Below are 57,671 nucleotides of genomic sequence, written 5' to 3' on the forward strand. Positions count from 1 at the left end.
TTTATTAAAGCCTTCAAGTTTTACTTGAAGGTTTTTTTGTTATATGTACGACGTGTTCTCAAAATATATCTTATGAAAACCAAAGCGTTAGTGGGTGAAGTGGCATCCTTTTTTTTAAAAAATAACAACAAAAAAGATATAACGGAACACACGACCTGAAAGGGAACGCAATAAATAAAAAAAATAAGTGAGATTTATGTTGACTTTTTTTTATATTTAGTGTTCAATTAAATATTTGAATATGTCATCATTAAAATATCTTTTTTACTTTTTATTTGTTACTTGTGCTTCGTTCTCTCAAGTTTCGGTTTGTAGTTGGAATATTATGAACTTAGGTAAATCAAAATCTGATAGTGAATTGAACATAATGGCTAATTCCATTAAATCATATGATATAATAGCTATTCAGGAAGTTGTTGCTGGTTATGGTGGTTCATTAGCTGTTAGTAGATTAGTTTCTATATTAAATAGGAAAGGTGCAAAATGGGAATATGTAATAAGTAATCCTACTACGAGTTCTAATCCATCAAGTCGCGAGCGTTATGCTATTATTTGGAAACCTTCAATAGTAAAAAAAACTGGTAATTGTTGGCTTGATCAACACTATCAAAAAGAAATTGATAGAGAACCTTATATGGGAACCTTTCTATATAAGGGGAAATCATTTACAATCGTATCATTTCACGCTGTTCCAAAAAAGAAAAATCCTGCCAGTGAAATTAAGTATTTTAAATTTTTTCCTAATTTATATCCAAAACTTAATTTAATTTTTTTGGGTGACTTTAATTGTCCGCAAAGTCATTCTGTATTTTTTCCGATTAAAAAAATTGGTTTTCTTAGTGTTTTTAAAAATCAAAAGACAAGTTTACGTCAGAAATGCATTAATAATGATTGTTTAGCTTCTGAGTATGATAATATTTTCTACAAAGTAAATAAAGTTAAAGTTTTAAAAAGTGGGATTGTGCCTTTTTATACTTTATTTAAGTCTGTTAAGGAAGCGAGAAAGATTTCTGATCATATTCCAATTTGGTGCTCAATTCAACTTAAATAATTTGTTCTTATTACTATTATTTAAAGCCCTATTCGAACAAGTAAGATTTAACAATTTATTAGTATCAAAAAAGATTTTTCATTTCTTTTTATTTGTAAATTTACATAAGCGTGAATTAAAAATGAAAAATTTTATATAAATACTATGCGTGCATAGTATTTTTTTTTATATTTGAAAAAAATATTATATGCAAGATAAAACAATTGATTATATTTTAAGGTTTACCTGGCAGACGGTTTCTAAAATGTATAATGAAGAAGCAGCAAAGTATGGCGCTACAATGGCTACGGGTTTTGCTTTGTTAAGCATTGATAAAGATAAAGGAATTCCTTCAACTGCTTTGGCACCGAGAATGGGTATGGAAGCTACAAGTTTAACCAGAACATTAAAATCTATGGAACAAAGAGGTTTGATTGTTCGAAAGAAAAATCCTGCTGATGGTAGAGGTGTTTTGATATTTTTAACAGATGAGGGAAAACAAAAAAGAGAATTATCTAAACAAACTGTTCTGCAATTTAATGAAGTAATTAAATCTAAAATTACCGAAGAACAACTAACTAATTTTATGCAAGTTGCTGAAATCATAAATGAACAAATTCTTGAAAAAGAAATTTTTGATAAAAACATTAAACTAAAATAATGTATATACTTTACACAATATAAAAGTCTCCAAAATTAAATACATATAAATGAAACGAAATATTAAAAAGGTTGCAGTTATTGGATCTGGAATTATGGGTAGTGGAATTGCCTGCCATTTTGCAAATATAGGAGTAGAAGTAATTCTGTTGGATATTGCTCCAAATGAATTAACTGAATCAGAAATTAAAAAAGGGTTGACTCTTGAGAGTAAGTTAGTAAGAAACAGATTGGTTAACGACCATTTAGCAACAGCTTTAAAGTCGAAACCATCACCAATATATCATCAAAGTTTTGCCAGTAGAATAAGTACTGGAAATACAACCGATGATATGGCTAAAATTGCTTCTTGTGATTGGATTATTGAAGTGGTTGTAGAACGTTTGGATATAAAGAAATCAGTTTTTGAACAAATTGAAAAATATAGAAAACCTGGGACTTTAATCACGTCCAACACATCTGGAATTCCAATTCACTTTATGAGTGAAGGTAGAACTGAAGATTTTCAAAAACACTTCTGTGGAACGCACTTTTTTAATCCAGCACGTTACTTAAAATTATTCGAAATTATTCCAGGACCACAAACTTCAACGGAAGTATTAGATTTCTTAAACGGTTATGGAGAAAAATTCTTAGGAAAAACTTCTGTAGTTGCCAAAGATACTCCAGCATTTATTGGAAATAGAATTGGAATCTTCGGTATAATGAGCTTGTTTCATCAAGTGAAAGAATTGGGTTTAACGATTGAAGAAGTTGATAAATTAACGGGTCCAGTTATTGGTCGACCTAAATCGGCAACTTTCCGCACTGTTGATGTTGTTGGTTTAGATACTTTAGTTCACGTGGCGAACGGAATTTACGAAAATTGTAAGAAAGATGAAGTTTTAGAATTATTTAAATTGCCAGATTTTATCAATAAGATGATGGAAAATAAATGGTTGGGAAGTAAAACCAATCAAGGATTCTATAAAAAAGAAGGGAAAGAAATTCTTTCTTTAGATTTAAATACATTAGAATATCGTGCCGCTAAAAAATCATCATTCTCAACTTTGGAATTAACAAAAACTATCGATAAACCGATTGATAGATTTAAAGTATTAATCACAGGAAAAGATAAAGCGGGTGAATTTTATCGTAAAAACTTTGCTTCAATGTTTACGTATTGTTCGAACAGAATTCCAGAAATCACAGATGCTTTTTATAAAATTGACGATGCGATGAAAGCGGGTTTTGGATGGGAAAACGGACCGTTTGAAATTTGGGATGCTATCGGTGTTCAAAAAGGAATTGAAATGATGCAAGCGGAAGGCTTTCAACCTGCAAGTTGGGTAACAGAAATGATAGCATCTGGAAATACGACTTTCTACTCTGTAAAAGAAGGAGCAACTTATTTCTACAATATAGATAAAAAACAAACAGAGAAAATTCCAGGACAAGATGCTTTTATTATTTTAAATAACATTCGTGAAAGCAAAAAAGTTTGGAATAACAGTGAAAGTATTATCACCGATTTAGGTGATGGAATTATCAATTTAGAATTTACTTCTAAAATGAATTCTATCGGAGCTGGAGTTTTACAAGGAATAAACAAAGCCATTGATATGGCTGAAAAAGGTTATGAAGGATTAGTTATTGGAAACCAAGGAACGAATTTTTCTGTTGGGGCAAATTTAGCTATGATTTTTATGTTGGCTGTTGAGCAAGAATATGACGAATTAAATATGGCTATCAAAATGTTTCAAGACACGATGATGCGCTGTCGTTATTCATCTATTCCAGTAATTGCTGCACCACACGGAATGACTCTTGGTGGTGGTTGCGAATTAACTATGCATTCAGATAGAGCAGTTGCTGCTGCCGAAACGTATATTGGATTAGTAGAATTTGGAGTTGGTGTAATTCCTGGTGGTGGTGGATCTAAAGAAATGGCGCTTCGTGCATCAGATTTATTTAGAAAAAATGATGTGGAATTAAACGTATTGCAAGAATATTTCTTAACTGTTGGTATGGCGAAAGTGGCAACATCAGCATATGAAGCTTTCGATATCGGTGTACTTCAAAAAGGTAGAGATATTGTTGTCGTAAATAAAGACAGACAAATTGCTACGGCAAAACAAGTCGCTTTACAAATGGCAAATCAAGGATATACACAACCTGTAAGAAGAAATGATATAAAAGTTTTAGGAAAACAAGCATTAGGTATGTTTTTAGTAGGGACTGATCAAATGGTTGCAGGACAATTCATTTCAGAGCACGACCAAAAAATAGCAAATAAATTGGCTTATGTTATGGCAGGTGGCGATTTATCTGAACCAAATTTAGTTTCCGAACAGTATTTATTGGATTTAGAACGTGAAGCTTTTTTATCGCTTTGCACGGAAAGAAAAACATTAGAACGTATTCAGTTTATGTTAACTAAGGGGAAACCGTTGAGAAATTAATTTCGAAACACAGATTATAAAAATTCGATAAATTTTTTTAATTTTTTTGATTTCTTCAATCTGTGTTTTTAAAAAAAAGTTAAAAATATGAAAACAGCTTATATAGTATCAGCTTACAGAACTGCAGTAGGAAAAGCGCCAAAAGGTTTATTTCGATTTAAACGACCAGATGAATTAGCGGCAGAAACTATCGAACATATGATGGCTCAATTGCCAAATTTCGATAAAACAAGAATTGATGATGTGATGGTTGGAAATGCTATGCCTGAAGCAGAACAAGGTTTAAATATAGGACGTTTAATTTCCTTAATGGGATTAAAAGTAACAGATGTTCCTGGTGTGACAGTCAATAGATATTGCGCATCTGGATTAGAAACCATCGGAATGGCAACAGCAAAAATTCAATCAGGAATGGCGCATTGTATTATTGCTGGTGGAGCGGAAAGTATGAGTTATATTCCAATGGGTGGCTACAAACCAACTCCAGATTATAAAGTTGCAGCAGCAGGAAACGAAGATTATTATTGGGGAATGGGTTTAACAGCCGAAGCTGTGGCAAAACAATTCAATATTTCAAGAGAAGATCAGGATAAATTTGCTTATGAATCACATATGAAGGCCTTAAAAGCGCAAGCTGAAGGTAAATTCGATAGTCAAATTGTACCTATAAATATTGAACAAACATTTGTAAACGAAAATGGCAAAAAAGAAACCAAATCGTATGTCGTTTCAAAAGATGAAGGTCCAAGATTAGGAACTTCGGTTGAAGCCTTAGCCAATTTAAAACCTGTTTTTGCAGCTGACGGTTCAGTGACTGCAGGAAATTCCTCTCAAATGAGTGATGGTGCCGCATTCGTTTTAGTGATGAGCGAAGAAATGGTAAAAGAATTAAATTTAGAACCAATTGCTCGTTTAGTCAACTTTGCTTCTGCAGGTGTAGAACCAAGAATTATGGGTATCGGACCGGTAAAGGCCATTCCAAAAGCGTTATCTCAAGCTGGATTGACATTAAATGATATCGATTTAATTGAATTGAATGAAGCATTTGCTTCTCAGGCGTTAGCCGTAACTCGCGAATTAGCTTTAAATCCGGATATTATTAACGTAAACGGGGGAGCAATTGCTTTAGGTCATCCACTTGGTTGTACAGGTGCAAAATTATCGGTACAATTATTTGAAGAAATGAAACAAAGAAAATCTAAATACGGAATTGTTTCGATGTGTGTAGGAACAGGACAAGGAACTGCTGGGATTTTCGAATTGATGTAAAATAATTAGAGGAACACTAATTTGAGAAATTTTTAAAATTTTTTTAATTTCTTCAATCTGTGTTCCAAAATAAAAACTTTAAAATAATATAAAATGGAAGATATCACAAGAGGTGGTCAGTTTTTAGTAAAAGAAACAAAGTGCGAAAATGTTTTCACACCAGAAGATTTTAACGAAGAACAACTTATGATGCGCGATTCTGTTAAAGAATTCGTAGATAAAGAACTTTGGGCACACAAAGATAAATTTGAGAAAAAAGATTACGCATATACCGAACAATGTATGCGAAATGCGGGTGCATTAGGATTTTTAGGCGTTGCTGTTCCAGAAGCATATGGTGGATTAGGAATGGGATTTGTAAATACAGCTTTAGTCTGCGATTATATTTCAGGAGCAACAGGTTCGTTTTCAACCGCTTTTGGTGCACATACAGGAATTGGTACGATGCCAATTACGCTATACGGAACTGAAGAACAAAAACAAAAATATGTACCAAAATTAGCTTCTGGCGAATGGTTTGGTTCATATTGTTTGACAGAACCAGGCGCAGGTTCGGATGCGAATTCTGGAAAAACGAAAGCGGTTTTATCTGCTGATGGAACACATTATTTAATCTCAGGTCAAAAAATGTGGATTTCAAATGCTGGATTTTGTAATGTAATGATTGTTTTTGCTCGTATCGAAGATGATAAAAACATTACAGGATTTATTGTAGAATATGATAGAGAAAATACAAACGGAATCACTTTAGGTGAAGAAGAACATAAATTAGGAATTCGTGCGAGTTCAACAAGACAAGTTTTCTTTAATGAAACTAAAGTACCTGTTGAAAATATGTTAGCAGGAAGAGGTGAAGGTTTCAAAATAGCAATGAATGCTTTAAATGTTGGGCGAATTAAATTAGCAGCCGCTTGTTTAGAAGCACAAAGAAGAACTATTTCTGGAGCAGTAAATTACGCAAACGAAAGAATTCAGTTTAATACACCAATATCAAGTTTTGGTGCCATTCAAGCAAAAATTGCTGAAATTACTACAAATTGTTATGTAGATGAAAGTGCTACTTACAGAGCTGCTGGTGATATTCAAAATAGAATTGAAGCAAGAGAAGCTGATGGAAATTCTCAACAAGAAGCAGAATTAAAAGGAGTTGAAGAATATGCCATTGAATGTTCTATTTTAAAAGTTGCCGTTTCTGAAGATGTACAACATTGTACTGATGAAGGAATTCAAATTTTTGGAGGAATGGGATTTTCAGAAGATACTCCAATGGAATCGGCTTGGAGAGATGCCCGTATTGCTCGTATTTATGAAGGGACAAACGAAATTAATCGTATGCTTTCTGTAGGAATGTTGGTTAAAAAAGCAATGAAAGGTCACGTTGATTTAATAGGTCCAGCTATGGCTGTTGCCGAAGAGTTAATGGGGATTCCATCTTTTGATGTGCCTGATTATTCAGAATTTTTAGCAGAAGAAAAAGAAATGATTGCTAAATTGAAAAAAGCATTTTTAATGGTGGCTGGTGCAGCTGTTCAAAAATTTGGAGCTGAATTGGAAGATCATCAACAACTTTTAATGGCTGCAGCCGATATGTTAATTGAAATTTATATGGCAGAAAGTGCCGTTTTGAGAACTGAAAAAATGGCAAAAAAATTAGGTACTGATAAAGTAAGTGACCAACTTGCTATGACTCAATTGTACTTATATAATGCGGTTGATATTGTTACTCAAAAAGGAAAAGAAGGAATCGTTTCTTTTGCAGAAGGCGATGAGCAACGTATGATGTTAATGGGATTACGTCGTTATACAAAATATGTAAATATGCCAAACGTAGTGAAATTACGTGAGCAAATTGCTGCTAAAGTCATCGCAGAAAATAAATATTGTTTTTAATAATAAATTAGTTTGTGTAAAAAAGCCCTGAGAAATCAGGACTTTTTTTATTTAATTTATTTTTAGTCTATTATCTAAAATCCAATTAAGTATTCACTTCTAAATCTTTTATATATTCTTCATATTCATAAAAAAATCGTTCAAAAGCATCCATTTTATCATAGAAAAAATTGAATATGGTTTCCCAATCTGTTTTTCGGTTCAAACTCACATCTGAAAGTTCCACCCAAACCCGACTGATAACTTTACCACTTTCTAAATAATGGTCTCTGTCGAAGATCACATCAGATAAAAAATCATTCATCAAAATTTCTTTTAACGATTCGACTTTCTCAAAATAGATTTTTCGTTTAGTTTCATCTTTGGGTTCAATATCCAACATAACATATGCTTTTTTATTATCCACATTAAATTTAAACGTAACGTCTTTAATTTTAGTGTTATACAACAACCATTTTCTCGGATATTCGTTTCCAAAAGTGCTCCAAAATTCTTTCTTTATTAATTGCGCGTCTGCTTTACTATACATTTTTGTAATAATTTTTTGTAACTTTATAAATTAGAAATCTAAAAATGGAATTCACTCACTTTATAAATAATATCGCAAATTTAAAGAAAGAAAAGTTGTTAGCCACAGATGCGCACATAAAAATGGCGCCTTTGGAACGAATATCTTATCTTAAGGACAAATCCTATTCTGAAATTGAACCTAAAAATGCAGCCGTTTTAATGTTGGTGTATCCTAAAAATGAAATGGCACATTTGGCTTTAATTGTACGAAATACCTATCCTGGAGTGCATTCTTCCCAAATTAGTTTTCCAGGCGGAAAGGAAGAATTGGAAGATGAAACTTTAGCAATTACAGCGCTAAGAGAAACTGAAGAAGAAGTAGGAATTCCAATGAATAAAGTTGAAATTATTAGACAATGTAGTGAGATTTATATTCCGCCAAGTAATTTTTTAGTTACACCATATTTAGGTTTTTCAAAGCAAAATTTACAATTTATTCCGAATCCAGATGAAGTGCAGCGCGTATTAGAATTCCCAATTCATCAATTGCTAAATGATAAAACTATTGTGCAAACCAAAATGACTACTTCTTATGCTGTAAATATTGATGTACCTGCTTTTGAAGTCGAAAATTTCTTAATTTGGGGCGCTACCGCAATGATGCTCAGCGAGTTAAAAGAGTTAATTAAAAACGCAATGAAGTAGTATAAAATTACTAAATTTGCATCGTTTTTAAAACGCAATTCGTATGGGATTATTCAAAAGAAATCCGTTTGGACATATATTATTCATCAAAAAATGGTTAATCCGTATTTTTGGTGCATTAACTCATAGTAGATACAGAAGTTTTAATAATTTACAAATTGATGGCTCGGATATTATTCGAAATTTACCAGATAGAAACGTGCTTTTTATTTCCAATCATCAAACTTATTTTGCAGATGTAACCGCTATGTTTCATGTATTTAACGCAGCTTTAAAAGGACGGGAAAATAATATTAAAAATGTATTTTACTTGTGGCAGCCGAAATTAAATATTTATTACGTTGCAGCTAAAGAAACAATGCAAGAAGGTTTATTGCCAAGAATTTTAGCTTATGTTGGTGCTATTACTGTAGAACGAACTTGGCGTGCCGAAGGTAAAGATGTGCAAAGAGATGTGAATCCGAATGATACTGAAAATATTAAAATAGCATTAGAAGATGGTTGGGTAATTACATTTCCGCAAGGAACTACTCGTTCTTTTAAACCAGTACGAAAAGGAACAGCACATATTATAAAGCAACATAAACCAATTGTTGTACCAATAGTAATTGATGGGTTTAGAAGATCATTCGATAGAAAAGGATTGTTTGTAAAGAAAAAAGGAATTTTGCAATCAATGGAAATTAAACCGCCATTAGATATAGACTACGAGAACGATTCTATTGAAAAAATCGTTGAACAAATAGAATATGCGATTGAACAACACGCTTCGTTTTTAAAAGTGATTCCTCAAGAAGATATAGAAGAAGCTTCTATATTAGATATAGAACGTCAATGGAAATATTAAAAAAAGTCCTGATAAAATTTTATCAGGACTTTTTTTAATACTCTATTTTTTGTAGTTCATTATAATTTCGCTTTAATCTTTTCATAAAAAATCCATAAATCAATCGGTAGAAAATCCAAATTATGAATGTAAAGACTAAAATAAAAATAAAATAAATCCCAAAAACTAAAACATAACCTTTCCTTGAATTTTCTCCAAAACGATTTATAATTTCTTGAAGTTTTGGCTCATAAATTGTTTGAGCAACAAAAGCAACAATTAATATAAAACCTATCATTAATAAATTATATGATACATATTGTTTCACAGTTTTTCTGGAATCTATAATGTTTTTAAGTAAATGATTTACTGAATCAATTGCATTTATTTTTTTATAATTGGTATAAAATCTGTATATAAAATATATAATTACTGCATAATTAATTATAGAAATAATTACCATAAATGTTTTTAAATGATACTTATTTAGCATTTTCCAATAGGTGTCGTTATTTGTTAAAAAGCCTAAACTTGTCCACAAAATAATTTCTAAAATACTAATAATAAAAATCCATTTTACAATAGAAGACGAACTTTTGTGCAACATTCCGTAAATTTCATTTTCTGAAACTTGTTTAAATTGCCCATCGTTATTCTTCCAATCTTTTTTTAATAATTCTAATTCATCCATAAGTTACGGATTTAATGTTTTTTTAAGTTTCCCTTTAATTCTGTTCATTTTCACACGTGCATTCACTTCGCTAATCCCCAGTGTTTCTGATATTTCAGTGTAATCTTTGTCTTCTAAATATAAAAACATCAAAGCTTTGTCAATGTCATTTAACTCCGCAATGGCTTTATACATTAGTTTTAATTGTTCTTCTTCTTCAAAATTATATTCATCTGTACTGATACGATGAAATTCTGAGTCAAAAGGCGTAGTTTCAATACTTCTTTTCTTTTTTCGATATAAAGTAATTGCAGTATTTAGTCCTACACGATAGGCCCAAGTAGTAAATTTCGATTCCCCCCTAAATTTCGGAAACGCCTTCCATAACTGAATGGTAATTTCTTGAAACAAATCATTATGCGCATCTTGATCAGAAGTATAAAGTCTACAAATTTTGTGGACAATATTCTGATTTGCCTTAAGTTGTTTTACAAAATTATCTTCCGTTTCCGATATCATATAGTATAAGTAGTGATGTATTAGATTTTGTTACAAATATGATAAACAAATTTCAATTTCATGAATCAATTTTAGATTTTTAAAAATTTAATTAATTTCTTTAATCTGTATTCAAAAATACTAAAATATAACTTAAATTTGTAAATATACATTCCAGATAGAGTTTAAAAAACATGATTACAGAACAACAATTTCAAACCGAATTAAATTTAATTATTTCCAATGCTATAAGAGAAGATGTTGGCGATGGTGATCACAGTTCATTAGCTTGTATTCCAGCTTCAGTGCAAGGAAGTGCTAAACTTTTAGTAAAAGATAGTGGAGTTATTGCTGGTGTAGAATTTGCCAAAATGGTCTTCGACTTTGTAGATGCTAACCTGAAAGTAGAAACTTTTATACAAGATGGGGCAGAAGTAAAATATGGCGATATCGTTTTTCACGTTCATGGAAGTTCTCAATCCATACTAAAAGCGGAACGTTTGGTTTTAAATAGTATGCAACGAATGAGTGCTATAGCTACAAAAACTAAAAGTTACGTCAAATTAATTGAAGGAACTGGTGCGAAAATTTTAGATACTCGAAAAACAACACCTAATTTTAGAGCTTGTGAAAAATGGGCAGTAAAAATTGGAGGTGGTGAAAATCATCGATTTGCATTATACGATATGATTATGCTAAAAGACAATCATAACGATTTTGCTGGCGGAATTACAGCTTCAATTGCGAAAACCAAACAATATTTACAAGAACATAATAAAGATTTAAAAATTATCGTAGAAGCTAGAAGTATTAAAGAAGTTGAAGAAATTTTAAAAGCGGGTGGTGTGTATCGAATTTTGTTAGATAACTTTGATTTTGAAACGACAAAAAAAGCAGTTCACATTATCGGAAATCAATGTTTAACAGAATCGTCTGGAAATATTAATGAAAAAACAATCAGAGAATATGCTTTATGTGGTGTTAATTACATTTCGTCTGGCGCTTTAACGCATTCTGTTCATAATATGGATTTGAGTTTAAAAGCACTATAAAATACAATTTCGATAGTATAGATTTAATGAATTTTTCTAATCCGTGAATCCCAAATTGCATCACAATTTATGAATATCAATAAAGAAACCATAAAATCTAAACCAATAGTAAAACAAATAATTTTACTGCTACAGCAAATTCACTTTCCAAGTTTAAAAGGAACTTCGTTGTATGATGTAATAAAATTATATGTCTTCGGAATTATTTCAGGCGGAGTTACCCATCGAGCAAGTGCTATTGCTTTTAGTTTTTTTATGGCACTTTTTCCGTTTGCCTTATTTTTATTAAACTTAATTCCTTTTATACCTTTAGATAACTTTCAAAACGATTTTTTAGTATTTGTATCTCAAAGTGTTCCTCCTAATACGTATGATGCCATTGAAACTATTTTAAAGGATATTTTAAATAATAGCTACAAAGGATTGTTATCTTCTGGGTTTTTATTATCTATTTTTTTAATGTCAAATGGAATTAATGCCTTGCTTGATGGATTTGAAATGTCTAAAAACATTAGCGTAAAACGAGGCTACTTTAGTCAATATCTTATTGCGATTGCACTATCAATAGTAATTGCATTTTTATTATTGTTAACGGTCGCGATATTAATTTTTGTGGCCGTATTGATTCATCAAATTGAATCACAAAGTGGCTACATTTCTAAAATACCATTGATTGAATCCACAAGATATTTATTTGTGATACTTATGATTTTGATTATCACATCTACACTCTATAAATTTGGTACAAAAGAGACCAAACAAATTTCTTTTATAAGTTATGGTTCTGTAATGACAACCGTTTTATTTGTTTTAACTTCTTATTTATTTGGAATTTATGTAGAAAAATTTGCCAGATATAACGAGTTGTATGGATCTATTGGAACACTTCTGGTAATGATGTTTTACGTATGGTTAAACTGCATTTTAATTTTATTAGGATTCGAATTAAATGCATTCATATTCCAATTGAAAACTACTAAAAAAGAATAAATTAGTAGGAAGAAATAAAAATTAAGTGTAACTTAGCGACATCAAAAATTAAAATTAACTATTATGAAAAAACAAATTTTCACATTATTTATTGCTTTAACAGCGGTTTTCGCTTCAGCACAAAAAACAATTGGCGACGTTAAAGTTGATGCTAAACTTTCTGTAGAAGGTCAAAATCTTACTTTAAACGGTGCCGGAACAAGAGAAAAAATGTTCATGGACATGTATGTTGGTTCATTGTACGTTACTAAAAAATCTACAGATGGAAATGCGATTTCTGCAGCTAATGAAGCTATGGCAATTAAATTGAATATCGTTTCAGGATTAATTTCTTCTGAAAAAATGATTACTGCAATCAATGAAGGCTTTGAGAATTCAACAGGTAAAAAAACAGCACCTTTAAAAGCAAAAATTGATAAATTCAAAGGTTTTTTTAAAGATGTAATCAACAAAAAAGATGTTTTTATTATAGTTTATGTTCCTAATGAAGGCGTTTCAGTTTACAAAAACGGAACCAAAAAAGGAACTATTGACGGTTTAGATTTCAAAAAAGCTTTATTCGGAATTTGGTTAGGAAATAAACCTGCAGATGACGATTTAAAAGCAGGAATGCTTGGTAAGTAAATAATTTTCTAGTACTAAAAAAGCGTTCAGAAGTTTCTGAACGCTTTTTTTATTTTTGCCTAATCCCTAATAGCTAATGCCTTAAGCCCAACACCCAATACCTAAAAATTAAAACATTCCACCACCTTGGGTTTCGTTTTTCTCACGTTGTTTGCGTTGTAGTTCTTTGTTTTTACCGCTTCCAAAATTGTAATTTAAGCCTACATAAAAGGTTCGGCTTTCAAATCTAAATTCTCCATCTTGACGGAAAGGAATGTTTCCATTGAATCCAAAAAATTGAGTTCTAAACATATCATTCATTCTTGCAGAAAGGGTTCCTTTTCCGCTTAAAACAGTATAATTTGCTCCAAAATCTACTCGATACATTGGCGTTCTTAAATATTGCAAGCCTAAATCGCGACTTCTGTACATTCCAAATAAATTAAATCGTAATTTTTTTGTAGCAGTAAATGTGTTGTTTAATCGCGTATTAAAAGTGGTTACGTTTATTTCTTTATTTTCTGGTAAATTGGTGTTGATGTTTGTAACAGTTCCTCTAACGGTTTTGTAATACACATCTGCACTTGCGTTGGTTGACCACCATTTTGTTAATTTTAAATTGGCATTAATTTCTGCACCCAATTGACTGTTGTTGTCAAAATTATCAAACGACATAATATTTTGAATATTGTTTAATGGGTTTGGAAAAATAACTCTTGAAATTTCAGCATTAATTAATCGGTAAAATACAGCTGAAGTTACACTTCCTAAGCTGAAGATTTTAGTATGATTAATTTCGAATGAATTGGTAAATTGAGGTTCCAATGCTGGATTACCTCTTGACTCTAACAAAGGTGTGGTCCATTCTCTAATAGGATTTATTTGTCCAATACTCGGGCGATCTACTCTTCGGGTATAGTTTAAATTAAAAGTATTATTATCATCTAATTTATAAGACAAGTAAGCTGATGGATACGCTGTAAATATTTCATCTGCAACCGAAGTGGATTCAAAATAATTTGGATTTCTTTCATTTCTTTCAAATTTCGCATCTAAAGTATATTCTTCGATTCTAACGCCAACTTGGGCACTAAATTTGCCAAATGATTTACTGTAGTTGGTATAAATCGCGTGAATGTTTCTGTTAAAAGTAAACGGATTAGTACCATAAAATGCCAGCGATTCATTATAGAAATTGTTTTGCCCATCTTGAATTCTACTTTCAAAACCCATTTCAATTTTTGTGTTATCGTCTATTGGATTCGTATAATCAATATTAAACTGGGCATAATTCGTTTTGCTGTCTATGTCATTCAATCTTAATACGCCATTGTTTCTAAAATAGGAAATATCTTCACTTGAAGTCTTGGCATAATTTGCTTGAAATTCAATTAATTCACCTTTTTTCTTGAAGTTATGTTTGTAGTTTAAATCATAAGTTTGTGTAATATTTCCGCTATTATTTGTAATGGTTTGAAGTTCGTCTGCAAACGTAGTATTATTGTAATAATTTATATTTGTATTTGAATTTCCTTTTCCATCTGCAATATTCCAGTTTGTGAAAAACGATAAAGTATTATTATCATTAATATAATAATCTATACCAATTTTTGCCAAATGCGACGTGTTGGTATTGGCGAAATTGAAATCTTGTCTGTTTTCTAAATTCGGACGGTCTGCTTCTACAAAACCAAAGCTTCTATTTCTTCCGTGATTGAAGCCATAATTCGTATAAAAATTAACTTTTCCTACTTTATAATTCAAATTTAACGACTGATTTGTTTTTGGTGTAATTCCAAATGTATATCCAGAGGTTATACTTCCGTTAAATCCGTTTTGCGTGTTTTTATTTAAAATAATATTAATAATTCCACTATTTCCTTCTGGATTGTATTTAGAAGATGGGTTGGTTATTAATTCTACTTGTTTTATGGAAGCTGATGGGATTTGTTGCAATAATTGTCCTGCATCAATATTGGTTGGTTTCCCGTCAATTAACACTCTAACATTGCTATTGCCACGTAAACTTAATTCCTTGGTTTGTGGATCAATACTTACAGTTGGAATGTTATTAAAAATTTCCGATGCAGTAGTTCCAGATGCAATTAAATCTTTACCAATAGTCACAACTTTTCTGTCTGCTTTTTGTTCAATAGTGGAGCGTTCTTTTACAATAGATACGGTTTCAATAGTATTCGCATTGGATTCTAAAGTAATATTTCCAAGGTTAATTTCTTTATTTTCTTCCGATAAAGTAATCGTTCTTGACGCGTCCTTATATCCTATAAAGTTGACTTTTAAAATATAGCTTTTCAATTCTAAATTTTTTATTTCAAAGCTTCCGTCTTCTTTAGTTGAAATGGCGGCTATAGGTTTTTGACCTTCTAATATGCTAACGGTAGAATATCCAACAGGTTCGTTTGACGTTTTATCAATGATTTTCCCTCTAATAATTCCAGGATTGTTTTGTTGAGCTACTAAAGTTAAAGTTGAAAATACAACTAATAAGGCGCTGAAAATGTGTTTTAATCTCATAATTTTTTTAATGTTTTGTGCAAATAAATTACCTTAATTATTTCTCAAAAAATGGAAGAGAAATTACGACGTAGAATATGAATTTTGTACATTAGACAAAATTTGTGCATTTTTGTTACAAATGAACTTTTCAATTGGTTAAAAATTCTATCTTTGCACGCTATTAAAAATACGATTATGTTATTACAAGAAATTCTTTTCGAACCTATAAAAAATGCCGTTGAAAAACTATTTCAAATTTCTATTGAAAAAGTTGAATTTCAATCTACTAAGAAAGATTTTGAAGGCGATATAACTATGGTCGTTTTTCCGTTGGTAAAACAAATTAAAGGAAATCCTGTAGAAATAGGAACTAAAATAGGTGAGTATTTAGTAGAAAACGTGGCTGAGGTATCAAAATTTAATGTAGTTGCAGGTTTTTTAAATTTAGTAATATCAGATGAATATTATATTTCTTATTTCAATAGCATAAAAAATGATAATTCGTATGGCTTTGTAACGCCTACGGAAGGACAAAAAGCAGTAATGGTAGAATATTCTTCACCAAATACAAACAAGCCCCTGCATTTAGGTCATATTAGAAACAACTTATTGGGTTATTCTGTTGCTGAAATTATAAAAGCATCTGGAAAAAAAGTATATAAAACACAAATTATTAACGATAGAGGTATTCATATTTGTAAATCGATGTTGGCTTGGCAAAAATTCGGAAACGGACAAACACCAACTTCAACTGGTTTAAAAGGCGATAAATTGGTTGGTAATTTTTATGTGAAATTTGATAAAGCTTATAAAGTTGAAATTGCTGCTTTGATGTCGCAAGGAAAAACAGAAGAAGAAGCAAAAAAACAAGCGCCACTTATTTTAGAAGCGCAACAAATGCTTTTAGATTGGGAAAATGGGAAACCAGAAGTAATTGAACTTTGGAAAACGATGAACCAGTGGGTGTACGATGGATTTTCCGTAACGTATACAAATTTGGGAGTAGATTTCGACAGTTATTATTACGAAAGTAATACCTATTTGTTAGGAAAAGATGTTGTGGAAGAAGGTTTAAGTCGCGGTGTTTTCTTTAAAAAAGAAGACGGTTCAGTTTGGATAGATTTAACGGCTGATGGCTTAGACGAAAAAATTGTATTGCGTTCAGATGGAACTTCTGTTTATATGACACAAGATATCGGAACGGCAATTCAACGTGTTAGAGATTTTTCTGACATTGGAGGAATGGTGTATACGGTTGGAAATGAGCAAGATTATCATTTTAAAGTATTGTTCTTAATTCTTAAAAAATTAGGATACGAATGGGCTGAAAATTTATTCCATTTATCATACGGAATGGTAGAATTACCTTCTGGAAAAATGAAATCACGTGAAGGAACTGTTGTTGATGCAGACGATTTAATGGCAGAAATGACTACAACAGCACAACAAATTTCTGAAGATTTAGGAAAATTAGATGGTTATTCTGAAAAAGAAAAAGCAAGTTTGTATAAAACCATAGGTTTGGGTGCTTTAAAATATTATATGTTAAAAGTAGATCCGAAAAAACAAATGATGTTTAATCCAGAAGAATCAGTAGATTTTAATGGAAATACGGGGCCTTTTATTCAATACACTTATGCTCGTATTCAATCGATTTTAAGAAAAGCAACTTTCGATTATAGTTCCGAATCAAAACTTTTGGAATTACACGAAAAAGAAAAAGAATTAATAAAACAAGTACAATTATTTCCTGAAGTAATTCAAAGTGCTGCTGAAAATCATAGCCCAGCATTAATTGCGAATTATACTTACGATTTGGTAAAAGAATTCAATTCGTTTTATCAAAATGTGTCGATTTTAGGAGAAGATAATTTAGACAAAAAAGTATTTAGAGTACAACTTTCAAATTCGGTAAGCCAAGTAATTAAAAATGCTTTTGGATTATTAGGAATTAGCGTTCCTGAGAGGATGTAACTTCGAGAGCCTCAGTTACCGTTTTATTGGTTGAGGTTAAATGTTGACTGAGCTTAAATGTTGACTGAGGTTCTCGAAGTCAACATACTGGTTGAAGTTCTCGTGTTGACAGAAGTTTTTGTATTGACAGAAGTTCTCGTGTTGACTGAGGCACTCGAAGTCAACATTAATATAAATAAATTTCAAAAATAATCTGTAAATCAGAGCTAAAAAATAAAAATATAAATAATAAAGTGAAACAAAACAAATCATATTTTTTTCAATCCTGGCTAATTGTAGTAATTGCAATTGTATCTTTTATTGGATTTAAATCGTTTTTACCAAAAAAACTTTTCCCTGATACAACAACAAATAGTAAAAATGTTGTGGTGGATAGTTTAATGTTAGAAGCAGTAGCTGAAGCCGGAAATCTTTCCGAAGAAGATACATTAACAAACAAAACCATTTCATTTGTATCAAATCCACTTGGAATTAAATTTTCCAGTGAGAAATTCGAACAATATAAAGGATATCAATATTTAATTCCCTTTTTTGAAAAATTATATCAATTAGAAACCAATAAAAAAGGAAAAGCCCGAATTGCTTATTTTGGGGATTCAATGACAGATGGTGACCTAATTGTACAAGATGTGCGTACTCAATTTCAAAGTGTTTTTGGTGGAGAAGGTGTTGGGTTTGTAAATATTTCATCAGAATCTGCAGCTTCAAGAGGTTCAGTTATTCACGAATTTTCTCCCAATTGGAAATCGCAATCGTATTTAAAAACAAAAAGCCCAATGCGTTCATTTGGTGTTAATGGGGCTGTTTTCTTTGCGAAAGACACAGTAAATCCTACTTGGGTAAAATATAAAGCAGGAAGAAATCGGTTTTCAACAGCTTTAAATAATCCCACTCTTTTTTATGGAAGTTCTAAAAATAAAAAAGGAATGTTGCGTCAAATTATTGGAAAAGATACCATTTATAAAAAACTTTCTCCAAACGCTACATTAAATACCACACAAATTGGAAGTGCTGTAAATAAAGTTAAAGTAAATTTTATAAATGCCGATTCGATCCCGTTTTACGGATTTAATTTCGATGATGGAAAAGGAATTCACGTTGATAATTTTTCTTCTCGAGGTAACTCTGGTTTGCCGTTAGGTTCATTCAATATAGATTTGATGAATGCATTTCAACAAAAATTAGGGTATGATTTAATTATTCTACAATTTGGAACAAACGTTTTAAATTACGGTTCATTAAATTATTCTTGGTATGAAAGAAAAATGACTTCTGTTGTAAATCATATCAAACAATGTTTTCCAGGTGCTGCAATTTTAATTATAACAACTGCAGATAAATCTACAAAGTACGATATGCAAATGAAATCGGATTCTGCAGTTGCTCCTTTAATTATGGCTCAAAAACGTTATGCTGTAAAATCAGAAGCCGGCTTAGTAAATTTATATACTTTAATGGGTGGTGATGGCTCTATGGTAAAATGGGTAGAAAATGTACCAGCAAAAGCCAATAAAGATTATACACACTTTAATCACAGAGGTGCAAAAGAAATTGCGCAACTTATTTATAAACAAATAGATACGGGTTACATTGAGTACAAACGATTACGTGCTTTAGCTAAGCAAAAAAACCAACCCAAAACAAAGGTATTAGATTCGGTACCAGTAACAAAAGATACTTTAAATGAATAAATTTATATACATATTATTTTTTACTACACTTGGTTTTTCGCAAATTGATTCTGTAAAAGTAGAAATTGATAGTGCTACAGTTGCTATTGATACGGCTAATTTTGAAGCGTTTAATAATGTAATTTCTAACGAAAAAGCACTAACAACTATTTTTGAAAAATTATATCAATTAGAAGAAAACCAAGATAGAAAAGTACGAATAGTTCACATTGGCGATTCGCACATACAAGCGGATTTATTTACTGGAAAAATTAGATATCGTATGCAGCAAATTTTTGGAAATGCTGGTTTCGGTTTTACATTTCCATATAGTTTAGCAAATACAAATAATAGTTCGCCTATTAAATTTACTGGCTCTGGCGGATTTTCTGCTTCGCGAAATTTATATGCTGATACTTCAAAACCTGTTGGCGTGAGTGGGATATCATTTCAACCCAAGGATAAAACCTTTCATATTGATATGTTAGTAAAAGATTCGCAATTCGATTTCACAAAATTAAAAGTCATTTCGCCTAAAAATGAAAATATTTTTAATGTGTCATTTGCTAAAAGAAGTTTTACTACGCAAGAAAAAGTAGCTGTTAAAACACCAGCAATAAGTTCTCATAAAGTAAAACCGGGTGAAGTTTTAGGTGTAATTGCAGATAAATATAACATTTCATTAAAACAATTAAAAGCAGCTAACGGATTGACATCTGATAATATTAGAGATGGAAAAATTTTAAAAATTCCTGGTGGAAAAACAGTAACCACTTACAAAACAGTTTCAACTGTAAAGTATGTTTACGAGCCTATTGTTTTAGAAAACACACCATTATACAATTCCTATACTTCCGAAAAACCTATCGATAAAATTACCATTATTGGAAATGAAAATAATTCTGAATTTGCGTTAAATGGTTTGATTTTAGAAAATGAAAATGCAGGTGTTACCTATTCATCAATTGGTGTAAATGGTGCAAAAAGTAGCGATTTTAATAAGTTTCCTTTGTTTTTCGAACAATTACCAGCGCTTGAAGCCGATTTGTATGTAATTTCTTTGGGAACAAACGAAAGTTTTGATAAGCAAGATATTCCTACTTATTTTGGTAACTTAAAAACAATGATTGACGGCATTAAATTAAAATGTCCAGAAGCTTCGATTTTACTTACTACGCCACCACCTTCTGTGTTGCACGGAAAATCTCAAAATATTTACATAGAAAAATATGCCGAAAAAATTATTGAAATGGCAGCTACTGAAAACTATGCAGTTTGGAATTTATTAGATGTTTTTGGTGGAAATAAAAATATTATAATGAATTCAAGAATGGGATTAATGGCAAGAGATAAAGTGCATTATTCTAATACGGGTTATGATAAACAAGGCGAATTGTTTTTCGATGCGTTTATTCAATCCTACGAATTATATAAATCTGAAAAATAAGAGATTGTGTTGCAAGAATGGTTTTATAAAAATATAGGTAAAATTACTCCTGAAGTAATTGAAAAATGGTTTGTTTACAATGAAAAAGAGCCATTGCTTTTTAATACGGGCTTATTTTTAGGTTTGTTTTTGGTGTTTTATTTTTGGTACATTTTACTAAAAAAAGCAGACACCTTGCGAATGGTTTATGTAATTTTATTTTCACTGTTTTTCTATTATAAGTCAAGCGGAATTTATTTTTTATTACTTTTAGGTTCGGCAGTGGTCGATTATAATTTAGGAAATTTAGTACATCGTACTTCAAGTGTTTTTTATAAAAAACTATGTTTAACATTCAGTATCATTCTAAATTTAGGATTTTTAGGCTACTTTAAATACAGTAATTTTTTAGTAGACATTACCAACACCGTTACTGGAGAAAAATTTGCGTTTTTTGATGTGATTTTACCAGTTGGAATTTCATTTTACACCTTTCAATCTATAAGTTATATTATTGAAGTTTACCGAAAAGAAATCGAACCTACTAAACGTTTTGTAGATTATTTGTTTTTCGTTTCCTTTTTTCCACAATTAGTGGCGGGACCTATTGTAAGAGCAAAAGATTTTTTACCTCAAATTTATCAAAAATTAAATGTAACGCAAGACGATATCAATCGTGCGTTTCTATTGATAATTGGTGGATTGATTAAGAAGACGGTAATTTCGGATTATATTTCGTTAAACTTCGTAGATCGTGTTTTCGATTTACCAAATAGTTATACTCCTTTCGAAAATTTAATGGCTTCCTATGGCTATACGATTCAAATTTATTGCGATTTTTCTGGATATTCGGATATGGCAATTGGTGTAGCATTATTGTTAGGTTTCAAATTACCAACCAACTTCCGTTCGCCATATAAATCCACTTCTATTACAGATTTTTGGCGCCGTTGGCACATTTCGTTATCTACTTGGTTAAAGGATTTTTTATATATTTCAGTTGGAGGAAATCGGTACGGAACGTTTGCAGGATTTTTATTTCCAAGTTTGTTTTTTACAGGTGCTATTGTTTGGGGTGTTTCTTTTTCTAAAACAAGTAATATACCATTACTAATAGCTGTAGCATCAGCTATAGTCTTTGTTTTTACTTTTTTATTTTCAAGAGAAAAAGAAAAAACGATGTACACCAACGTGAATTTAATGACAACTATGCTATTAGGAGGTTTATGGCACGGAGCAAGTTTACGATTTATAATTTGGGGTGCTTTACACGGTATGGCTCTTGCTATTCATAAAATATTTTTAGAATATTATCCGCCGTCAAAGCGTAAAATATTCTTTTTAACGCCGTTTTTAAAAGTTATTGGAATTCTTGTAACCTTTCATTTTGTGGCGTTTTGTTGGATTTTCTTTCGAGCAAAAGACTTTACAATTGCATTACAAATTATTCAGAATATCGGAAATGTAACTTTCGATTTCAATCAGTGGTTCACCATAATTCAAGGCTATCAAAATGTATTTATTTTGATGTTTTTAGGCTATTTTTGGCATTATATTCCCGAAAAAGTTACTATCGCCATTCAAGATGTTTTTAAAGCTATGCCTTTAATTACTCGCGCTATTATTTTAGGATTGGTTTTTTGGTTGGTTTATGCCACTGCATCTGCAGGTCCGCAGCCCTTTATTTATTTTCAGTTTTAAGTTCTGTAATATTTGTTACATAGTAGTGATTTTAACTTTAGTACATTTGTCTAAAGATTTTAAACTATGAAAAATATATTCTTTAACAATTGGCATTTTATGCGCTATTTCCGAATTGCGATTGCTTTATTTTGTTTTTACACCGCATATGAGGAAAATCAATGGGTATTTGTTCCATTTGGTGTTTTCTTTTTGTTTCAAGCAGTGTTTAATTTAGGATGTGGCCCAAGAGGTTGTAATGTGCCCACTAAAAACAGAGAAGATGAGTAAATTTTACGAATTAATTAACGGAAATAAACCCGTTTTAATTGATTTTTTTGCTACTTGGTGTGGTCCTTGCCAAGCTTTAGCTCCAATTTTAATAGATTCAAAAGAAGAGTTAGGAGACGCTGTAAATATCATTAAAATTGATGTAGATAAAAACCAACAAATTGCTGCTCATTTTCAAGTAAAAGGAGTGCCGACTATGATGTTGTTTCAAAACGGGAAAATGTTATGGAGACAATCGGGTGTGGTTTCTAAAAATGAAATTGTTACTATTGTGAAACAAAAAGCTAATGTTTAAAAAATACAAATTAACATTTATTGGTATTTTTATAGGTGCTATTTTAGGGTATTTGTATTACTTTTATGTTGGGTGTGCATCAGGAACTTGTAAAATAACTTCAAGTCCTGTAAATAGTACTTTATATGGAGCTTTAATGAGTGGCTTATTATTTAATATTTTTGAAAATAAACCAAAGAAAAAATAATTGTCCTTGTTTTTTTGGAAATTCGCGAATTAAAATTAAAAAAATAATATATATTTGATTTTTAAAATTAATTAGTTAATTTCTTTGATTATGAAAAAAATTAAAATAATTTCAGTTTTAGCACTTTTATTCGTCCTTAATGTAGCTTCTATGTGTAGTGATGAAGATGATGCGCCAACAAATGTAAATCAAACACAAGTAATTAATACAGTTATTTCAGGTACTTGGCGTATTACAAATTATGTGGATTCAGGAGTAAATGAAACTGCTAATTTTACAGGTTATAATTTTACATTTGCTTCAAATAATGTGCTTACAGCAGTAGGAAACGGATTAACTACATCAGGAACTTGGTCGGTTACTGATTCAAATAGTAATGATGACACATTAAACGATTTAGATTTTAATATTGCTTTTACCACACCAGCTAATTTTGTAGATTTAACAGATGACTGGGATATTGTTTCCAGAACAGATACAAAAATTCAATTGATTGATGTTAGTGGAGGTAACGGCGGAACAGATTATTTAACCTTTGAAAAAAATTAAGAAAAATTTATGTTTTAAGTAATAATAAATTATTACTTTTGAAATATATAAGTTAATAAGTATAACAAATAAAAATAAAAATTATGAAAAAAGTATTGTCAATTGTTGCCTTAATGGCATTTATGGTTTCTTCTGCTTCTGTAGTTAACTTCAAAGAAAAAGAAAAAGAAAAGAAAAAAGCAAAAACTGAAAAATCTTCTTGTACAGACAAAAAAGAAGGTGACAAAAAGTCTTGTGCTTCAACTGAAAAAAAATCATGTTGTTCTAAAAAATAATATGTTTTACATAAGTTAAAAACCGTTCCGAATTTTCTGAACGGTTTTTTTGTTTCTAATTTCCAACTTTCGACTTTATCACTTTCGACTTTTAAAACTTTACCTTATATTTGCATTTCATTAAAAAAGCTCAATTATTATGTTTGATAATCTTACCGATAAGTTAGATAAAGCATTCCATATATTAAAAGGACACGGAAAAATTACGGATGTAAACGTTGCCGATACTTTAAAAGAAGTACGTCGTGCATTGTTAGATGCCGATGTGAACTTTAAAATTGCTAAAGATTTTACTACAAGAGTTAAAGATAAAGCTATTGGAGAAAATGTATTAACTACATTACAGCCGGGTCAATTGTTAGTAAAATTGGTTAAAGATGAATTGACCGAATTAATGGGTGGCGATGTTGCAGGTGTAAACTTATCTGGAAACCCAACCGTTATTTTAATGTCTGGTTTACAAGGTTCTGGTAAAACGACCTTCTCTGGAAAATTAGCTAATTTTTTAAAAACAAAGAAATCTAAAAACCCACTTTTAGTAGCTTGTGACATTTACCGTCCTGCGGCAATTAACCAGTTGCATGTTGTTGGAGATCAAATAGGTGTAGATGTTTATTCTGAACCGGATAATAAAAACGCAGTGTCTATTTCCGAAAATGCAATTAAGCACGCAAAAGCAAATGGTTTTAATGTTGTAATTATTGATACCGCTGGTCGTTTAGCTGTTGATGAAGAAATGATGAACGAAATTGCAAACGTTCATAAAGCCATTCAGCCTCACGAAACGTTATTTGTTGTAGATGCTATGACGGGTCAAGATGCAGTTAATACAGCAAAAGCGTTTAATGATAGATTAAACTTCGATGGTGTAATTCTTACAAAATTAGATGGTGATACTCGTGGTGGAGCGGCTATTTCAATAAAATCGGTAGTAAATAAACCTATAAAATTCATCGGTACTGGAGAAAAGATGGACGCCATTGATGTGTTCTATCCTTCTCGTATGGCGGAACGAATTTTAGGAATGGGTGATGTGGTTTCTTTGGTTGAAAGAGCTCAAGAACAATACAACGAAGAGGAAGCCAGAAAAATTCAGAAAAAAATTGCTAAAAACGAATTTGGTTTCGATGATTTCTTAGCTCAAATACAACAAATTAAGAAAATGGGAAGTATGAAAGACCTTGTCGGAATGATTCCTGGAGCTGGAAAAGCATTGAAAGATGTAGAAATTGAGGATGACGCTTTTAAACACGTAGAAGCCATTATACAATCGATGACACCAATAGAAAGAAGTAAACCAGCAATAATTGATGTGAAAAGAAAAACAAGAATTGCGAAGGGTGCCGGTAGAAAAATAGAAGAAGTGAATCAGTTAATGAAACAGTTCGACCAAATGAGTAAAATGATGAAAATGATGCAAGGTGGCGGCGGAAAAAAACTAATGCAAATGATGGGCGGAATGAAAGGAATGCCTTCAATGCCTGGAATGAAATAAATAAGTCGAAAGTCTTAAAGTTTAAAAGTCGAAAGTCTTTAGAACTTTAAGACTTTTAACTTTTCAACTAATAAAACAATAACTATGCAACTATTAGACGGAAAAAAGGTATCAGAAGATATTAAAGAAGAAATTGCTGCCGAAGTAGCAAAAATGAAAGCAAATGGCGAAAAAGTTCCACATTTAGCGGCAATTATTGTAGGAAATGACGGAGCTAGTTTAACGTATGTAGGAAGTAAAGTAAAAGCGTGTGAAAGAGTAGGTTTTGAATCTACCTTGATAAAAATGCCAAGTACGACTTCTGAAACAGAATTACTTAAAAAAATTGCTGAATTAAACGAAGATTCAAATATTGATGGTTTTATTGTGCAACTGCCTTTACCACCACAAATTGATACTCAGGAAGTTATTATGGCCATTCATCCATCAAAAGATGTAGATGGTTTTCATCCTGAAAATTTCGGAAAAATGGCTTTAGATATGAGTACATTTATTCCAGCCACACCATTTGGAATTTTAGAATTATTAGAAAGATATAATGTTAAAACGCAAGGAAAACATACGGTAGTTATTGGAAGAAGTCATATTGTGGGTCGTCCAATGAGTATCTTAATGGGAAGAAAAGGGTTTCCTGGTAATTCAACAGTAACAGTTACGCATACTCACACTAAAAATATCACACAAATTACTTCGCAAGCTGATATTATTATTTCAGCACTTGGTGTGCCAAATTATTTAAAGGCAGAAATGGTAAAAGATGATGTAGTGGTTATTGATGTAGGAATTACTCGTGTAGCGGATGAAACCACCGAAAAAGGATATAAAATTGTAGGTGATGTTGATTTTGAAAATGTTTCTAAGAAAGCATCGTTTATAACTCCAGTTCCTGGTGGAGTTGGCCCTATGACCATTGCAATGTTGTTGAAAAACACATTAATAGCAAGAGAAAATAGAAAATAAAAGAAATAAATCTCAATTTTAAGTTGAGATTTTTTTTTAATTAAAACTACTTTATTCAGGTTTTAAAATCTAAAAATTTAGTTAATATATCTTCAATTAGTTGTTTAATTGTAATGATTTCCTATTTTTGCTTGTTGCAAACAAAACCAATTTTAAAAAATGAAAATTCAAAACTTTTTTTTAGTACTATTTTTAACAATTTGCTCTAATTCAATTGCCCAAAACACAACAAAAGACGTGCTTTTTACGATTGATTCAAACGAATATAAAATTGATGAATTTAAAAGAATTTATCTTAAAAATTTAGACTTAGTAAAAGACGATTCGCAAAAAGATTTGAATCAATATTTAGAATTATTTATTGGATATAAATTAAAAGTAAATAAGGCGTATAAGTTAGGCTTGCAAAATAATACAAAGTATCAAAGCGAATTAAGTTCATACAGAAATCAACTTTCTAAATCGTATTTAAATGATTCAAAAGTTACCAATCAATTAATTGAAGAAGCCTATAGCAGAAGTACAAAAGAAGTAAAAGCATCGCATATTTTGCTTTCATTTGACGAAAGTATTAAAGGTGCAGATACCTTGGCGTTTTACAATAAAGCACTTGCGTTAAAAAAACAAATTGAAAAAGGGGAAAGTTTTGAATCAGTAGCTATGGCTAATTCACAAGATCCATCGGTTGCAGATAACAAAGGTAATTTAGGTTATTTCTCTGCTTTTAGAATGGTGTATCCATTTGAATCTGCAGCATACAAAACTGAAGTTGGGCAAATTTCTAATCCAATTAGAACACGTTTTGGATATCATTTAATTAAGGTTGCCGATAAAAGAGACAATAAAGGCGAAGTTACTGTGGCTCATATTATGATTTTAAATCCAACTGATGCCACTGATGAAGCCAAGTTAAAAGCAAAACAAACGATTGAAGATATTTCGAAAAAAATTCAACAAGGCGAAAGTTTTGAAGTGTTAGCAAGCCAATTTTCTGAAGATAAATCTACTGCAGTTAAAGGTGGTGTTTTGCAACGTTTTGGAACAGGACAATTAAGTTCTGAAGCTTTTGAAAGTGCTGCGTTTTCATTGGAAAATAAAGGGGATATTTCGCAACCGTTTGAATCTGGTTTTGGATGGCATATTGTAAAATTAATTGAGAAACATCCAGTAAAATCATTAGCGGATTCAAAATCCGAATTAGAAAATAAAATTAAAAGAGACGAACGTTCTATAATTATTACCAATACTTTGGCTAGTAAATTAAAATTAAAATATAAGCAAGAAGTAAACAAAACGCAATATAAGAATATTGAAAAAACGGTTACAGATGCCATTTATAGTCAAACGTGGGAACTTCCAAAAGAAGATATTTCAATAAATGACGATGTATTGGTTATTGATAAAAACAAAAAAGTGCCTACAATGTCATTTGCTAACTATATTCAATCGCAACAAAAAAACAAACTTTCGACTAAGCCAATTACGAAATTAGTTTCTGAATTATTTGAATCTTGGAAAGACGAGCAATTGATTGGTTATTATACCGATAATTTAGAAAACGAATTCATTGATTTCAAAAATGTTATGGACGAATACAGAGATGGTTTGTTATTATTTGATTTAATGGAAAAAGAAATTTGGGATAAATCAAAAACAGATACTATTGGACTTCAAAATTTCTATAGTTTAAATAAATCTAAATACAATTGGAAAGAAAGATTTGATGTAGATATTTTGTCGTCAACAGATGCCATCGTGATTGAATCCGCTCAAAAAATGCTTCAAAAAGGAAAAAGTATTGAATATATCAAATCGAAATTAAATAAAAATGATAAAGTAGCCATTATGGTGAAATCTGGTTTATTTGAAAAAAATTATGATATTTTAGATAAAATTCCAAATCTAACGGTAGGTGCAAACAACACGTATAAAGATGCAAATTATAGTTTTGTAGTTAATGTAAAAAGCACCAAACCTGCTGAGACAAAAGCCCTAGAAGACTGCAAAAGTAAAGTAATTAATGATTACCAACAGTATTTAGAGTCTACTTGGGTTGATGAGTTGAAAAAAGAATTTAAAATAAATATCAATACCGCAGTTTTTGAAAATGTAAAACAGCAATTAAAATAATAAAAACAGAAATAACCAATGATGCCAATACAAACAATGATTTCGAAATTCACAAATAAAACCAATCTTTTAGCGTTTGCTTTCTTACTTTTTTCAACAATTACTTTTGCACAAAAAAAGCAAAAAGTAGACGGTGTTGCAGCCGTTGTAGGAAATTATATTGTATTAGATTCTGATATAGATTTAATGCTTTTAGAATTAAAAACTCAAGGTACAGATATTACAAACATCACACGTTGTGAATTGTTAGGTAAACAATTAGAAGATAAATTATATGCGCATCAAGCGGTTCAGGATAGTATTGTGGTTACAGATGAAGAAGTAAATACTTTTATGGATAACCAAATGAATACTATGGTAGAACAGATTGGTTCTAAAGAAAAATTATTTGAATATTATAAGAAAAAAGATGAAGAAGACTTTAGAAGTTATTTTTTCGAGGTAATCAAATTAAACAAATTAACGTCGCAAATGCAGCGTAAAATTGTTGATGAAATTACAGTAACTCCTGATGAAGTAAAACAATTTTTTACTAAAATACCTGCTGATAAAATTCCAACTATTGGTGCAGAAATTGAATTGTCTCAAATTGTAGTAAAACCAATAATTTCTAAAGAAGATAAGCAAAAAGCTATAGATAAATTAAAAGAAATTAGAAACGATGTAATTAATAACGGTGGAAGTTTCTACAGTAAAGCTGTAATTTATTCTGAAGATCCAGGTTCCAGCTCAAACGGTGGATATTATAAAATGAATAAAAAAACACAGTTTGTAAAGGAATTTAAAGATGTGGCTTTTCGTTTAAATGAAGGAGAAATATCAGAACCTTTTGAAACAGAGTTTGGTTTTCATATTATTTTTGTAGAAAAAATTATTGGTCAAGATATCGAATTGCGTCATATTTTAGTGAGCCCAAAAGTAACATCTAAAGCTGTAAAAGAGGCTTCGGATAAAATTGATGGAATCCGCGAAAAAATTGAAAAGGGAGAAATTACGTTTGAAGATGCTGCCAAAGCTTCTTCAGATGATAAAGAAACAAAAAATAACGGTGGACTTTTACTTAATCCGCGTACTTCAGAACCTCGTTTTGAAATTTCAAAATTAGATCCTGCTTTATATAATCAAATAAATGGTTTGGTTCAAGGTGAAATGTCTAAAGTTCTTTTAGACCAAGAAAGACAAGGAACTAAATTCTTTAAAATTCTTAAAGTAAATAAAAAAACGGAAGAACATAAAGCAGATTACGGTACAGATTATATCAAAATTAAAGAATTAGCACTTTCGGATAAACAATTCCAAGAAATTGGAAAATGGATGGCTGAAAAAATCGAGAAAAACTATATAAAAGTAAGTAACGATTATAAAGAGTGTACTTTTGAAAATAATTGGTTAAAAAAATAACCGTTTACCAAATACCTTTTACCTTAAACCCTTTACCCAAAAAGATGTCAGACGTAGCAGCAATTGAAAAATTAGTAAGCAAACAAAAGCAATTGAAACAAGAAATTGCTAAAGTTATTGTAGGTCAAGATGAAGTGGTCAATCAGATTGTTTTGAGTGTTTTTTCTGGTGGTCACGCTTTGTTAGTTGGTGTGCCAGGATTAGCAAAAACCTTGATGGTAAATACTATTTCTGAAGCTTTAGGGTTACATTTTAAGCGCATTCAGTTTACGCCAGATTTAATGCCTTCCGATATTTTAGGAAGTGAAATTTTAGATGAAACGCGAAATTTTAAATTTATAAAAGGTCCGATTTTTTCCAATATTATTTTGGCGGATGAAATTAACAGAACACCACCAAAAACCCAAGCCGCTTTATTAGAAGCGATGCAAGAAAAATCGGTTACAGTTGCAGGGCAAAGTTTTAAATTAGATTTGCCGTTTTTTGTGTTAGCAACTCAAAACCCTATTGAGCAAGAAGGAACCTATCCGTTGCCAGAAGCGCAATTAGATCGTTTTATGTTTGCCATAAATTTAGATTATCCAACTTTTGAAGAAGAAGTTCAAGTAGTGAAAGCGACAACTTCAGATTTGAAAACAACAATAAATCCATTGTTTACTGCAGAAGAAATTATTTCTTATCAGAATTTAATTAGAAAAATTCCTGTTACAGATAATGTAATTGAATATGCTGTAACATTGGTTTCAAAAACCCGACCAAATAATCCTTTAGCGCCTGATTTTGTTAAAAATTATTTAGATTGGGGAGCAGGTCCTCGTGCGTCTCAAAATTTAATTTTAGCAGCAAAAACTAATGCAGCTATAAATGGAAAATTTTCGCCAGATATTGAAGATATTCAAGCTGTTGCTTTCGGAATTTTACGTCACAGAATTGTCAAAAATTACAAAGCTGATGCCGAAGGAATTTCAGAAGAAGACATCATTAGAAAACTATTTTAACAACAGGCCTTTTTGTTAATTTGACAAAATACACTATCGTTTTTTTCGAATTTCGTAGTTTAATTTACTTAAATTAAGAATTCCTAAATAATCACCCTTTTTTTCTTTTATTTTTGAATTAAATTCATTAAAATAGAATAATTACAAATAATAATTTCGGTATTGTCGTTTTTTATTATAAATTTTTTAATCTAAAAAGAATTGGTTAAATTTGTATCAGTTTTAAAACAGATTAATAAATTATCATAATAATTTTGATATGGAAACAAATATTTATAAAGAATACATCAAAGAAATTGAAGAACGAAAAAGCCAAGGATTGCATCCAAAACCAATTGATGGTGCTGATTTAGTTAAAGCGATCGTTTCTCAAATAAAAGATGTTACAAACGAAAACAGACAAGATTCACTTTCGTTTTTTATCTACAATACACTACCAGGTACTACAAGTGCAGCAGTTGAAAAAGCAAATTTCTTAAAAGAAATAATTCTTGGCGAATCTGTAGTTAATGAAATTACTCCTGCATTTGCATTTGAGTTATTATCTCATATGAAAGGTGGGCCTTCTATAAAAGTGTTGCTTGATATCGCTTTAGGAAACAATTTAGATATTGCAAAAGAAGCTGCAAACGTTTTAAAAACGCAAGTATATTTATATGATGCAGATACAGATCGTTTAAAAGAAGCGTATAAAAATGGAAATGCAATTGCTACAGAAATTTTAGAAAGTTATGCTAAGGCAGAATTTTTTACGAAACTTCCTGAAATTGCAGAAGAAATAAAAGTTGTGACCTATATAGCAGGTGAAGGTGATATTTCTACAGATTTACTTTCTCCAGGAAATCAAGCCCATTCACGTTCAGATAGAGAATTGCACGGGAAGTGTATGATTACACCTAAAGCACAAGAAGAAATTAAAGCCTTACAAGCTCAACATCCAGACAAATCTGTAATGTTAATTGCAGAAAAAGGCACAATGGGTGTAGGTTCATCACGTATGTCGGGTGTAAATAATGTGGCACTTTGGACAGGTAAACAAGCCAGCCCTTATGTTCCTTTTGTAAATTTTGCGCCAATTGTTGCAGGGACAAACGGAATTTCTCCAATTTTCTTAACGACAGTTGATGTTACGGGTGGAATTGGTTTAGATTTAAAAAACTGGGTTAAAAAGACGGATTCAAACGGAGAAGTTGTTCGTAATGAAAGTGGTGACCCTGTTTTAGATCACGTATATTCTGTGGAAACAGGAACGGTGCTTACTATCAATACAAAAGCAAAGAAGTTATATAATGGCGATAAAGAATTAATTGATATTTCTAAAGCCTTCACACCTCAAAAATTAGAATTTATTAAAGCCGGTGGTTCTTATGCTATTGTTTTTGGTAAAAAAATTCAAACTTTTGCAGCTGAAACTCTTGGTGTCGAAGCGCCATTAGTATATGCGCCTTCAAAAGAAATCTCAATTGACGGACAAGGTCTTACTGCTGTTGAAAAAATATTTAATAGAAATGCAGTTGGTACGCTTTCTAAAAAAGTATTACACGCCGGTTCAGATGTTCGTGTTGAGGTAAATATTGTTGGTTCACAAGATACAACGGGTTTAATGACAGCTCAAGAGTTAGAATCTATGGCTGCGACCGTTATTTCTCCTATTGTTGATGGCGCTTACCAATCGGGTTGTCATACTGCGTCAGTTTGGGATAAAAAAGCACAAGCAAATATTCCGAAATTAATGCAATTTATGAACGATTTCGGATTAATAACGGCTCGTGATCCAAAAGGCGTTTATCATCCAATGACAGACGTTATTCATAAAGTTCTTAATGATATAACCATTGATGAATGGGCCATTATTATTGGTGGAGATTCGCATACACGTATGTCTAAAGGTGTTGCTTTTGGTGCTGATTCTGGTACTGTGGCTTTAGCTTTGGCAACAGGTGAAGCGTCAATGCCAATTCCAGAATCTGTAAAAGTTACTTTTAAAGGTACTATGAAAACGTATATGGATTTCCGTGATGTGGTTCACGCTACTCAAGCACAAATGCTACAACAATTTGGTGGTGAAAATGTATTCCAAGGTAGAATTATTGAAGTGCATTTAGGAACTTTAACGGCTGATCAAGCGTTTACATTTACGGATTGGACAGCAGAAATGAAGGCCAAAGCATCTATTTGTATTTCTGAAGATGATACATTAATTGAATCGTTAGAAATTGCAAAAGGAAGAATTCAAATTATGATTGATAAAGGAATGGACAATCATAATAAAGTGCTTCAAGGATTAATTAATAAAGCAAATAAACGAATTGCTGAAATTAAATCAGGTGATAAACCAGCTTTAAGACCAGATACAAATGCAAAATATAGCGCAGAAGTTGTTATAGATTTAGATGTAATCGCAGAACCTATGATTGCTGATCCAGATGTAAACAATAAAGATGTTTCGAAACGATATACACACGATACCATTCGTCCATTATCTTATTATGGTGGAACCAAGAAAGTAGATTTAGGATTTATCGGTTCTTGTATGGTACATAAAGGGGATATGAAAATTTTAGCTCAAATGCTTAAAAATGTGGAAGCACAAAAAGGAGAAGTTAAATTTAATGCTCCCTTAGTAGTAGCGCCACCAACCTATAATATTGTTGACGAATTAAAAGCAGAAGGTGATTGGGAAGTTTTACAAAGATATTCTGGTTTTGAATTTGATGATAATGCTCCAAAAGCTGCAGCTCGTACAGAATACGAAAATATGTTATACTTAGAACGTCCAGGTTGTAATTTATGTATGGGTAACCAAGAAAAAGCTTCAAAAGGAGACACGGTTATGGCTACTTCAACTCGTTTATTTCAAGGAAGAGTAGTGGAAGATACTGCTGAGAAAAAAGGAGAGTCTTTATTATCTTCAACTCCAGTAGTAGTCTTATCAACAATTTTAGGAAGAACACCAACTATTGAAGAATACAAAAAAGCAGTAGAAGGTATTAACTTAACTAAGTTTGCGCCTTCGCATAAATTATTAACGAATTAATTTATAGTACATATAAACGAAAAACGCCAAGTGAAAGCTTGGCGTTTTTTTATTTAATAATTTATGAAAAACTATTGAGTTTTATCTTTTTATATTTTATTACAATTTTAATCAACCAAAACAGGTGCAACGCGATGATTGGTAGTACTATGAATACTTGCACTTTGTTTACAATATAAGCCAAATAAACCATTGTGAGCGCCATACAAATTTGACCAAATAAAATGGTTTTTGGAGTATTCTTTTTCCAATAAAAATAAGCAAACAACAATAGTAACGGATTGAATAATAAGATGTTGTAATTCCATAGAATTTCTTCGTGTAACGAATAAAACCCCACTAAACTAAAAAATAGTCCTAACAACCCTGCCAAAATGAAATAGGTAATTTGTATGCCTTTTTTGTTTATAATAATCAAAATTACAATCGCAGCTAATAAAGAATAAATAGAATTTATATAGGAAAAAGAATTTGTGACGGTTTGTTCATTTAAAATTTCAGAAGGTTTTGCGATTTTTTTTCCATTTTGAGTGGCAGTATTTAATACTTTTTCAAATTCTAAAGGTAAAAATAGGCGAGTAGCGGATTGGTCAACTTTAGTTCCAAAGATAATTTGAATACCCAATTTCATATAAAAATCCGACATATACGGATATAAAATTTCTCTGTAACTTTGCTCTGATTTCGGTTGTTTTAGAATTTCTTCGCCTAAAATTTTATTAATTTTATCTACAACCATTGTTGAGCAATTTTTATCAATAAATTTATAGGTATAAAAGCGTTCCTCGGAAGTTAAACTACTGTTGAGTTCATTCAAAAGTTGTTGTTTTTGTGCTGTAGTTAAATTTAATTCTTGTGCAACAATACTTCTTCCGTCTAATTTGTAATTGTATTCAAAATCGTAGTAATTTTCGCTTGTTACAAAATATTGCAAATCACCTTTTACAAATTTCAATATAAAATTTGGTGTTGTAAAATCAAACGCCCCATAATTATACACCACATCAATTTGATTTACATTATCAGTAATTCGAATTCCAGTATGTCCATACATTGCATAAGAAACGGGTGCCGTTCCGCAAGTTAAAATACTAACTTTAGCATTGTCTGATAAAATTATGTTTTGAGAAAAACCAATAATAGGTAGTAATAAGAAAAGTAATTTTTTTAGCATATTATATGTGTTTTTAACGACTAATAAAAGTCTAATATCTATATTCTATTCTATATATTCTCAAAAAATTATCTTCTAAAAATTCCTAAATCCACTTTTACAGAAAATACATTAGAATATAGTGCCGCGCTTTGATTTCCTAAATCAGTTAAGGCGTAATCTACTTGAATGCCTTTGTATTTAAATCCTAAACCAATATTTGGTTGAAAACTCACTTTATTTGTGTTATCAATTTGTGTAATTTGTTGAAAATTCCCTACTCCAGCTCTTAAAAAAGCCAAATCAATATATCCGAATTCCAAACCAACTGCTGGACTAATACTTACCATACTTGTAGAAATAATATCATTTGTTTGTGCAAATTCCATATTCAAATTGGCTGCTGTAGTTAAGGTGTAATCGTAATGAAATTCGAATTTTTTTGACAATCCAAACTGTGCTTTTGGTAACGTAATTTCACTGGTTTCAGGTAATTCTTGGTTTTCACCTGGAACCGCATTTTTTATTTTTTCATATTCTTCTTCGTTGATGGTCCAAGTATTGTATGTGGTAGTGATATCTCGTAACATTAAACCAAATTTCCAATCGTTTTTATTTTGAAATTGTAATCCTACATCAAATCCGAAACCCCAAGAAGAGGCAAAATCGCCAATAATTCTTCGAATTACTTTGGCGTTTACTCCATAATTAAAACCTTGAACCGGTAATTTTCTGGCGTATGAAAATGTTACACCATAATCGGCAGTAGAAAAAAGAGAAATTCTATTATAATCAATATTTCCTTGACTGTCAATTAATTGAGTGGTATTTAAAATGTCATCCACTCCAAAGCGAATTAAAGAAATTCCCCAAGCGCTTCGGTCGTCAATTGGCATAGCAAAACCAGCGTAATCATATTGTGCAATATTGGCAAAATAATTCGCGTGCATTAAAGCGATTTGTTTGTCTTCCAATTGTAAAATCCCTGCTGGATTCCAATATCCTGAATTTACATCCGAGGTTTGTGAAGTTACCGCATTACTCATTCCTAACGCTGCCGCATCCACTCCAATGTTTAAAAATTCGTTGGAATATTTACGAATAGTTTGTCCGAAAAATGACGTGGAAGTCAGCAACCCGATGAATACTATTATTTTTTTCAAATCATTTAAATCTAACAACAAATATCATAATTTCTTCTTTAATAAACTCAAATTCTTTCATTTTATTGTTTACATTTGCTATAGAAAATTCATAATAATAAAAACATTACTTAATGAGTATCAAAAAACACATTCCAAATACCATCACTTTGTTGAATTTATTAGCAGGTTTACTGGCATTAATCCACGCATTTAACGGGAATTATAATGAAGCTTTTTCATTGGTTTGTTTGGGAATTTTCTTTGATTATTGGGATGGTTTTTTCGCCAGAATTTGGAAAGTACAAAGCCCAATTGGCTTACAATTGGATTCTTTAGCAGATATGGTGACAAGTGGTGTGGTGCCAGGATTGGTAATGTATAAAATGTTAGCAGATATTCAGGAAAACCAATCGCAATATAATTTAACAGAAGACACCTATTATATGGGTGTTGTACCGTATTTAGGATTTTTAATCACTATAGCGTCTTGTTACAGATTGGCTAAATTTAATATCGATACGCGTCAAACGGATTCGTTTATTGGTTTGCCAACACCAGCGAATGCTTTGTTGATTATGAGTATTCCAATGATTCAGTTTCATTCGGAATTTGAATGGTTAGTTGATTTTTTAAGTAATCCTTATGTTTTAGTTGGAGTTACAGTATTAAGTTCGTATTTATTAAACGCAGAAATTCCTTTATTTTCTTTAAAAGTAAAAAGTTTTAGCTGGGAAAAATATAAAATGCAAGTCGTGTTTTTGATTATTTCTTTGATTTTAATAATCTTTTTAGAATTCATTGCAATTCCTATTATCATTTTGCTTTATGTGATTTTATCGGTGGTGAATAATGCGATTGGTAAGAAAGTGTAATGGCAACCAGAAGAAAATATACTTCTAAAAGAAAAAAACAAACTTTAATTGGTCCGAAATCTTTCAAATGGATTCTTGGACTTTTTTTGTTATTGATTACGATTGTTTTTGTGTATCAGAAAAAAGATGTGTTTTTATATTACTTAGGATTTAAATACAAACACGCCACTTTAACCGCAAATCAAAGAAAACTTGAAGATGCTCGAATAAATGATATCGTTGCCAATCACGAAGGTAAAATTTTCGGGATAGATGTTTCACAGTATCAAAGCACTATTGATTGGGAAAATCTTGAAGCTATTGAGGAGCAATTTGAAATTAAGTTTGTAGTGGTTCGAGCTACAGCCGGAAGTAAAAAAGTAGATCGTAAATTCAAAACAAACTGGAGAAATTTATCATCAACTGTTTATATTCAGGGCGCTTATCATTATTATCGTCCAGATGAAAATTCAACCGATCAAGCCAATAATTTTATTAAGAATGTCAAATTACGAAAAGGACATTTACCACCAATTTTAGATATCGAAAAAATGCCTAAAGGGCAATCGATGAATAAATTAAAAGAAGGGTTACAAAATTGGTTAACACTAGTAGAAAAAGAGTACGGAGTGAAACCGATAATATATACGGGTGAAAAATATTATGAAGATTTTTTACAAGAAGATTTTCCAAATTATAAATTTTGGATAGCAAACTACAATCCTTGGAAAGAAAAAATTGAAGATGATTATTTAATGTGGCAATTTACTGAGAAAGCAAAACTTCACGGCATCAACGAACTTGTAGATGTTAACGTTTTCAACGGAAACGTTGAGGATTTAAAGAAAGTGTGTATTAAATAATCCATTTTTTGGGTAAAAATGCCATAGAAAATACGATTAAAAAAATAATAGCAATTAATAAAGCAACAGATTTTGAATTGGCAAAGTTAGTTGTCCAGCCCATCCAAGCTTCTCTTTTTGGCGGTAATAATCTTTCGTCATCTGGATTATAATAAAACACGCCACATTTCCAATTATTTGGGTCTTTGCGCCAAGCTTCTAATTGTTCTTTTGAAGGATTTTTCATATGATATAGGTACGCGAATAATAAAGATTTTAATCGATTTATACAGATTTTTTAATCATTGCATTTACTTAAATTTGTATAAGGAAGATATTTCCCTGCGTCTTAATGACGAATTAAACACAATCTTGTCATCTTGAAAGGATCTCACGCACACTATTTACTCAATTTTGTCAATTACAGTTGAGACGCTTTCAGCGTGACAAACGTGGTGTAAAAAAAAATCTATATGTCTATGTGTTTAGTTACTTATCTAACTCAACTTCTTTTGAAGCATTAAAGTCTATTTTTGTTTTTCTTAATTCGAAATTCTGACCTAAATATACCCGTCTAACCATTTCATCTTCTACTAATTCTTCTGGTTTTCCTGCTTTCAAGATACCACCTTCGAACATTAAATAGGTTTTGTCTGTAATGGCTAATGTTTCTTGTACGTTATGGTCGGTTATTAATATACCGATGTTTTTATTTTTTAATTGTGCTACAATTCTTTGAATATCTTCCACCGCAACTGGATCAACTCCAGCAAAAGGTTCGTCTAATAAAATAAACTTTGGATCCGTAGCTAAACAACGTGCAATTTCAGTTCTTCTTCGTTCGCCACCTGATAATAAATCGCCACGATTTGTACGAATATGACCTAATGAAAACTCTTCAATTAAGCTTTCCATTTTGGCTTCTTGTTCGGCTTTGGTTAAATTGGTTAATTGTAAAACCGATAAAATATTGTCTTCTATGCTCAATTTTCTAAAAACCGATGCTTCTTGCGCTAAGTAACCAATTCCGTTTTGAGCACGTTTATACATAGGAAAATCGGTAATATTCATATCATCTAAATAAATATTTCCGCTATTTGGCTTCACTAAACCTACTATCATATAAAAAGAAGTTGTTTTTCCAGCACCATTTGGGCCTAATAAACCCACAATTTCGCCTTGGTTTACTTCAACAGAAATGCCTTTTACAACGCTTCTTTTCTTATATGTTTTAACTAAATTTTCGGCTCTTAATTTCATTTTTTCTATGAGTTTCTAAGTAACTAAGTTACAAAGTGGCTAAGTTATTTTTTACAAATAAACGAATATTCAAATAAACGATTATACAAATTAACAATTATTTAGTTCCTGCTTCTTCCAACGCTTCCCAAAACTCATAAGCTCTACGCAAATGCGGGATTACAATAGTACCTCCAACTAATGTTGCAATACTCATAGCTTCCATCATTTCTGTACGATTTACTCCGTTTTTGTATGCTGTTTCTAAATGGTATTTTATACAATCATCACAACGCAAAACTGCTGAAGCTACTAATCCTAATAATTCTTTAGTTTTCACATCAAGTGCACCTTCGCTATATGCGTTGGTGTCTAAGTTGAAAATTCTTTTAATTACTTTATTATCATCGGCTAATAATTTTTCATTCATTTTAGCACGATAGTCGTTAAACTCGGAAATTAAATCACTCATTATGTTATGGTTATTGATTTGTTGTTTTTCTTAAAAATAAAAGCACTAATAAAAATACTAATTTCGTAAAGTATAATCAACGGTATAGTTACTATAACTTGGCTAATTACATCTGGTGGTGTTACAATTGCAGCAATAATTAAGATAATTACATACGCCCATTTTCTGTATTCTCTTAAAAAAGAAGGAGTTACCAACCCTAAAGTGGATAAGAAATAAATTATAATTGGTAATTCGAAAATTAAACCAGTAGCTAAAGTAGTGGTTTTCACGGTTCCGATATAAGAATTGACATTAATATCATTTTTAATTACATCAGAAACGGTAAATGTTGATAAAAAATTCAACGATAAGGGTGTTAATACAAAATAACCAAATAACACGCCCAAAAAGAATAACAAAGAGGAAATAACTATAAATTTCACAGCATTTCTTTTTTCTTTTTTATACAAAGCTGGACTAATGAAATTCCAAAATTGTAATAAAATATAAGGAAAACTTATAATAAATCCTGCAGTAATACACGTCCAAACTAATAAAGAAATTTGCCCTTCAATTTCGGTATTTTGAATGCTGAAATTCAGAGTAGCATCACAAAAACTTTTGTCTAAATCATATTTATTTGCCAAATCACAAAAAAACTGATAGGTAATAAAATCACCTTTCATAGGTCCGAAAATTATCGTCTGAAAGATAAAATCATTAAAAAACCAAGCAACGGCTCCACCTGTTAAAATAGCAGCCGAACTTCTCACTAACAACCATCTTAATTCCTCAAGATGATCTAAAAAAGTCATTTCGTTAATGTTTTTTTTGTTCTTTTTTGCCATTATACAATTCCTTCTTTTAAAATATCGTGTAAATGCAACACGCCTTTGTATGTTCCATTGTCAATCACCATCAATTGTGTAATTTTATTATCTTCCAACACATCTAAAGCTTCTGAAACTAAAACCGTTGAAGCAATTGATTTTGGATTTTTGGTCATAATATCTTGTGCAGTTAAATCTGAAAACGAATCTCTATCAGTCAACATTCTTCTAATATCACCATCTGTAATAATTCCGATTACAATCTCATTTTCAACAACAGCCGTAACTCCTAATCGCTTTTCAGAAATCTCCATAATTACTTTTTTTATAGAAGCATTTGGAGCCACTTGTGGTGCGTGTGTAGTATCTAACATATCTTTTACACGTAACAATAATTTTTTACCCAAAGCACCACCTGGATGATATTTTGCAAAATCTTCTGCCTGAAAATTTCTTAATTTCATCAAACAAACGGCAATAGCATCGCCTAAAACCAATTGTGCAGTGGTGCTATTTGTAGGTGCTAAACCAAGCGGACAACTTTCTTCATCTACGTGTGCCAATAAAACTAAATCCGAAGAAGTAGCTAAGAATGAGCTTGGATTAGCCGTCATTCCAATTAAAGTAGTACCAAAATTTTTGATAATTGGCGCCAAAACTTTAATTTCAGGGCTATTTCCGCTTTTTGAAATACATAAAACAACGTCGCCTTTTTGAATCATTCCTAAATCGCCGTGAATGGCTTCAGCAGCGTGTAAAAATATAGATGGTGTGCCAGTTGAATTTAATGTCGCTACAATTTTCTGAGCAATAATGGCACTTTTTCCAATACCAGTAACTACTAATCGTCCTTTGGAATCGAAAATTAATTGAACCGTTTTAGCAAAATCTTCAGTAAGATATTGTGTAAGTTTCGCAATACTTTCGCTTTGAGATAGTATAGATTGCTTTGCGTTTTCTAAGATAGTTTGTGTTGTATTCAAAATTAAATGAATTATATTTTTGTTTTTAAAGAATAGTTGTATCTTTATGATTGCAAATTTAGACAAAATTCAAATAATAATTGTCTAAAATTATTTGTTTATAAGTTCAACCCATTATTTCATGAAAGAACAGAATATAGATTTATACAAAGAGTTAAAAAAATACTTTGGATTTTCACAATTTAAAGGATTACAAGAAAAAGTAGTTACAAGTATTATTTCTGGTAACAACACCTTTGTAATTATGCCAACAGGTGGTGGAAAATCATTATGTTATCAATTACCCGCATTGGTTTTAGACGGAACGGCTATTGTGGTTTCTCCACTTATTGCTTTAATGAAAAATCAAGTAGATGCCATCAGAAGTATGGGGTCTGATGTAGGTGTAGCTCATGTTTTAAATTCTTCATTAAATAAAACAGAAGTCAATCAGGTAAAAGCAGATATATTATCTGGAAAAACTAAAATGCTATACGTAGCCCCTGAATCATTAACTAAAGAGGATTATATTCAGTTTTTAAAAACAGTGAAAATATCCTTCGTAGCCATTGATGAAGCACATTGTATTTCTGAATGGGGACATGATTTTAGACCAGAATACAGAAATTTAAGAAGTATTATTAAGCAATTAGGTGATGTGCCAATTATTGGACTTACCGCAACGGCTACTCCGAAAGTACAAGAAGATATCTTGAAAAACTTAGATATGCCGAATGCCAATACGTTTAAAGCTTCTTTTAACCGACCAAATTTATACTACGAAATACGTCCGAAAACTAAAAATGTTCAAGGAGATATTATACGATTTATTAAGCAACACAAAGGAAAATCAGGTGTTATCTATTGCTTAAGTAGAAAAAAAGTGGAAGAAATTGCACAGGTTTTACAGGTAAATGGAATTTCTGCAGTGCCTTATCATGCAGGTTTAGATGCAAAAACACGTGCCAAACATCAAGATATGTTTCTTATGGAAGATGTTGATGTGGTGGTGGCAACTATCGCTTTCGGTATGGGAATTGACAAACCCGATGTACGATTTGTAATTCATCACGACATTCCAAAATCATTAGAAAGTTATTATCAAGAAACAGGAAGAGCAGGAAGAGATGATGGAGAAGGAATTTGTTTGGCGTATTATTCGTATAAAGATATTGAAAAGTTAGAAAAATTTATGTCTGGAAAACCAATTGCTGAACAAGAAATTGGTTATGCTTTATTACAAGAAGTGGTAGCTTATGCAGAAACTTCTATGTCGAGACGAAAATATTTACTTCACTATTTCGGAGAAGAATTTGACGAGGTTAATGGCGAAGGAGCCGATATGGATGATAATGTTAGAAATCCAAAAGTTAAAACAGAAGCTCAAAATCAAATAGTTACATTGCTAAAAGTAATTAACGATACGAAACAGTTATTTAAATCTAAAGAAGTCATAATGGCTTTAGTAGGTAAAATTAATGCCATTATTAAAGCACAAAAAATAGATACATTAAAAACATTTGGTAGTGGTGCTAAACATGACGAAAAATACTGGATGGCATTAATTCGTCAGGTTTTAGTTGCAGGATTAATTTCTAAAGACATTGAAAGTTATGGTGTTTTAAAAGTAACACAAGCCGGACAAGATTTTATTGAAAAACCCTATTCATTTATGGTGGCAGAAGATCATGAGTTTAGTGAAGAAGAGGATGAAAATATCATCGCAGCAGCAAAAGCAACAGGAACTGCCGATGCAGTATTAATGTCTATGCTAAAAGATTTACGTAAAAAAGAAGCCAAAAAACATAATGTCCCACCGTTTGTAGTATTTCAAGATCCTTCTTTGGAAGATATGGCACTTAAATATCCAATTACCATTGACGAGTTAAGCAACGTTCACGGTGTAGGAGAAGGTAAGGCAAAGAAATTCGGAAAACCGTTTATTGAATTGATTTCAAGATATGTAGATGAAAATGACATTATTCGTCCAGATGATTTAGTGGTGAAATCGACAGGTGCTAATTCTATAAATAAATTGTACATTATTCAAAATATCGATAGAAAATTAGCATTAGATGATATTGCTTCCGCAAAAGGAATAAAATTTGACGATTTACTTAAAGAATTGGAACAAATTGTATTTTCAGGAACAAAATTAAATATTAAATATTGGATTGATGATATTTTGGATGAAGAGCAGCAAGAAGAAATTTACGACTATTTTATGGAATCCGAATCGGATAGCATAGAAAACGCACTAAAAGAATTTGATGGTGAATATGATATGGAAGAATTACGATTAATGAGAATTAAATTTATTAGCGAAGTAGCGAATTAAAAATGTAGTCAAAAGTCGAAGGTCGAAAGTCATTAAGTAACTTATGGATTTACTTTCGGCTTTAAGACTTTTGACTTTCGGCTAAATAAACCTCTCCTCGATGAGGTCGTAAAGCATCTCTAAAAATTATCATATCGGCTTCTTCTACAACTAAATAGGCAATAGCGTACATGTCGTTTAAAATTTCAAAGCCAGTAATTTTTAATATGTAATTTTCTTTATTTAAAAATTCTTTCAAATGAATTTCGTGATGCTCTGCGGTTTTAGCAGCAGCTTGTCCACGAAAATCCCAAATTAGTTTTATTTGTCTGTTCATTATAATAAAATAAAAATCAAAGATAAGTTTTTAGTACTTTTGAAAAAATGAAATTCACTATGAAATTAATATTTTCTTTTCTTTTTGTCGGAACTTTGACTTTTTCACAACAACTTACTTTGGAAGAAGCCAATCATTTAGCGACTTTACCCATAAAATGTTTACAACAAGAATATCCAAATAAGTTAAATCAATTACTTCTTAATACTACCGAATTGTTATCGCCTAAAGAGCTACATCCTGCATTTTATGGTTGTTTTGATTGGCATTCATCTGTACATGGTCATTGGAGTTTGGTTTATTTGTTAAATAATTTCTCGGAAATAAAAAATAAAGAAATTATTATTGAAAAATTAAAGTTAAATCTTTCTAAAGATAATATACAAAAAGAAATTGAATACTTTTCTAAACCTCATGAAAAATCATATGAGAGAACATACGGCTGGAATTGGCTTTTAAAACTTCAGCTAGAATTAGAAAAATCTAAGTTAAATTCCAATCTTGAATTAGCAAATAATTTAAAGCCGTTATCTAATTTAATAATCCAACGGTATATCGAATTTATGCCAAAACTTTTATATCCTGTTCGTGTGGGCACACATAATAATACAGCTTTTGGATTATCAAACGCATGGGATTATGCCGTTTTTTCTAATAATATAGAATTGCAAAACTGTATTAAAACGCATGCGATTAGACTTTTTATAACTGATGAAAATTGCCCTTTTGACTGGGAACCAAGCGGAACTGATTTTTTATCTCCATGCATGGAAGAATTGGGATTAATGCAACGTGTTTTACCAAAACAAGAGTTTTTGACTTGGCTAAAAAAATTCGCACCGAAGTTGTTTTCTAAAAATTGGAATTGGGAAACTGCAAAAGTTTCTGATAGAACAGATGGACATTTGGTGCATTTAGATGGCTTAAATTTTAGTCGAGCATGGAATATGTATGCTTTAGCTAAAGCCTATCCAAAACTTTTTTCACATTTAATTCCAATTGCAAATCAGCACTTTAGTTTTTCATTACCATCGGTAGTGGATGGTAATTATGAAGGGGAACATTGGTTAGCTTCATTTGCTTTACGAGCATTTGAAGAGAAAAAGTAAATCTTTTGTACATTTGCAAATAAATTAATTCCATGCCTCGCGAACTACTTATTCAAGTTTCCCCAGAAATGGCGAATAACGAACAAATGTTATATCAATATGTTTCTAAATTGGTACATACTTCTGTATCCAATTTACAAAAAATTGTGATACTTAAACGTTCTATTGATGCCCGTCAAAAAGCTATAAAATTCAATTTAAAACTAAATATTTATTTTAAAGATGAGGTGTTTGCTGAATCTAAAATAGAATTGCCTAATTATCCAAACGTAACCAATAAACAAGAAATTATTGTTGTTGGCGCAGGTCCTGCTGGATTGTTTGCAGCCCTGCAATTAATAGAATTAGGTTTAAAACCAATAGTTTTAGAACGTGGTAAAGATGTTCGAGGAAGACGTAGAGATTTAAAAGCAATAAATGTTGACGGAATTGTAAATTCCGATTCCAATTATTGTTTTGGAGAAGGCGGGGCAGGAACGTATTCGGATGGAAAATTATACACACGTTCCAAAAAACGAGGCGATGTAGATAGAATTTTACAATTATTAGTAGCATTTGGTGCAACCGAAGAAATTTTAGTAGAAGCACATCCGCACATTGGAACCAATAAATTACCTCAAATCATTCAAGATATTCGAGAGAAAATTATCGAATGTGGCGGACAAGTTTTGTTTGAAACCCGAGTTACAGATATTTTAGTTAAAAATAATGAAGTAGACGGAATTTTAACTCAAAAGGGAGAAACGATTTATGCTAAAAAAATAATTTTAGCAACCGGACATTCGGCACGTGATATTTTTGAATTGCTTCATAAAAAAGATATTTTTATTGAAGCAAAACCATTCGCATTAGGTGTTCGAGCGGAACATCCGCAAGAGTTGATTGATAAAATTCAATATTCTTGTGATTACCGAGGTGAATTTTTACCACCATCGCCATATTCAATTGTAAAACAAGTAAATGGACGTGGTATGTATTCGTTTTGTATGTGCCCAGGCGGTGTAATTGCGCCTTGTGCCACAGCCGAAGGCGAAGTTGTTACAAATGGTTGGAGCCCAAGTAAACGAGATCAAGCCACTGCCAATTCTGGAATTGTAGTCGAATTGCGTTTGGAAGATTTCAAACCGTATGAAAAATTTGGACCTTTAGCAGGAATGGAATTTCAAAAAGATATTGAACAAAAAGCTTGGCAATTGGCTGGAAAAACACAAAAAGTTCCCGCACAAAGAATGATTGATTTTACACAAACAAAAGTTTCGGCAGTCATCCCGAAAACCTCATATGTTCCCGGAACAACTTCTGTAGAATTAGGCGAAGTTTTTCCGACATTTTTAACACAAACGCTGCGAGAAGGTTTTTCTGCATTTGGAAAAGCTATGCACGGTTATTTAACAAACGATGCCATTTTACACGCACCAGAAAGCAGAACATCTTCACCAGTTCGAATCCCAAGAGATAATTCTACGCTTGAACACGTTCAAATTAAAGGATTATATCCTTGCGGAGAAGGCGCTGGTTACGCAGGAGGAATTATTTCGGCTGCGATTGATGGTGAAAAATGTGCGTTGAAAATTGCAGAAGCATTAAGTAATTAAAATAAACTTTGCGAACCTTGCGAAAACCTTAGCGTCTTTGCGGTAAAAAAAAATCTATGACATTAAAAGGACAAAATATTCATTTGCGAGCTCTCGAACCCGAAGATTTAGATTTTCTGTACGAAATAGAAAACAATGAATCGATTTGGGAAGTGAGCAATACGCAAACACCATATAGTAAATGGGTGTTGAAAAACTATTTAGAAAACGCACATTTGGATATTTATGAAGCAAAACAATTGCGATTGGTAATTGTTTTTTCAAAAACTAATGAAATAGTTGGTTGTATCGATTTATTTGATTTTGATGCGAAAAATAGTCGTGCTGGAATTGGAATTATTATTTCAGAAAACTTTAGAAATCAAGGTATTGGAAAAGAAACCTTGCAATTGATTACAAATTATGCTTTCACGCATTTAAATTTACATCAATTATTTGCAAATATTACCACAAATAATGAAGCCAGTTTATTGCTTTTTAGTAATTTTGGGTTTCAGAAAATAGGCATCAAAAAAGATTGGACTAAAATAAATGGTACTTTCGTAGATGAAGTACTTTTTCAATTCATAAACGAAAAATAAAAATTTTGGAAGCAAAAAAATTATTCTTAAGAATCATTAGTATCGGAGCAGCAATAATAATTATTAGTGGTGGATACGTAATTAATAAAGCGTTTACTGGAAATACAAAATTTGAAGAAGAGGAAGTATATGTATATGTTCCAACGGATTCAAAATACGAAGATGTAAAGAAAATTTTAGCGCCTTATATTGAAAATCAATCCAAAATTGATTGGGTCGCTTCAAAAAGAGACTATGATTCAAATGTAAAACCAGGAAAATTTTTACTTAAAAAAGGAATGAGCAGTTTTAGTATCGTTCGTGCATTACGATTGAATACACCAGTAAAATTAGCCTTCAATAATCAAGAAAAAGTACAAGATTTATTTGTTCGAATTGCTTCTCAAATAGAACCAGATACTACAAAATTGAATGAAATTTTCACAAATGATACTTTTTTACAAGAAAACGGTTTGAATAAAGACAATGTAATGTCGTTTTTTATTCCTAATAGCTACGAATTTTATTGGAATATTTCTCCTGAAGAATTTGCAGAGAAACTTACAAAAGAATATAAAAGATTTTGGAATGATGGCAGATTAGCAAAAGCGAAAGCATTAAATTTAACGCCAGCCCAAGTCTATACTTTAGCTTCAATTGTTCATAAAGAAACGGCAAAAGCAGATGAGAGACCAAAAGTAGCAGGTGTATATTTAAATAGATTAAACAAAAATATGCCATTACAAGCCGATCCAACAGTGATTTTTGCTTTAAAACAAAAATCAAATGATTGGAATTTAGTGGTAAAACGTGTCATGCACAACGATTTAATTGTAAATTCACCTTACAATACATATAAAAACACGGGTTTGCCACCAGGGCCTATTTTTATGCCAGATGTTTCGGCAATTGATGCGGTTTTAAATCCAGAAAAACACAACTACTTATATTTTTGTGCCAGTGTAGAAAAATTTGGATATCACGAATTTGCTACAGATTATAATGCACATTTAAAAGTGGCTGCAAAATATGCAGACTGGGTAAAAAAGCAGAATTATAAAAGATAATTTTTAGTGTAAATTAGAAAAAGGTGTAGAATGTACAATTTTACACCTTTTTTTATTTTCCTTACTTTCTTTTTTTATCTTTATCAAAACTATAATTTATATGGAAAATAAAACTGAATTTAAAAAAGAATTGGGATTGTTAAATGCAACAAGTTTAGTGGCAGGTTCAATGATAGGTTCTGGAATATTTATTGTAACCTCAATAATGGCAAGAGATATTGGTGGTGCGGGTTGGATTTTATTAGCTTGGATTTTAACTGGGTTTTTAACGCTTGCCGCAGCATTAAGTTATGGCGAATTAGCAGGTATGATGCCAAAAGCAGGTGGGCAATATGTTTATATTCAGCGTGCGTATGGTAAAATGATGTCATTTTTATATGGTTGGACTGTTTTTACAGTGGTTCAAACTGGAGTAATTGCAGCAGTCGCAGTTGCTTTTGCTAAATATACCGCTATTTTTTTTCCATCTTTAAGTGAGAATTTACTAGAAATTGGTACTTATAAAATTCAATATCAACAATTGTTAGCTATTTTAAGTATTGTTGTGCTAACAATTATCAATAATCAAGGTGTAAAAAGCGGTAAAAATCTACAATTTGTTTTTACGGCGGCTAAATTATTCGCATTATTTGCTTTAATTGTTTTTGGTTTATATGTTGGTTTACAATCTGATACATTAGCCAATAATTTTACAGATATGTGGTCGGCAACAAAAACAACAGTTGTTGATGGCAAAATCACTACAGAAGTATTAACTGGTTTTGCTATTATTGGAATGTTGGGGTTTACAATGATTAATTCATTATTTTCTTCAGATGCATGGAACAATATTACATTTATTGCTGGAGAAATTAAAGAACCGCAGAAAAACATTCCAAAGAGTTTGTTTTTAGGGACATTAATTGTAACAATTGTTTATTTACTTGCCAATTTAGCTTATTTTTCATTATTACCTTTAGAAGGAAATCCATTAGCTGATGACTTTTTAGGGCAAGGTATTAAATATGCTAACGAAGATAGGTTAGGAGCGAGTGCGGCATCTGTTATTTTCGGTAATGCCGGTGTTTTTATAATGGCGGGTTTAATTATGATTTCTACTTTTGGTTGTAATTCTGGTCTTATATTAGCTGGCGGACGCTTGTTTTATGCGATGAGTAAAGACGGCTTATTTTTTAAAAGCGCTGGAGAATTAAATAAAAATCAAGTGCCAGAAAAAGCACTTTGGATGCAATGTATTTGGGCCTCGATATTATGTTTATCTGGAAAATATGGCGATTTACTAACGTATGCTACTTTTGCCAATTTATTATTTTATGTCTTAACCATTTACGGTATATTTATTCTTCGTAAAAAAGAACCCGATACGCCAAGACCTTATAAAGCTTTTGGGTATCCGTTTGTTCCTATTTTATACATAATACTGATTTCTATAATAAGTATTATATTACTGATTTACGACACTAAAAATACAGGCTTAGGTTTGTTTATAGTGTTAGTAGGTATACCAATTTATTATCTCACGCAGAAGAAACAAGAATAATTAAAAAGACCCAACATATTTAAATAATTTGTTGGGTCTTTTTAAATAAAATTAATTTTTAGCTAATGCATATGAAATTGGTGATTTTGTTTTTGGTTCCATATAAATTTCCGTATATCCGTTTTTCCACTCTACTTTTTCGTAATAAAAATCAATAGAAGTTAAGTTTCCTTTTACAGTAATAACACAATTTCCAGTAATATTTGCTTCATCTCCTTCTACAGTATATTTCATATTATTTTTTATTCTGTTTTCAAGAAATAAACTTAGAATTTTTTCAGCAATTTCTTTCCTAATATTCATTTTCGCATTAAAAGTGCTTACAATAATTGTTCCTTCATTAGATGTTGAAATTACTTCAATACTGTTTTGACCGTAGTGATATGTTTCAACTAAATTTCCTTGCGCAAACATTACTTTACAAAGTAATAAAAAGCAAATTGTTAAACATTTCATAGAATTAAAATTTAGGGGTTACTTTAATATGATATAAAGTTACTTCTAAAAAATAATACTTATTTCATTTTCGTTAAAAAAATCACAACAATTTAATACAAATATGTTAATTTTAACTAAAAAGTTTTGAAATTGTTAAATTTTATTGTTTTTTGTTGTGAATTTATGTTTTTTAATTCAAAAAAAATGCCTTTTCTTTTTAGAAAAGGCATTAAATTATAAATAATCAAACATTAATAATACATATAGCGTCTTACTTTGGCAATATATTTTGCCAAACGTATTACTTGATGGCTATATCCATATTCGTTATCGTACCATATATATAGTACAATATTTTTTCCATCTCCAGATACAATAGTCGCATTACTATCATAAATAGAAGGTTGAGCCGTTCCAACAATATCTGAAGAAACCAATTCGTTACTTACTGAATATTTAATTTGTTCTACTAAGTTACCTTCTAAAGCATAGGTTTTCATAATATTGTTTAATTCTTTTACAGAGGTAGTTCTTCCAACTTCTAAATTCAAAACTACCAAAGAACCATTTGGAACCGGAACACGAATTGCATTAGAAGTTAGTTTTCCTGCTAAACTTGGTAATGCTTTAGCTACGGCACTTCCTGCACCGGTTTCTGTAATTACCATATTTAAACCCGCAGCTCTTCCACGGCGATATTTTTTATGCATATTATCAACCAAATTTTGGTCGTTTGTATACGCGTGAATGGTTTCTAAATGCCCTTTTACAACACCTAACGTTTCTTCAATTACTGCCAAAACTGGAGTGATGGCATTTGTAGTACAAGAAGCAGCTGAATAAATAGCTACTTCATCTGGATTGTAATCTTCGTGATTTACGCCATAAACTATATTTGGTACACCTTTTCCTGGAGCGGTTAATAACACTTTATCTGCACCTTTAGAAGTCAAGTGTCTGGCTAACGCTTCTTCTGTTGTAAAAGCGCCAGTATTGTCAATTACTAAAGCATCATTAATTCCGTAAGCGGTATAATCAATTTCTTCTGGCGAATTTGCTGTAATAATATGTACGGTTGTTCCGTTTATTATTAATGCACTATTTTCTGGGTCAGCCGAAACCGAACCTTCAAAATCTCCGTGAACCGAATCATATCGTAGCAAAGAGGCTCTTTTTTCTAATAAAACGGCATCATTTTTATCACGAGTTACAATCGCACGTAAACGTAATTGTTGTCCTTTACCAATTTTGCTCATCATTTCGCGAGCTAACAAACGTCCAATACGACCAAAACCATATAAAACAACATCTTTAGGTACAATTTCAGACGTGTCTTTTGCATATTTTAATTTGTCAATTACAAACGCTTTAGCGTCATTATATTTATCGTCTTCTAAATGATATTCGTAAGTTAATTTCCCAATATCTATACGTGATGGTGGTAAATCTAAATTTTCAATGGCTCTTGCAATTTCTACGCTATCAAAAATATTGATTGGTTTTTCTACAAAAGCAACTGCATATTCGTGTAAGTTTATAATATCTGAAACGTTTCGATCAATTAATTGATTTCTAAATAAGACCAATTCAATAGATTTGTCAAACCATAAATCGCTTATAATTTTTACAAATTCTACACACGCTTTTCTTCTGTCTGCCTGAAAAGCCAATTCTTTTTCGTAAATTGTGTTGTTGTTCATTAAAATAAAGATTGGGTTACTAATTTTTTGCAAAAGTATATATTTCAATCGTTTTCGTAAAGTTTTTTACGATTTTTTTTCTTATTATTTTTTAGAATAGAAGGCAAAAAAAATTCGCAAAACAAATACTGCTTTGCGAATCTTAAATATGTAATTATTTAATTATAAAAAGAAGCGATAAATCTGTCCGTTTTTTGCTATAATTTGATAATGTGTTTTTTCTGTAATTTCTTTTTTTGCTAAATAAGCAGAAACACTTTCCATATCAATGGCTCGCATATTATCCACTTGTGTAACGATAGAACCTTTTAAATATTCAGCATATTCCTTATAATCTTCATTGGTTACCTGTTTGATTTTTATACCACTTTTTAAATTAAATCGTTTTTTATCGTTGGCATCTAACTCTTCAAATTCAATTCCATTAAATTCGTAGGCAATTAATTCTTTTTTTGTTAAAGGAACATTTAAAGCTAAGTTTTTACCATCTCTTAATAAGGTAACTTTAACAATATCATTTGGTCTTTTTGTGTTAATAACCGTTGCCATTTCTGCGGATGAAGCAATTTTAGTATCATCTAATTTTAAAATTACATCTCCTTTTTCAATACCAACTTTTTCAGCACCAGAATTTTTGTTGACTTTGTTTACGTAAAATCCTTCAGTTTGTTTGATTCCGTATTTTTTGGCAGCTTCTGCGTTTAATTCGCCACCTTCAACACCTAAAATGCCGCGTTGTACATTACCAAATTTCATTAAATCTTCAATAATTTTTTTTGTAATATTTGATGGGACGGCAAATGAATATCCAGCATAACTTCCTGTTGGCGAAGAAATCATTGTGTTAATTCCAATCAATTCACCATTTGTATTTACTAAAGCACCACCGCTATTTCCAGGATTTACAGCAGCATCTGTTTGTATAAACGATTGAATACTTGCTTTATCTAAATTACGTGCTTTTGCCGAAATAATCCCCGCAGTAACAGTAGAATTCAGTTGATACGGATTTCCAACCGCTAAAACCCATTCACCTACTTTAATATTATCAGAATTTCCAAAAACAATAAATGGTAATTTCTCATCGGCATCTATTTTTAACAAAGCAATATCCATTTTGCTATCCGTACCAATTAATTTTGCTTTGTACGCTTTGTTGTTATTTAAAGTTACTTCCAGTTCGTTAGCATCTTGTATTACGTGATTATTGGTTACAATATAACCATCTTCAGATACAATTACTCCAGATCCAGTTCCTATTTGTTCATGTTGTTGTGTGCCCCCACCATAAAAAAACGATGCCCATGGATCAGTGTAAGTCCTTACAGAAACATTTTTAACGTGCACCACACTATGAATGGCTTTTTCGGCACCAGTTGTAAAATCTATATTTTCGGCACCAGTAAAACTTACGGCTTTGTTGTAGTTTGGTGAAGTGGTAATAATTGAATCGCTTTCATTTTTTCTGTTTTCAATGAATTTATAGGCACCCAAAGTAACGGCACCACTCATTAATGATACAATAAATAGACTTCCTAAATTTTTCATCTTGTTCATTTTTTATTTTTTTACTCTGTAAATATAAATACGTTTTTTAAAAATCCAAACTCGTTTAACTAACGATTAACAATGTTTAACAACTTTTTAGTATTTGGGCATTTCCTTTCAGGTCGGGCTTTCCGCTATATCTTTTTTATAAGTTGCCTTCGGGAACCTCAGTCAACATATAAAAAAGGATGCCGCTGCAATCCCTAATGCAATATTGTGCAAAAAAATAAATATATTTGTACTATGCAAATACAATTTTACAAATACCAAGGAACAGGAAACGATTTTGTTATGATTGATAATCGTACAAACTTTTTTCCCAAAAATAATACCAAACTAATTGAATTTTTATGCGACCGACGTTTTGGCATAGGTGGCGATGGTTTAATTTTGTTAGAGAATCATAAAAAATACGATTTTACTATGGTGTATTATAACTCCGATGGAAGCACCAGTACTATGTGTGGAAATGGGGGGCGATGTTTAGTGGCGTTTGCAAAACAATTAGGTATTATCGAAAACGAAGCCTATTTTGAAGCATCGGACGGCTATCATTTTGCAAAATTTGAAGACAATTTAATTGCACTTCAAATGATAGATGTATCAGAAGTTAAACATTATAATACACACGATTTTGTTTATACGGGTTCGCCTCATCACGTGCAATTAGTCGACAATTTAAAAGATTTTGATGTCAAAAATAATGGCTCGAAATTAAGATATTCTAATTTGTATGACGCTTCGGGTTGTAATATCAACTTTGTAGAACAAGAAAATACTGACACTTTTTCAGTCCGTACTTATGAACGAGGTGTGGAAGACGAAACTTTATCTTGCGGAACGGGTGCGACTGGCGTGGCAATTGCAATGCACGCTACTCATAAAACAGATGCGAATCGTATCCATATTAATGTATTAGGCGGAAAGCTAATAATTAGTTTTGTTTTAGAAAATGAAATATATAAAAATGTATTTTTAACAGGTCCAGCAGAATTGGTTTTTGCTGGTAGCTTAGAAGTATAACTTACTTTTAATAAGAAATAATCTCTTTATTTTGAATGTCATTTTCAATAATTCCATCACGTAAGCGAATAATTCTATGCGCGTGAGCGGCAATTTCTTCTTCGTGTGTGACTAAAATTACCGTATTGCCATTGGCGTGAATTTCACCAAATAATTTCATAATTTCAATTGACGTTTTACTGTCTAAATTTCCAGTAGGTTCATCGGCTAAAATGATTGAAGGTTTGTTAACCAAAGCTCTACCAACAGCCACACGTTGACGTTGTCCACCTGAAAGTTGATTTGGTTTATGATCCATTCTGTCAGCTAATCCCACTTGAGTTAGTACTTCTGTAGCACGTTTGTTTCTCTCTTCTTTTGAAAAACCAGCATATACCATTGGTAAGGCTACATTATCCAACGCAGTTGTACGAGGCATTAAGTTGAATGTTTGAAAAACGAAACCAATTTCTTTATTTCTAATTTCAGCTAATTCATCATCGTGCATTTCGCTTACTTGCTTTCCGTTTAAGATATAACTTCCAGAAGTTGGCGTGTCCAAACAACCTAAAATATTCATTAAAGTCGATTTTCCAGAACCAGACGGCCCCATAAGTGCCACATATTCACCTTTGTTAATAAGTAAATCGATTCCTTTTAATACGTTTACCGTTTCACTTCCTAATTGGAAATCACGCGTAATACCTTTAATGTCTATTATTGGAGTTTTCATAGTTTTCAGGTGCAGTTTTTAGATTACAATAATTACTACAAGTAATAAGTAGCTAAATAGAAGATTTTGTTACAGTTTTAAAAATAATATTTTACCGCAAAGTGTCGCAAAGTTAGTCGCAAAGAAACGCAAAGATTTTTTTAAAAGTATTTCAAGACATACATTAGATAATAAAATTAATTTTAATAGTATTTAGTGAAACTCTGTGAATTCTTTGTGAATCTTTGTGTAATACTAAACACGAATCACAAAATGTTCTTTTTCTTGTTCAGCTCTAAAAAACACCATTCCGAAATGAAATGTATCAATCGTAACTTTTACTTTAGGATGTTTTTTGATGATGTCCCAAGTATTTTCGTTTTCTGTTGATTTATGAATGTCATTAATTATCCAAACAGCATTATTAGTTATAGTAGGTAATAACAATTCGAAATACGCTAACGTAGTTTTTTGAGATTCGTTTTGGTTGAAGTAAATGAAGTCGAAAGTAATGTTATTTTTAGAAAGTTTGTTTTTTTGAAACTCTTCAAATGTGGTAATTTCTGAAGAAAATATATTGGTGTTTAACTCATTTCCAATTTCCAAAATCGTTTTGGGTTTGAAATATCTAATAATTCTAAAAAGTAATCGGGCTCTTTTTGGATTATTTTTTAAAAGCGAATATTCTGGATATTTCGTATTATCATAAAAACATTTCGTTACCAAATCAAACACAAAAGGAGAATGCACACCGTGTTCATTTTTGGAGTTCCAAAGGAATTTTATGTATGATTTTAATAAATGATTCATTTATATTGCCACAGATTAAATGATTTTCACGGATTATAATAATTAAAACAAAAAAATCTGTGTTAATCTGAGAAATCCGTGGCTAACTTTTATTATTCTATTTTTGAGCTCAATTCAAACCAACGAGCTTCTTTTTCTTCTAAAGTTTGAATTATTTTTTGTAATTCATTCGCTTTAGCTTCAATTTTATCATCAGCTACTTTTCCGTCCGAAAATTCTTGCTCAATTTGTTTTTTTTGATATTCTAAATCTTTAATGTCTTTTTCAATTTTATTAAATTCCTTTTGCTCGTTGAAGTTTAATCCTGCTTTGGCTGGTTGATTTTGTTTCCAACTTCCTTTGTCAGTGCTTACGCTATTTAAAACTTTTGGCTCTACGGAATCTTCATAACTTCTAAAATCAGAATAGTTCCCTGGAAAATCTTCAATTTCACCTTGACCTCTAAATACAAATAAATGATCCACAATTTTATCCATAAAATACCTGTCGTGACTTACCACTAACAAGCATCCAGGGAAATCTAATAAGAAACTTTCTAACACATTTAGCGTTACAATGTCTAAATCGTTAGTTGGCTCATCCAAAATTAAGAAATTTGGATTCTGAATTAAAACCGTACATAAATACAAACGTTTTAATTCGCCACCACTCAATTTTTCAACAAAATCATATTGCTTTTTCGCATCAAACAAAAAACGTTCTAACAATTGCGAAGCCGAAATAATTTTTCCTTTCGTAAGCGGAATGTATTCTCCGTATTCTTTAATAATATCGATAACTTTTTGTCCAGGTTTTGGGTTGATGCCACTTTGTGTGTAATACCCAATTTTAATCGTATCACCAATAATTACTTTCCCAGAATCGGGTTCCATAGTTTTGGTTAAAATGTTTAAGAAAGTCGATTTTCCTGTTCCGTTTTTACCAATAATTCCAATGCGTTCACCACGTTGAAACGCGTAGGTAAAATCTTTTAAAATGGTTCTGTCAGGGAAATTTTTGTTCAATTTTACCATTTCGATAATTTTGCTTCCCATACGCTCCATATTAATTTCAAGCTCTACCACATTTTCTTTACGACGACTTTCCGCTTTTTCTTTAATCACATAAAAATCATCTTGACGCGATTTCGATTTGGTAGTTCTTGCTTTTGGTTGACGACGCATCCAAGCCAATTCCTTAATAAAAAGGTTTTGAGCTTTATCTATACTGGAATTTTCAGAAATTTGACGTTCTTCTTTTTTCTCTAAATAATACGAGTAATTTCCTTTATATTGATACAGTTTTCCGTTATCTAATTCAATAATTTCGTTACAAACACGTTCTAAAAAGAAACGGTCGTGCGTAACCATAAATAAAGTGATATTTTCTTTGGCAAAATAATCTTCAAGCCATTCAATCATCTCTAAATCCAAGTGATTGGTTGGTTCATCT

The 57,671-nt window shown here is 31.2% G+C and carries 52 protein-coding genes (1 of these 52 running past the window's edge); 34 read left to right on the forward strand and 18 right to left on the reverse strand.

Going from position 1 to position 57,671, the window contains the following annotated elements:
- The first annotated feature begins 241 nt into the window (after positions 1–241).
- From ACIQ16_RS03580 to ACIQ16_RS03600, 5 genes are all read left to right on the forward strand, one after another.
- Positions 242–1,051 (forward strand): endonuclease/exonuclease/phosphatase family protein, encoded by an 810-nt coding sequence (locus ACIQ16_RS03580; RefSeq protein WP_396148711.1) that lies wholly within the window; start codon positions 242–244, stop codon positions 1,049–1,051.
- Positions 1,052–1,238: 187 nt separating this feature from the next.
- Positions 1,239–1,691 carry a MarR family winged helix-turn-helix transcriptional regulator gene (locus ACIQ16_RS03585; protein WP_396148713.1) on the forward strand — a complete coding sequence of 151 codons (453 nt, stop codon included), beginning with the start codon at positions 1,239–1,241 and terminating at the stop codon, positions 1,689–1,691.
- A 49-nt stretch (positions 1,692–1,740) separates the two neighbouring features.
- Positions 1,741–4,131: a 3-hydroxyacyl-CoA dehydrogenase NAD-binding domain-containing protein gene (locus ACIQ16_RS03590; protein WP_396148715.1), complete on the forward strand. Its 2,391-nt coding sequence runs from the start codon at positions 1,741–1,743 to the stop codon at positions 4,129–4,131.
- Between the two features lie 87 nt (positions 4,132–4,218).
- Positions 4,219–5,400 (forward strand): thiolase family protein, encoded by a 1,182-nt coding sequence (locus ACIQ16_RS03595; protein ID WP_396148717.1) that lies wholly within the window; start codon positions 4,219–4,221, stop codon positions 5,398–5,400.
- A 93-nt stretch (positions 5,401–5,493) separates the two neighbouring features.
- Complete coding sequence (locus ACIQ16_RS03600) at positions 5,494–7,290, forward strand: acyl-CoA dehydrogenase family protein (protein WP_396148719.1); 1,797 nt, start codon at positions 5,494–5,496, stop codon at positions 7,288–7,290.
- A gap of 85 nt (positions 7,291–7,375) precedes the next feature.
- On the opposite strand, the gene ACIQ16_RS03605 is transcribed toward ACIQ16_RS03600, so the two are convergent.
- Positions 7,376–7,819 (reverse strand): DUF4268 domain-containing protein, encoded by a 444-nt coding sequence (locus tag ACIQ16_RS03605; RefSeq protein WP_396148721.1) that lies wholly within the window; start codon positions 7,817–7,819, stop codon positions 7,376–7,378.
- Positions 7,820–7,863: 44 nt separating this feature from the next.
- Here ACIQ16_RS03605 and ACIQ16_RS03610 point away from each other — a divergent pair, with 44 nt between their 5' ends.
- Both ACIQ16_RS03610 and ACIQ16_RS03615 read left to right on the forward strand, forming a co-directional pair.
- Entirely contained in the window at positions 7,864–8,505 is a 642-nt protein-coding gene (locus ACIQ16_RS03610) for an NUDIX hydrolase (protein ID WP_396148723.1), read from the forward strand.
- A 43-nt stretch (positions 8,506–8,548) separates the two neighbouring features.
- Positions 8,549–9,352: a lysophospholipid acyltransferase family protein gene (locus ACIQ16_RS03615; protein WP_396148725.1), complete on the forward strand. Its 804-nt coding sequence runs from the start codon at positions 8,549–8,551 to the stop codon at positions 9,350–9,352.
- Between the two features lie 34 nt (positions 9,353–9,386).
- Here ACIQ16_RS03615 and ACIQ16_RS03620 read toward each other — a convergent pair whose 3' ends face one another.
- Together ACIQ16_RS03620 and ACIQ16_RS03625 are read right to left on the reverse strand one after the other, a co-directional pair.
- Entirely contained in the window at positions 9,387–10,022 is a 636-nt protein-coding gene (locus ACIQ16_RS03620; RefSeq protein ID WP_396148727.1) for a hypothetical protein, read from the reverse strand.
- A 3-nt stretch (positions 10,023–10,025) separates the two neighbouring features.
- A complete protein-coding gene (locus ACIQ16_RS03625) occupies positions 10,026–10,520 on the reverse strand; it encodes an RNA polymerase sigma factor (protein ID WP_396148729.1) in 495 nt (164 codons plus the stop codon).
- A 173-nt stretch (positions 10,521–10,693) separates the two neighbouring features.
- Here ACIQ16_RS03625 and nadC point away from each other — a divergent pair, with 173 nt between their 5' ends.
- The 3 genes from nadC (at position 10,694) to ACIQ16_RS03640 (ending at position 13,165) form a co-directional block, all read left to right on the forward strand.
- On the forward strand, positions 10,694–11,551 hold the full coding sequence (nadC, locus tag ACIQ16_RS03630) for a carboxylating nicotinate-nucleotide diphosphorylase (protein WP_396148731.1): 858 nt from the start codon (positions 10,694–10,696) through the stop codon (positions 11,549–11,551).
- 69 nt (positions 11,552–11,620) lie between these two features.
- Positions 11,621–12,541 (forward strand): YihY/virulence factor BrkB family protein, encoded by a 921-nt coding sequence (locus tag ACIQ16_RS03635; RefSeq protein WP_396148733.1) that lies wholly within the window; start codon positions 11,621–11,623, stop codon positions 12,539–12,541.
- Positions 12,542–12,604: 63 nt separating this feature from the next.
- Entirely contained in the window at positions 12,605–13,165 is a 561-nt protein-coding gene (locus tag ACIQ16_RS03640; protein WP_396148735.1) for a chalcone isomerase family protein, read from the forward strand.
- Positions 13,166–13,273: 108 nt separating this feature from the next.
- Here the strand turns inward: ACIQ16_RS03640 and ACIQ16_RS03645 are convergent, their stop codons facing one another.
- Positions 13,274–15,679, reverse strand: a complete 2,406-nt coding sequence (locus ACIQ16_RS03645; protein WP_396148737.1) for a TonB-dependent receptor domain-containing protein — start codon at positions 15,677–15,679, stop codon at positions 13,274–13,276.
- 177 nt (positions 15,680–15,856) lie between these two features.
- Between ACIQ16_RS03645 and argS the strand changes: the two genes are divergently transcribed.
- From argS to ACIQ16_RS03720, 15 genes are all read left to right on the forward strand, one after another.
- Positions 15,857–17,635: an arginine--tRNA ligase gene (argS, locus tag ACIQ16_RS03650; RefSeq protein WP_396148739.1), complete on the forward strand. Its 1,779-nt coding sequence runs from the start codon at positions 15,857–15,859 to the stop codon at positions 17,633–17,635.
- Positions 17,636–17,868: 233 nt separating this feature from the next.
- Entirely contained in the window at positions 17,869–19,326 is a 1,458-nt protein-coding gene (locus ACIQ16_RS03655; RefSeq protein WP_396148741.1) for a hypothetical protein, read from the forward strand.
- The gene (locus tag ACIQ16_RS03660) at positions 19,319–20,752 is read left to right on the forward strand and encodes a GDSL-type esterase/lipase family protein (protein ID WP_396148743.1); all 1,434 of its coding nucleotides are present in this window, start codon (positions 19,319–19,321) and stop codon (positions 20,750–20,752) included. Before ACIQ16_RS03655 ends, ACIQ16_RS03660 begins: the two co-directional genes overlap by 8 nt.
- 6 nt (positions 20,753–20,758) lie before the next feature.
- On the forward strand, positions 20,759–22,432 hold the full coding sequence (locus tag ACIQ16_RS03665) for an MBOAT family O-acyltransferase (RefSeq protein WP_396148745.1): 1,674 nt from the start codon (positions 20,759–20,761) through the stop codon (positions 22,430–22,432).
- Positions 22,433–22,498: 66 nt separating this feature from the next.
- Entirely contained in the window at positions 22,499–22,702 is a 204-nt protein-coding gene (locus ACIQ16_RS03670; protein ID WP_291241049.1) for a hypothetical protein, read from the forward strand.
- Positions 22,695–22,997 carry a thioredoxin gene (gene trxA / locus ACIQ16_RS03675; protein ID WP_396148747.1) on the forward strand — a complete coding sequence of 101 codons (303 nt, stop codon included), beginning with the start codon at positions 22,695–22,697 and terminating at the stop codon, positions 22,995–22,997. Before ACIQ16_RS03670 ends, trxA begins: the two co-directional genes overlap by 8 nt.
- Positions 22,990–23,184: a DUF6132 family protein gene (locus ACIQ16_RS03680; protein ID WP_396148749.1), complete on the forward strand. Its 195-nt coding sequence runs from the start codon at positions 22,990–22,992 to the stop codon at positions 23,182–23,184. Before trxA ends, ACIQ16_RS03680 begins: the two co-directional genes overlap by 8 nt.
- 90 nt (positions 23,185–23,274) lie before the next feature.
- Complete coding sequence (locus ACIQ16_RS03685; RefSeq protein WP_396148751.1) at positions 23,275–23,733, forward strand: hypothetical protein; 459 nt, start codon at positions 23,275–23,277, stop codon at positions 23,731–23,733.
- Between the two features lie 83 nt (positions 23,734–23,816).
- On the forward strand, positions 23,817–24,008 hold the full coding sequence (locus ACIQ16_RS03690; RefSeq protein ID WP_396148753.1) for a hypothetical protein: 192 nt from the start codon (positions 23,817–23,819) through the stop codon (positions 24,006–24,008).
- A gap of 139 nt (positions 24,009–24,147) precedes the next feature.
- Entirely contained in the window at positions 24,148–25,503 is a 1,356-nt protein-coding gene (ffh, locus tag ACIQ16_RS03695) for a signal recognition particle protein (protein WP_396148755.1), read from the forward strand.
- A gap of 84 nt (positions 25,504–25,587) precedes the next feature.
- Positions 25,588–26,463: a bifunctional 5,10-methylenetetrahydrofolate dehydrogenase/5,10-methenyltetrahydrofolate cyclohydrolase gene (locus tag ACIQ16_RS03700; protein WP_396148757.1), complete on the forward strand. Its 876-nt coding sequence runs from the start codon at positions 25,588–25,590 to the stop codon at positions 26,461–26,463.
- A 159-nt stretch (positions 26,464–26,622) separates the two neighbouring features.
- Positions 26,623–28,593: a peptidylprolyl isomerase gene (locus tag ACIQ16_RS03705; RefSeq protein ID WP_396148759.1), complete on the forward strand. Its 1,971-nt coding sequence runs from the start codon at positions 26,623–26,625 to the stop codon at positions 28,591–28,593.
- A 21-nt stretch (positions 28,594–28,614) separates the two neighbouring features.
- A complete protein-coding gene (locus tag ACIQ16_RS03710; RefSeq protein ID WP_396148877.1) occupies positions 28,615–29,994 on the forward strand; it encodes a peptidylprolyl isomerase in 1,380 nt (459 codons plus the stop codon).
- A 44-nt stretch (positions 29,995–30,038) separates the two neighbouring features.
- Positions 30,039–30,992, forward strand: coding sequence for a MoxR family ATPase (locus ACIQ16_RS03715; protein WP_291241060.1), 954 nt, complete (start codon positions 30,039–30,041; stop codon positions 30,990–30,992).
- A gap of 259 nt (positions 30,993–31,251) precedes the next feature.
- On the forward strand, positions 31,252–34,029 hold the full coding sequence (locus ACIQ16_RS03720) for a bifunctional aconitate hydratase 2/2-methylisocitrate dehydratase (RefSeq protein WP_396148761.1): 2,778 nt from the start codon (positions 31,252–31,254) through the stop codon (positions 34,027–34,029).
- 61 nt (positions 34,030–34,090) lie between these two features.
- On the opposite strand, the gene ACIQ16_RS03725 is transcribed toward ACIQ16_RS03720, so the two are convergent.
- Positions 34,091–35,203, reverse strand: a complete 1,113-nt coding sequence (locus ACIQ16_RS03725; RefSeq protein WP_396148763.1) for a DUF4105 domain-containing protein — start codon at positions 35,201–35,203, stop codon at positions 34,091–34,093.
- A 68-nt stretch (positions 35,204–35,271) separates the two neighbouring features.
- A complete protein-coding gene (locus ACIQ16_RS03730; protein WP_396148879.1) occupies positions 35,272–36,318 on the reverse strand; it encodes a PorV/PorQ family protein in 1,047 nt (348 codons plus the stop codon).
- 140 nt (positions 36,319–36,458) lie between these two features.
- On the opposite strand from ACIQ16_RS03730, the gene ACIQ16_RS03735 reads away from it, so the two are divergent.
- Both ACIQ16_RS03735 and ACIQ16_RS03740 read left to right on the forward strand, forming a co-directional pair.
- Positions 36,459–37,199: a CDP-alcohol phosphatidyltransferase family protein gene (locus ACIQ16_RS03735; protein WP_396148765.1), complete on the forward strand. Its 741-nt coding sequence runs from the start codon at positions 36,459–36,461 to the stop codon at positions 37,197–37,199.
- On the forward strand, positions 37,199–38,041 hold the full coding sequence (locus ACIQ16_RS03740) for a GH25 family lysozyme (RefSeq protein ID WP_396148768.1): 843 nt from the start codon (positions 37,199–37,201) through the stop codon (positions 38,039–38,041). The genes ACIQ16_RS03735 and ACIQ16_RS03740 overlap by 1 nt, the downstream gene beginning before the upstream one ends.
- On the opposite strand, the gene ACIQ16_RS03745 is transcribed toward ACIQ16_RS03740, so the two are convergent.
- From ACIQ16_RS03745 to ACIQ16_RS03765, 5 genes are all read right to left on the reverse strand, one after another.
- Positions 38,034–38,267 carry a DUF5808 domain-containing protein gene (locus ACIQ16_RS03745; RefSeq protein WP_396148770.1) on the reverse strand — a complete coding sequence of 78 codons (234 nt, stop codon included), beginning with the start codon at positions 38,265–38,267 and terminating at the stop codon, positions 38,034–38,036. The two genes, ACIQ16_RS03740 and ACIQ16_RS03745, sit on opposite strands and share 8 nt — an antisense overlap.
- 242 nt (positions 38,268–38,509) lie before the next feature.
- The gene (lptB, locus tag ACIQ16_RS03750; RefSeq protein ID WP_396148772.1) at positions 38,510–39,280 is read right to left on the reverse strand and encodes an LPS export ABC transporter ATP-binding protein; all 771 of its coding nucleotides are present in this window, start codon (positions 39,278–39,280) and stop codon (positions 38,510–38,512) included.
- A 97-nt stretch (positions 39,281–39,377) separates the two neighbouring features.
- Positions 39,378–39,731, reverse strand: coding sequence for a carboxymuconolactone decarboxylase family protein (locus tag ACIQ16_RS03755; RefSeq protein WP_291241067.1), 354 nt, complete (start codon positions 39,729–39,731; stop codon positions 39,378–39,380).
- Positions 39,731–40,561 carry a twin-arginine translocase subunit TatC gene (gene tatC, locus ACIQ16_RS03760; RefSeq protein ID WP_396148774.1) on the reverse strand — a complete coding sequence of 277 codons (831 nt, stop codon included), beginning with the start codon at positions 40,559–40,561 and terminating at the stop codon, positions 39,731–39,733. The genes ACIQ16_RS03755 and tatC overlap by 1 nt, the downstream gene beginning before the upstream one ends.
- A complete protein-coding gene (locus ACIQ16_RS03765; protein WP_396148776.1) occupies positions 40,561–41,526 on the reverse strand; it encodes an SIS domain-containing protein in 966 nt (321 codons plus the stop codon). Before ACIQ16_RS03765 ends, tatC begins: the two co-directional genes overlap by 1 nt.
- 121 nt (positions 41,527–41,647) lie before the next feature.
- On the opposite strand from ACIQ16_RS03765, the gene recQ reads away from it, so the two are divergent.
- Positions 41,648–43,843 carry a DNA helicase RecQ gene (gene recQ, locus ACIQ16_RS03770; RefSeq protein WP_396148777.1) on the forward strand — a complete coding sequence of 732 codons (2,196 nt, stop codon included), beginning with the start codon at positions 41,648–41,650 and terminating at the stop codon, positions 43,841–43,843.
- Between the two features lie 61 nt (positions 43,844–43,904).
- Here the strand turns inward: recQ and ACIQ16_RS03775 are convergent, their stop codons facing one another.
- Positions 43,905–44,159, reverse strand: coding sequence for a hypothetical protein (locus tag ACIQ16_RS03775; protein WP_396148779.1), 255 nt, complete (start codon positions 44,157–44,159; stop codon positions 43,905–43,907).
- Between the two features lie 59 nt (positions 44,160–44,218).
- Between ACIQ16_RS03775 and ACIQ16_RS03780 the strand changes: the two genes are divergently transcribed.
- The 5 genes from ACIQ16_RS03780 to ACIQ16_RS03800 all read left to right on the forward strand — a co-directional run bounded on the left by ACIQ16_RS03780 (position 44,219) and on the right by ACIQ16_RS03800 (position 50,030).
- Positions 44,219–45,268 (forward strand): DUF2891 domain-containing protein, encoded by a 1,050-nt coding sequence (locus tag ACIQ16_RS03780; protein WP_396148781.1) that lies wholly within the window; start codon positions 44,219–44,221, stop codon positions 45,266–45,268.
- Between the two features lie 32 nt (positions 45,269–45,300).
- Positions 45,301–46,863 (forward strand): NAD(P)/FAD-dependent oxidoreductase, encoded by a 1,563-nt coding sequence (locus tag ACIQ16_RS03785; RefSeq protein WP_396148783.1) that lies wholly within the window; start codon positions 45,301–45,303, stop codon positions 46,861–46,863.
- Between the two features lie 56 nt (positions 46,864–46,919).
- Positions 46,920–47,444 (forward strand): GNAT family N-acetyltransferase, encoded by a 525-nt coding sequence (locus ACIQ16_RS03790; protein WP_396148785.1) that lies wholly within the window; start codon positions 46,920–46,922, stop codon positions 47,442–47,444.
- Between the two features lie 5 nt (positions 47,445–47,449).
- A complete protein-coding gene (gene mltG, locus ACIQ16_RS03795; RefSeq protein ID WP_396148787.1) occupies positions 47,450–48,490 on the forward strand; it encodes an endolytic transglycosylase MltG in 1,041 nt (346 codons plus the stop codon).
- A gap of 100 nt (positions 48,491–48,590) precedes the next feature.
- Entirely contained in the window at positions 48,591–50,030 is a 1,440-nt protein-coding gene (locus tag ACIQ16_RS03800; protein WP_396148789.1) for an APC family permease, read from the forward strand.
- A 51-nt stretch (positions 50,031–50,081) separates the two neighbouring features.
- On the opposite strand, the gene ACIQ16_RS03805 is transcribed toward ACIQ16_RS03800, so the two are convergent.
- The 3 genes from ACIQ16_RS03805 to ACIQ16_RS03815 all read right to left on the reverse strand — a co-directional run bounded on the left by ACIQ16_RS03805 (position 50,082) and on the right by ACIQ16_RS03815 (position 53,716).
- Complete coding sequence (locus ACIQ16_RS03805) at positions 50,082–50,486, reverse strand: hypothetical protein (RefSeq protein ID WP_396148791.1); 405 nt, start codon at positions 50,484–50,486, stop codon at positions 50,082–50,084.
- 233 nt (positions 50,487–50,719) lie between these two features.
- Complete coding sequence (locus tag ACIQ16_RS03810) at positions 50,720–52,168, reverse strand: glyceraldehyde-3-phosphate dehydrogenase (RefSeq protein WP_396148793.1); 1,449 nt, start codon at positions 52,166–52,168, stop codon at positions 50,720–50,722.
- Positions 52,169–52,330: 162 nt separating this feature from the next.
- Complete coding sequence (locus tag ACIQ16_RS03815) at positions 52,331–53,716, reverse strand: trypsin-like peptidase domain-containing protein (RefSeq protein ID WP_396148881.1); 1,386 nt, start codon at positions 53,714–53,716, stop codon at positions 52,331–52,333.
- A gap of 243 nt (positions 53,717–53,959) precedes the next feature.
- Here ACIQ16_RS03815 and dapF point away from each other — a divergent pair, with 243 nt between their 5' ends.
- Entirely contained in the window at positions 53,960–54,739 is a 780-nt protein-coding gene (gene dapF, locus ACIQ16_RS03820; RefSeq protein WP_396148795.1) for a diaminopimelate epimerase, read from the forward strand.
- Between the two features lie 7 nt (positions 54,740–54,746).
- Here the strand turns inward: dapF and ACIQ16_RS03825 are convergent, their stop codons facing one another.
- The 3 genes from ACIQ16_RS03825 to ACIQ16_RS03835 form a co-directional block, all read right to left on the reverse strand.
- Positions 54,747–55,451, reverse strand: coding sequence for an ABC transporter ATP-binding protein (locus ACIQ16_RS03825; RefSeq protein WP_396148797.1), 705 nt, complete (start codon positions 55,449–55,451; stop codon positions 54,747–54,749).
- A 234-nt stretch (positions 55,452–55,685) separates the two neighbouring features.
- Positions 55,686–56,240 (reverse strand): class I SAM-dependent methyltransferase, encoded by a 555-nt coding sequence (locus ACIQ16_RS03830; RefSeq protein ID WP_396148799.1) that lies wholly within the window; start codon positions 56,238–56,240, stop codon positions 55,686–55,688.
- Between the two features lie 92 nt (positions 56,241–56,332).
- Positions 56,333–57,671: the 3' portion of an ABC-F family ATP-binding cassette domain-containing protein gene (locus ACIQ16_RS03835; protein WP_396148801.1), read on the reverse strand. Its footprint extends 524 nt past the window's final position; only the last 1,339 of its 1,863 coding nucleotides appear in the window; its start codon lies off the right edge, out of view — the gene reads right to left on this strand; the stop codon is at positions 56,333–56,335.

This window comes from Flavobacterium sp., assembly GCF_044360715.1.
GTDB lineage: Bacteria > Bacteroidota > Bacteroidia > Flavobacteriales > Flavobacteriaceae > Flavobacterium.

Excerpts from the sequence above, each read along its gene's own strand:
- ACIQ16_RS03745 (WP_396148770.1), bottom strand. The coding sequence starts at position 38,267 with ATGAAAAATCCTTCAAAAGAACAATTAGAAGCTTGGCGCAAAGACCCA.
- ACIQ16_RS03600 (WP_396148719.1), top strand. The coding sequence starts at position 5,494 with ATGGAAGATATCACAAGAGGTGGTCAGTTTTTAGTAAAAGAAACAAAG.
- tatC (WP_396148774.1), bottom strand. The coding sequence starts at position 40,561 with ATGGCAAAAAAGAACAAAAAAAACATTAACGAAATGACTTTTTTAGAT.
- ACIQ16_RS03680 (WP_396148749.1), top strand. The coding sequence starts at position 22,990 with ATGTTTAAAAAATACAAATTAACATTTATTGGTATTTTTATAGGTGCT.
- ACIQ16_RS03615 (WP_396148725.1), top strand. The coding sequence starts at position 8,549 with ATGGGATTATTCAAAAGAAATCCGTTTGGACATATATTATTCATCAAA.
- ACIQ16_RS03815 (WP_396148881.1), bottom strand. The coding sequence starts at position 53,716 with ATGAAAAATTTAGGAAGTCTATTTATTGTATCATTAATGAGTGGTGCC.
- ACIQ16_RS03710 (WP_396148877.1), top strand. The coding sequence starts at position 28,615 with ATGCCAATACAAACAATGATTTCGAAATTCACAAATAAAACCAATCTT.
- ACIQ16_RS03605 (WP_396148721.1), bottom strand. The coding sequence starts at position 7,819 with ATGTATAGTAAAGCAGACGCGCAATTAATAAAGAAAGAATTTTGGAGC.
- ACIQ16_RS03825 (WP_396148797.1), bottom strand. The coding sequence starts at position 55,451 with ATGAAAACTCCAATAATAGACATTAAAGGTATTACGCGTGATTTCCAA.
- ACIQ16_RS03590 (WP_396148715.1), top strand. The coding sequence starts at position 1,741 with ATGAAACGAAATATTAAAAAGGTTGCAGTTATTGGATCTGGAATTATG.
- ACIQ16_RS03775 (WP_396148779.1), bottom strand. The coding sequence starts at position 44,159 with ATGAACAGACAAATAAAACTAATTTGGGATTTTCGTGGACAAGCTGCT.
- ACIQ16_RS03735 (WP_396148765.1), top strand. The coding sequence starts at position 36,459 with ATGAGTATCAAAAAACACATTCCAAATACCATCACTTTGTTGAATTTA.
- nadC (WP_396148731.1), top strand. The coding sequence starts at position 10,694 with ATGATTACAGAACAACAATTTCAAACCGAATTAAATTTAATTATTTCC.
- ACIQ16_RS03620 (WP_396148727.1), bottom strand. The coding sequence starts at position 10,022 with ATGGATGAATTAGAATTATTAAAAAAAGATTGGAAGAATAACGATGGG.
- ACIQ16_RS03580 (WP_396148711.1), top strand. The coding sequence starts at position 242 with ATGTCATCATTAAAATATCTTTTTTACTTTTTATTTGTTACTTGTGCT.
- ACIQ16_RS03780 (WP_396148781.1), top strand. The coding sequence starts at position 44,219 with ATGAAATTAATATTTTCTTTTCTTTTTGTCGGAACTTTGACTTTTTCA.
- ACIQ16_RS03705 (WP_396148759.1), top strand. The coding sequence starts at position 26,623 with ATGAAAATTCAAAACTTTTTTTTAGTACTATTTTTAACAATTTGCTCT.
- ACIQ16_RS03725 (WP_396148763.1), bottom strand. The coding sequence starts at position 35,203 with ATGCTAAAAAAATTACTTTTCTTATTACTACCTATTATTGGTTTTTCT.
- ACIQ16_RS03610 (WP_396148723.1), top strand. The coding sequence starts at position 7,864 with ATGGAATTCACTCACTTTATAAATAATATCGCAAATTTAAAGAAAGAA.
- ACIQ16_RS03635 (WP_396148733.1), top strand. The coding sequence starts at position 11,621 with ATGAATATCAATAAAGAAACCATAAAATCTAAACCAATAGTAAAACAA.
- ACIQ16_RS03800 (WP_396148789.1), top strand. The coding sequence starts at position 48,591 with ATGGAAAATAAAACTGAATTTAAAAAAGAATTGGGATTGTTAAATGCA.
- ACIQ16_RS03700 (WP_396148757.1), top strand. The coding sequence starts at position 25,588 with ATGCAACTATTAGACGGAAAAAAGGTATCAGAAGATATTAAAGAAGAA.
- ACIQ16_RS03805 (WP_396148791.1), bottom strand. The coding sequence starts at position 50,486 with ATGAAATGTTTAACAATTTGCTTTTTATTACTTTGTAAAGTAATGTTT.
- argS (WP_396148739.1), top strand. The coding sequence starts at position 15,857 with ATGTTATTACAAGAAATTCTTTTCGAACCTATAAAAAATGCCGTTGAA.
- ACIQ16_RS03625 (WP_396148729.1), bottom strand. The coding sequence starts at position 10,520 with ATGATATCGGAAACGGAAGATAATTTTGTAAAACAACTTAAGGCAAAT.
- ACIQ16_RS03690 (WP_396148753.1), top strand. The coding sequence starts at position 23,817 with ATGAAAAAAGTATTGTCAATTGTTGCCTTAATGGCATTTATGGTTTCT.
- ACIQ16_RS03790 (WP_396148785.1), top strand. The coding sequence starts at position 46,920 with ATGACATTAAAAGGACAAAATATTCATTTGCGAGCTCTCGAACCCGAA.
- ACIQ16_RS03785 (WP_396148783.1), top strand. The coding sequence starts at position 45,301 with ATGCCTCGCGAACTACTTATTCAAGTTTCCCCAGAAATGGCGAATAAC.
- ACIQ16_RS03810 (WP_396148793.1), bottom strand. The coding sequence starts at position 52,168 with ATGAACAACAACACAATTTACGAAAAAGAATTGGCTTTTCAGGCAGAC.
- ACIQ16_RS03595 (WP_396148717.1), top strand. The coding sequence starts at position 4,219 with ATGAAAACAGCTTATATAGTATCAGCTTACAGAACTGCAGTAGGAAAA.
- ACIQ16_RS03740 (WP_396148768.1), top strand. The coding sequence starts at position 37,199 with ATGGCAACCAGAAGAAAATATACTTCTAAAAGAAAAAAACAAACTTTA.
- ACIQ16_RS03670 (WP_291241049.1), top strand. The coding sequence starts at position 22,499 with ATGAAAAATATATTCTTTAACAATTGGCATTTTATGCGCTATTTCCGA.
- ACIQ16_RS03715 (WP_291241060.1), top strand. The coding sequence starts at position 30,039 with ATGTCAGACGTAGCAGCAATTGAAAAATTAGTAAGCAAACAAAAGCAA.
- ACIQ16_RS03645 (WP_396148737.1), bottom strand. The coding sequence starts at position 15,679 with ATGAGATTAAAACACATTTTCAGCGCCTTATTAGTTGTATTTTCAACT.
- ACIQ16_RS03720 (WP_396148761.1), top strand. The coding sequence starts at position 31,252 with ATGGAAACAAATATTTATAAAGAATACATCAAAGAAATTGAAGAACGA.
- ACIQ16_RS03685 (WP_396148751.1), top strand. The coding sequence starts at position 23,275 with ATGAAAAAAATTAAAATAATTTCAGTTTTAGCACTTTTATTCGTCCTT.
- lptB (WP_396148772.1), bottom strand. The coding sequence starts at position 39,280 with ATGAAATTAAGAGCCGAAAATTTAGTTAAAACATATAAGAAAAGAAGC.
- ACIQ16_RS03585 (WP_396148713.1), top strand. The coding sequence starts at position 1,239 with ATGCAAGATAAAACAATTGATTATATTTTAAGGTTTACCTGGCAGACG.
- ACIQ16_RS03755 (WP_291241067.1), bottom strand. The coding sequence starts at position 39,731 with ATGAGTGATTTAATTTCCGAGTTTAACGACTATCGTGCTAAAATGAAT.
- trxA (WP_396148747.1), top strand. The coding sequence starts at position 22,695 with ATGAGTAAATTTTACGAATTAATTAACGGAAATAAACCCGTTTTAATT.
- dapF (WP_396148795.1), top strand. The coding sequence starts at position 53,960 with ATGCAAATACAATTTTACAAATACCAAGGAACAGGAAACGATTTTGTT.
- recQ (WP_396148777.1), top strand. The coding sequence starts at position 41,648 with ATGAAAGAACAGAATATAGATTTATACAAAGAGTTAAAAAAATACTTT.
- ACIQ16_RS03660 (WP_396148743.1), top strand. The coding sequence starts at position 19,319 with ATGAATAAATTTATATACATATTATTTTTTACTACACTTGGTTTTTCG.
- ACIQ16_RS03830 (WP_396148799.1), bottom strand. The coding sequence starts at position 56,240 with ATGAATCATTTATTAAAATCATACATAAAATTCCTTTGGAACTCCAAA.
- ffh (WP_396148755.1), top strand. The coding sequence starts at position 24,148 with ATGTTTGATAATCTTACCGATAAGTTAGATAAAGCATTCCATATATTA.
- ACIQ16_RS03640 (WP_396148735.1), top strand. The coding sequence starts at position 12,605 with ATGAAAAAACAAATTTTCACATTATTTATTGCTTTAACAGCGGTTTTC.